At 71.8% G+C, this 55,797-nt stretch carries 50 protein-coding genes, 5 tRNA genes, 1 other RNA gene and 5 pseudogenes (1 of these 61 cut by a window edge); 34 read left to right on the forward strand and 27 right to left on the reverse strand.

The features are described from left to right. The first annotated feature begins 52 nt into the window (after nt 1–52). The 7 genes and pseudogenes from ACZ4O3_RS17865 to ACZ4O3_RS17895 all read left to right on the forward strand — a co-directional run bounded on the left by ACZ4O3_RS17865 (nt 53) and on the right by ACZ4O3_RS17895 (nt 3,103). Nucleotides 53–370, forward strand: a complete 318-nt coding sequence (locus ACZ4O3_RS17865) for a histone-like nucleoid-structuring protein Lsr2 (RefSeq protein ID WP_351695523.1) — start codon at nt 53–55, stop codon at nt 368–370. Between the two features lie 135 nt (nt 371–505). Continuing rightward, a tRNA-Gly gene (locus tag ACZ4O3_RS17870) sits at nt 506–577 on the forward strand. A gap of 81 nt (nt 578–658) precedes the next feature. Next, a tRNA-Gly gene (locus ACZ4O3_RS17875) sits at nt 659–734 on the forward strand. A 129-nt stretch (nt 735–863) separates the two neighbouring features. Further along, a pseudogene (locus ACZ4O3_RS17880) lies at nt 864–1,196 on the forward strand (ATP-binding cassette domain-containing protein); the annotation flags it as partial. Between the two features lie 4 nt (nt 1,197–1,200). After that, nucleotides 1,201–2,392 (forward strand): annotated as a pseudogene (locus ACZ4O3_RS17885) (sensor histidine kinase); the annotation flags it as partial. After that, nucleotides 2,389–3,005: pseudogene (locus tag ACZ4O3_RS17890) on the forward strand (response regulator). The pseudogenes ACZ4O3_RS17885 and ACZ4O3_RS17890, both read left to right, overlap by 4 nt. A gap of 22 nt (nt 3,006–3,027) precedes the next feature. Continuing rightward, nucleotides 3,028–3,103 (forward strand) — tRNA-Gly (locus tag ACZ4O3_RS17895). 39 nt (nt 3,104–3,142) lie between these two features. On the opposite strand, the gene ACZ4O3_RS17900 is transcribed toward ACZ4O3_RS17895, so the two are convergent. The 6 genes from ACZ4O3_RS17900 to ffs form a co-directional block, all read right to left on the reverse strand. Further along, nucleotides 3,143–4,042 carry a phosphoribosylaminoimidazolesuccinocarboxamide synthase gene (locus tag ACZ4O3_RS17900; protein WP_362721045.1) on the reverse strand — a complete coding sequence of 300 codons (900 nt, stop codon included), beginning with the start codon at nt 4,040–4,042 and terminating at the stop codon, nt 3,143–3,145. Nucleotides 4,043–4,112: 70 nt separating this feature from the next. Next, nucleotides 4,113–5,606, reverse strand: a complete 1,494-nt coding sequence (locus ACZ4O3_RS17905; protein WP_362721048.1) for a N,N-dimethylformamidase beta subunit family domain-containing protein — start codon at nt 5,604–5,606, stop codon at nt 4,113–4,115. Between the two features lie 263 nt (nt 5,607–5,869). Beyond that, nucleotides 5,870–7,627: a hypothetical protein gene (locus tag ACZ4O3_RS17910; protein ID WP_467722905.1), complete on the reverse strand. Its 1,758-nt coding sequence runs from the start codon at nt 7,625–7,627 to the stop codon at nt 5,870–5,872. A gap of 278 nt (nt 7,628–7,905) precedes the next feature. Further along, nucleotides 7,906–9,177, reverse strand: coding sequence for a phosphoribosylamine--glycine ligase (purD, locus tag ACZ4O3_RS17915; RefSeq protein ID WP_384990820.1), 1,272 nt, complete (start codon nt 9,175–9,177; stop codon nt 7,906–7,908). Between the two features lie 75 nt (nt 9,178–9,252). Next, nucleotides 9,253–11,448 (reverse strand): DNA polymerase III subunit gamma and tau, encoded by a 2,196-nt coding sequence (locus ACZ4O3_RS17920; protein ID WP_467722907.1) that lies wholly within the window; start codon nt 11,446–11,448, stop codon nt 9,253–9,255. 45 nt (nt 11,449–11,493) lie between these two features. Further along, an RNA gene (ffs, locus tag ACZ4O3_RS17925) (signal recognition particle sRNA small type) lies at nt 11,494–11,592 on the reverse strand. A gap of 72 nt (nt 11,593–11,664) precedes the next feature. Here ffs and ACZ4O3_RS17930 point away from each other — a divergent pair. After that, nucleotides 11,665–11,752: transfer RNA gene (locus ACZ4O3_RS17930), tRNA-Ser, on the forward strand. Nucleotides 11,753–11,819: 67 nt separating this feature from the next. Here ACZ4O3_RS17930 and ACZ4O3_RS17935 read toward each other — a convergent pair. Both ACZ4O3_RS17935 and ACZ4O3_RS17940 read right to left on the reverse strand, forming a co-directional pair. Beyond that, nucleotides 11,820–12,170, reverse strand: a complete 351-nt coding sequence (locus ACZ4O3_RS17935; protein WP_362722136.1) for a hypothetical protein — start codon at nt 12,168–12,170, stop codon at nt 11,820–11,822. A 50-nt stretch (nt 12,171–12,220) separates the two neighbouring features. Continuing rightward, nucleotides 12,221–12,631: pseudogene (locus tag ACZ4O3_RS17940) on the reverse strand (tyrosine-type recombinase/integrase); the annotation flags it as partial. A 99-nt stretch (nt 12,632–12,730) separates the two neighbouring features. Here ACZ4O3_RS17940 and ACZ4O3_RS17945 point away from each other — a divergent pair. Beyond that, nucleotides 12,731–13,297 carry a DinB family protein gene (locus ACZ4O3_RS17945; protein WP_467722909.1) on the forward strand — a complete coding sequence of 189 codons (567 nt, stop codon included), beginning with the start codon at nt 12,731–12,733 and terminating at the stop codon, nt 13,295–13,297. A gap of 134 nt (nt 13,298–13,431) precedes the next feature. Here ACZ4O3_RS17945 and ACZ4O3_RS17950 read toward each other — a convergent pair. From ACZ4O3_RS17950 to ACZ4O3_RS17960, 3 genes and pseudogenes are all read right to left on the reverse strand, one after another. After that, nucleotides 13,432–13,999: pseudogene (locus tag ACZ4O3_RS17950) on the reverse strand (IS5 family transposase); the annotation flags it as partial. Nucleotides 14,000–14,334: 335 nt separating this feature from the next. Further along, nucleotides 14,335–14,985, reverse strand: a complete 651-nt coding sequence (locus ACZ4O3_RS17955; protein WP_467722911.1) for a response regulator transcription factor — start codon at nt 14,983–14,985, stop codon at nt 14,335–14,337. Further along, nucleotides 14,973–16,259, reverse strand: a complete 1,287-nt coding sequence (locus ACZ4O3_RS17960) for a sensor histidine kinase (protein ID WP_467722913.1) — start codon at nt 16,257–16,259, stop codon at nt 14,973–14,975. Before ACZ4O3_RS17960 ends, ACZ4O3_RS17955 begins: the two co-directional genes overlap by 13 nt. Before the next feature lie 135 nt (nt 16,260–16,394). Here ACZ4O3_RS17960 and ACZ4O3_RS17965 point away from each other — a divergent pair, with 135 nt between their 5' ends. Beyond that, nucleotides 16,395–16,910: a hypothetical protein gene (locus ACZ4O3_RS17965; RefSeq protein WP_362714537.1), complete on the forward strand. Its 516-nt coding sequence runs from the start codon at nt 16,395–16,397 to the stop codon at nt 16,908–16,910. Between the two features lie 504 nt (nt 16,911–17,414). On the opposite strand, the gene ACZ4O3_RS17970 is transcribed toward ACZ4O3_RS17965, so the two are convergent. Beyond that, entirely contained in the window at nt 17,415–17,762 is a 348-nt protein-coding gene (locus ACZ4O3_RS17970; protein WP_467722915.1) for a hypothetical protein, read from the reverse strand. Between the two features lie 127 nt (nt 17,763–17,889). On the opposite strand from ACZ4O3_RS17970, the gene ACZ4O3_RS17975 reads away from it, so the two are divergent. Further along, entirely contained in the window at nt 17,890–21,291 is a 3,402-nt protein-coding gene (locus ACZ4O3_RS17975) for an AfsR/SARP family transcriptional regulator (protein ID WP_467722917.1), read from the forward strand. Between the two features lie 17 nt (nt 21,292–21,308). Here ACZ4O3_RS17975 and ACZ4O3_RS17980 read toward each other — a convergent pair whose 3' ends face one another. The 4 genes from ACZ4O3_RS17980 to ACZ4O3_RS17995 form a co-directional block, all read right to left on the reverse strand. Beyond that, nucleotides 21,309–21,515 carry a type II toxin-antitoxin system Phd/YefM family antitoxin gene (locus ACZ4O3_RS17980; protein ID WP_362714540.1) on the reverse strand — a complete coding sequence of 69 codons (207 nt, stop codon included), beginning with the start codon at nt 21,513–21,515 and terminating at the stop codon, nt 21,309–21,311. A gap of 538 nt (nt 21,516–22,053) precedes the next feature. Continuing rightward, nucleotides 22,054–22,455, reverse strand: a complete 402-nt coding sequence (locus tag ACZ4O3_RS17985) for a DNA-binding protein (RefSeq protein ID WP_467722919.1) — start codon at nt 22,453–22,455, stop codon at nt 22,054–22,056. After that, a complete protein-coding gene (locus ACZ4O3_RS17990) occupies nt 22,452–22,700 on the reverse strand; it encodes a type II toxin-antitoxin system CcdA family antitoxin (RefSeq protein ID WP_362714529.1) in 249 nt (82 codons plus the stop codon). The genes ACZ4O3_RS17985 and ACZ4O3_RS17990 overlap by 4 nt, the downstream gene beginning before the upstream one ends. Continuing rightward, nucleotides 22,693–23,106: a hypothetical protein gene (locus tag ACZ4O3_RS17995; protein WP_362714528.1), complete on the reverse strand. Its 414-nt coding sequence runs from the start codon at nt 23,104–23,106 to the stop codon at nt 22,693–22,695. Before ACZ4O3_RS17995 ends, ACZ4O3_RS17990 begins: the two co-directional genes overlap by 8 nt. 297 nt (nt 23,107–23,403) lie before the next feature. Between ACZ4O3_RS17995 and ACZ4O3_RS18000 the strand changes: the two genes are divergently transcribed. Both ACZ4O3_RS18000 and ACZ4O3_RS18005 read left to right on the forward strand, forming a co-directional pair. Further along, nucleotides 23,404–26,250, forward strand: a complete 2,847-nt coding sequence (locus ACZ4O3_RS18000; RefSeq protein WP_467722921.1) for a DEAD/DEAH box helicase — start codon at nt 23,404–23,406, stop codon at nt 26,248–26,250. After that, nucleotides 26,247–27,482, forward strand: coding sequence for an SWIM zinc finger family protein (locus ACZ4O3_RS18005; RefSeq protein ID WP_467722923.1), 1,236 nt, complete (start codon nt 26,247–26,249; stop codon nt 27,480–27,482). The genes ACZ4O3_RS18000 and ACZ4O3_RS18005 overlap by 4 nt, the downstream gene beginning before the upstream one ends. A gap of 411 nt (nt 27,483–27,893) precedes the next feature. Here the strand turns inward: ACZ4O3_RS18005 and ACZ4O3_RS18010 are convergent, their stop codons facing one another. Then, nucleotides 27,894–30,248, reverse strand: a complete 2,355-nt coding sequence (locus ACZ4O3_RS18010; protein WP_467722924.1) for a 2OG-Fe(II) oxygenase — start codon at nt 30,246–30,248, stop codon at nt 27,894–27,896. A 273-nt stretch (nt 30,249–30,521) separates the two neighbouring features. Between ACZ4O3_RS18010 and ACZ4O3_RS18015 the strand changes: the two genes are divergently transcribed. Beyond that, on the forward strand, nt 30,522–31,208 hold the full coding sequence (locus ACZ4O3_RS18015; RefSeq protein ID WP_467722926.1) for a hypothetical protein: 687 nt from the start codon (nt 30,522–30,524) through the stop codon (nt 31,206–31,208). Then, nucleotides 31,205–32,533, forward strand: coding sequence for a helicase-associated domain-containing protein (locus tag ACZ4O3_RS18020; RefSeq protein WP_467722928.1), 1,329 nt, complete (start codon nt 31,205–31,207; stop codon nt 32,531–32,533). Before ACZ4O3_RS18015 ends, ACZ4O3_RS18020 begins: the two co-directional genes overlap by 4 nt. A 230-nt stretch (nt 32,534–32,763) precedes the next feature. On the opposite strand, the gene ACZ4O3_RS18025 is transcribed toward ACZ4O3_RS18020, so the two are convergent. Both ACZ4O3_RS18025 and ACZ4O3_RS18030 read right to left on the reverse strand, forming a co-directional pair. Continuing rightward, complete coding sequence (locus ACZ4O3_RS18025) at nt 32,764–33,078, reverse strand: Uma2 family endonuclease (protein ID WP_467722930.1); 315 nt, start codon at nt 33,076–33,078, stop codon at nt 32,764–32,766. 46 nt (nt 33,079–33,124) lie between these two features. Beyond that, nucleotides 33,125–33,310, reverse strand: coding sequence for a hypothetical protein (locus ACZ4O3_RS18030; RefSeq protein ID WP_362714517.1), 186 nt, complete (start codon nt 33,308–33,310; stop codon nt 33,125–33,127). A gap of 259 nt (nt 33,311–33,569) precedes the next feature. Between ACZ4O3_RS18030 and ACZ4O3_RS18035 the strand changes: the two genes are divergently transcribed. Then, a complete protein-coding gene (locus ACZ4O3_RS18035; protein ID WP_362714516.1) occupies nt 33,570–33,812 on the forward strand; it encodes a hypothetical protein in 243 nt (80 codons plus the stop codon). 156 nt (nt 33,813–33,968) lie between these two features. Here the strand turns inward: ACZ4O3_RS18035 and ACZ4O3_RS18040 are convergent, their stop codons facing one another. From ACZ4O3_RS18040 to ACZ4O3_RS18060, 5 genes are all read right to left on the reverse strand, one after another. After that, a complete protein-coding gene (locus tag ACZ4O3_RS18040) occupies nt 33,969–35,834 on the reverse strand; it encodes a copper resistance CopC/CopD family protein (RefSeq protein ID WP_467722932.1) in 1,866 nt (621 codons plus the stop codon). An 87-nt stretch (nt 35,835–35,921) separates the two neighbouring features. Beyond that, nucleotides 35,922–36,680 (reverse strand): SDR family NAD(P)-dependent oxidoreductase, encoded by a 759-nt coding sequence (locus ACZ4O3_RS18045; protein WP_362714546.1) that lies wholly within the window; start codon nt 36,678–36,680, stop codon nt 35,922–35,924. Next, nucleotides 36,677–37,150: a cupin domain-containing protein gene (locus ACZ4O3_RS18050; protein ID WP_467723251.1), complete on the reverse strand. Its 474-nt coding sequence runs from the start codon at nt 37,148–37,150 to the stop codon at nt 36,677–36,679. The genes ACZ4O3_RS18045 and ACZ4O3_RS18050 overlap by 4 nt, the downstream gene beginning before the upstream one ends. Further along, entirely contained in the window at nt 37,137–37,727 is a 591-nt protein-coding gene (locus tag ACZ4O3_RS18055; protein ID WP_362714544.1) for a GNAT family N-acetyltransferase, read from the reverse strand. Before ACZ4O3_RS18055 ends, ACZ4O3_RS18050 begins: the two co-directional genes overlap by 14 nt. Then, entirely contained in the window at nt 37,724–39,811 is a 2,088-nt protein-coding gene (locus ACZ4O3_RS18060) for a penicillin acylase family protein (protein WP_467722933.1), read from the reverse strand. Before ACZ4O3_RS18060 ends, ACZ4O3_RS18055 begins: the two co-directional genes overlap by 4 nt. Nucleotides 39,812–39,946: 135 nt before the next feature. On the opposite strand from ACZ4O3_RS18060, the gene ACZ4O3_RS18065 reads away from it, so the two are divergent. The 4 genes from ACZ4O3_RS18065 to ACZ4O3_RS18080 all read left to right on the forward strand — a co-directional run bounded on the left by ACZ4O3_RS18065 (nt 39,947) and on the right by ACZ4O3_RS18080 (nt 41,997). After that, the gene (locus tag ACZ4O3_RS18065; protein WP_362730707.1) at nt 39,947–40,597 is read left to right on the forward strand and encodes an HhH-GPD-type base excision DNA repair protein; all 651 of its coding nucleotides are present in this window, start codon (nt 39,947–39,949) and stop codon (nt 40,595–40,597) included. A 66-nt stretch (nt 40,598–40,663) separates the two neighbouring features. After that, nucleotides 40,664–41,374, forward strand: coding sequence for an HdeD family acid-resistance protein (locus ACZ4O3_RS18070; protein ID WP_467722935.1), 711 nt, complete (start codon nt 40,664–40,666; stop codon nt 41,372–41,374). 94 nt (nt 41,375–41,468) lie between these two features. Continuing rightward, on the forward strand, nt 41,469–41,810 hold the full coding sequence (locus ACZ4O3_RS18075; RefSeq protein ID WP_467722937.1) for a hypothetical protein: 342 nt from the start codon (nt 41,469–41,471) through the stop codon (nt 41,808–41,810). Nucleotides 41,811–41,868: 58 nt separating this feature from the next. Beyond that, nucleotides 41,869–41,997 carry a hypothetical protein gene (locus ACZ4O3_RS18080; protein ID WP_467722939.1) on the forward strand — a complete coding sequence of 43 codons (129 nt, stop codon included), beginning with the start codon at nt 41,869–41,871 and terminating at the stop codon, nt 41,995–41,997. A gap of 58 nt (nt 41,998–42,055) precedes the next feature. On the opposite strand, the gene ACZ4O3_RS18085 is transcribed toward ACZ4O3_RS18080, so the two are convergent. Further along, the gene (locus ACZ4O3_RS18085) at nt 42,056–43,576 is read right to left on the reverse strand and encodes a helicase HerA-like domain-containing protein (RefSeq protein ID WP_467722941.1); all 1,521 of its coding nucleotides are present in this window, start codon (nt 43,574–43,576) and stop codon (nt 42,056–42,058) included. A 111-nt stretch (nt 43,577–43,687) separates the two neighbouring features. On the opposite strand from ACZ4O3_RS18085, the gene ACZ4O3_RS18090 reads away from it, so the two are divergent. Both ACZ4O3_RS18090 and ACZ4O3_RS18095 read left to right on the forward strand, forming a co-directional pair. After that, on the forward strand, nt 43,688–43,984 hold the full coding sequence (locus ACZ4O3_RS18090; RefSeq protein WP_003999914.1) for a type II toxin-antitoxin system VapB family antitoxin: 297 nt from the start codon (nt 43,688–43,690) through the stop codon (nt 43,982–43,984). A 143-nt stretch (nt 43,985–44,127) separates the two neighbouring features. Next, nucleotides 44,128–44,775: a LytR C-terminal domain-containing protein gene (locus ACZ4O3_RS18095; protein WP_467722943.1), complete on the forward strand. Its 648-nt coding sequence runs from the start codon at nt 44,128–44,130 to the stop codon at nt 44,773–44,775. A 159-nt stretch (nt 44,776–44,934) separates the two neighbouring features. Here ACZ4O3_RS18095 and upp read toward each other — a convergent pair whose 3' ends face one another. Then, nucleotides 44,935–45,570, reverse strand: a complete 636-nt coding sequence (upp, locus tag ACZ4O3_RS18100; protein ID WP_362731575.1) for a uracil phosphoribosyltransferase — start codon at nt 45,568–45,570, stop codon at nt 44,935–44,937. A 117-nt stretch (nt 45,571–45,687) separates the two neighbouring features. Between upp and ACZ4O3_RS18105 the strand changes: the two genes are divergently transcribed. The 9 genes from ACZ4O3_RS18105 (at nt 45,688) to ACZ4O3_RS18145 (ending at nt 51,622) form a co-directional block, all read left to right on the forward strand. Beyond that, the gene (locus ACZ4O3_RS18105) at nt 45,688–45,885 is read left to right on the forward strand and encodes a hypothetical protein (RefSeq protein ID WP_362731573.1); all 198 of its coding nucleotides are present in this window, start codon (nt 45,688–45,690) and stop codon (nt 45,883–45,885) included. Between the two features lie 362 nt (nt 45,886–46,247). After that, complete coding sequence (locus tag ACZ4O3_RS18110; protein ID WP_351316212.1) at nt 46,248–46,775, forward strand: tRNA adenosine deaminase-associated protein; 528 nt, start codon at nt 46,248–46,250, stop codon at nt 46,773–46,775. Between the two features lie 56 nt (nt 46,776–46,831). Continuing rightward, entirely contained in the window at nt 46,832–47,263 is a 432-nt protein-coding gene (tadA, locus tag ACZ4O3_RS18115; RefSeq protein ID WP_384990851.1) for a tRNA adenosine(34) deaminase TadA, read from the forward strand. A gap of 77 nt (nt 47,264–47,340) precedes the next feature. Next, nucleotides 47,341–47,425 (forward strand) — tRNA-Ser (locus ACZ4O3_RS18120). Nucleotides 47,426–47,652: 227 nt separating this feature from the next. Next, entirely contained in the window at nt 47,653–47,829 is a 177-nt protein-coding gene (locus tag ACZ4O3_RS18125; RefSeq protein ID WP_362731395.1) for a hypothetical protein, read from the forward strand. 21 nt (nt 47,830–47,850) lie between these two features. Beyond that, nucleotides 47,851–48,144 (forward strand): Dabb family protein, encoded by a 294-nt coding sequence (locus tag ACZ4O3_RS18130; protein WP_362731393.1) that lies wholly within the window; start codon nt 47,851–47,853, stop codon nt 48,142–48,144. 212 nt (nt 48,145–48,356) lie between these two features. Further along, entirely contained in the window at nt 48,357–49,244 is an 888-nt protein-coding gene (locus ACZ4O3_RS18135) for an RNA polymerase sigma factor SigF (protein ID WP_362731391.1), read from the forward strand. Between the two features lie 669 nt (nt 49,245–49,913). Beyond that, nucleotides 49,914–50,828: an RNA polymerase sigma factor SigF gene (locus ACZ4O3_RS18140; protein ID WP_384990858.1), complete on the forward strand. Its 915-nt coding sequence runs from the start codon at nt 49,914–49,916 to the stop codon at nt 50,826–50,828. 50 nt (nt 50,829–50,878) lie between these two features. Further along, on the forward strand, nt 50,879–51,622 hold the full coding sequence (locus ACZ4O3_RS18145; RefSeq protein ID WP_467722946.1) for a hypothetical protein: 744 nt from the start codon (nt 50,879–50,881) through the stop codon (nt 51,620–51,622). A gap of 114 nt (nt 51,623–51,736) precedes the next feature. On the opposite strand, the gene ACZ4O3_RS18150 is transcribed toward ACZ4O3_RS18145, so the two are convergent. Further along, complete coding sequence (locus ACZ4O3_RS18150; RefSeq protein ID WP_362730095.1) at nt 51,737–51,943, reverse strand: hypothetical protein; 207 nt, start codon at nt 51,941–51,943, stop codon at nt 51,737–51,739. A gap of 193 nt (nt 51,944–52,136) precedes the next feature. On the opposite strand from ACZ4O3_RS18150, the gene ACZ4O3_RS18155 reads away from it, so the two are divergent. From ACZ4O3_RS18155 to ACZ4O3_RS18165, 3 genes are all read left to right on the forward strand, one after another. Further along, nucleotides 52,137–52,715: a MarR family winged helix-turn-helix transcriptional regulator gene (locus ACZ4O3_RS18155; RefSeq protein ID WP_467722948.1), complete on the forward strand. Its 579-nt coding sequence runs from the start codon at nt 52,137–52,139 to the stop codon at nt 52,713–52,715. 95 nt (nt 52,716–52,810) lie between these two features. Then, nucleotides 52,811–55,276: an MFS transporter gene (locus ACZ4O3_RS18160; RefSeq protein ID WP_467723253.1), complete on the forward strand. Its 2,466-nt coding sequence runs from the start codon at nt 52,811–52,813 to the stop codon at nt 55,274–55,276. Between the two features lie 111 nt (nt 55,277–55,387). Further along, nucleotides 55,388–55,797, forward strand: the 5' portion of a protein-coding gene (locus ACZ4O3_RS18165; RefSeq protein WP_362724705.1) for a YceI family protein. The gene runs 412 nt beyond the window's last position; 410 of the gene's 822 nt are visible here — the first part of the coding sequence; it begins with the start codon at nt 55,388–55,390; its stop codon lies off the right edge, out of view.

Raw genomic sequence — 55,797 nt, forward strand, 5'->3', positions numbered from 1 at the left:
GCGTCATCGCCGGTGAGCTGTATAGACGTGCCACACGAAGGGACCGATATTCGTGGCGCAGAAGGTCGTGGTCACTCTCTTTGACGACATCGACGGCTCGGAAGCGGCGGAAACGATCGCCTTCGGACTCGACGGCAAGTCGTACGAGATCGATCTGAATCAAGCCAACGCCAAGGAACTGCGTAAGGCCCTGGAGCCGTACGTGACGGCCGGCCGCAAGCGGTCGAAGTCGGGCAAGGCGTACAAGCAGACGGAGGTCGCCCCCGACCCGGCGGCCGTCCGCGCCTGGGCGCAGGCGAACAAGATGGACGTCCCGGCGCGGGGCCGCATCCCGAAGAAGGTCTACGAGGCGTTCAGCGCCGCGCAGTGAGGCGCGGTCCGGGCTGTCCTCAGGGACCGTCACCGGCCCCCGAGGACAGCCGACTTGCGCTACCCCCCTGCTGATCAGCTAATGTCTGGAGCACGCCGAGGGGCGCGGCCGAAAGGCCAAACCCACGGAGTACACGCGGGTGTAGTTCAGTAGTAGAACATCCCCCTTCCAGGGGGAAGGCGCAGTGTGCAATTCCTGTCACCCGCTCTGCACCGCCGGTCCTGATCAAGCTTGTGGATCAGGTAGGGTGGTGCTCGCACCGATCGGTGGGAGCCGATCGGGGGCAGTGCGGACGTAGCTCAGTTGGTAGAGCGCAACCTTGCCAAGGTTGAGGTCGCGAGTTCGAGCCTCGTCGTCCGCTCCAGCTCGGAGAGGAAACCCCAGTCATGTGACTGGGGTTTTTTCGTGTCCCATCGCGCGCGCTGACATTTGTCATGGCGAGTGATGACACCGCGCACTGCTGCCGAGCCCGGTCCCCGGGGACGCTCGTCCCATGGAGGCCATCGAAGACACCGTCGAAGACAACGGACACGTGATGAGCGAACACGTGATTGAGGTCACAGATCTCCGGCGTTCCTACCGAGGCGGGTCCGAGGCGGTCCGCGGAATCACCTTCTCCGTCGGCCGCGGGGAGATCCTCGCGCTGCTCGGTACCAACGGCGCCGGCAAGACCTCCACCGTCGAGTTGCTGGAGGGCCTCGCACCGCCGAGCGGGGGCCGGGTGCGGGTACTGGGCCGCGATCCGTACCGGGAGCGGGCCGCCGTACGGCCGCGCACCGGCGTGATGCTCCAGGAGGGCGGCTTCCCGTCCGAGCTGACCGTCGCCGGCGTACACGCGGTGGTCGTTCCACTTCTTCGCGGTGATCGAGGTGCTGGCGATCGCGCTGCCGGTGGCCGGGCAGGCCCGGGGGCCGGTGGCGGTCTGGCTGATGACGACGGTCGTCGTCCACGCGGCGCCCTGCGCGGTGGCCGCCTCCCGGGTGCTGGACCGGGCGCGCGGGCGGCGGGACCGGCCGGTGCGGCTGCTGTGGGCGCTCGGTGCGGTCACCTGCGTCCTCTCCGTCACGGCGCCGGCCCTGTGCGAGCACGGCACCCCGGACCAGGACACCGGGAGCGCGGCGACCACCGTCCTCGTCGGGATCCTCGCCTTCGGATCCGGCACGTCGGCGCTCGGCGTCCGCGACCGGCGGCGGGTGCTCGCACGGCTCGCGGGTTTCGCCCTCGGAGCGGGCGCGGTCTCCCTCCCGCTGGGGTTCCCCGCGATGTCCGCGTCGGTCACGGCGTTCGTGGTGTTCCTCGCCGGCGGTTTCCTCGCGGCCACCTCGGTCTTCTCCATCTGGCCGCTCAACGCCGTCTACGCGCTCGACGAGGCCCGCGAGACCCGCACCCGGCTCGCCGTCGCCGAGGAACGGCTGCGGTTCGGGCGGGATCTGCACGACGTCCTCGGCCGGAACCTGGCCGTCATCGCCCTCAAGAACGAGCTGGCCGTGCAACTCGCTCGGCGGGAACGGCCCGAGGCCGTCGAGCAGATGATCGAGGTGCAGCGGATCGCCCAGGAGTCGCAACGCGAGGTCCGGGACGTCGTGCGGAGCTGCCGGGATGCCGACCTGGGCGCCGAACTCTCCGGAGCACAGGGGGTGTTGACTGCCGCGGGGTTCAGCTGCGAGGTCACCGGCGAGAGCGCCGGACTGCCCGCCGAGGTGCAGTCGGCCCTCGGCTGGGTGGTCCGGGAGGCGACGACCAACATGCTGCGGCACGGGGGACGCGGGACGGTGCACGGTGGGACTGCGGGTACAGGAGGGGTGCGTGGTGCTGAGGGTGGAGAACGACGGGGTGGTACGACGGGACGGCGGGGGCACCGGGCGCGGCGGGTCCGGGCTGGCGGGGCTGCGGGAGCGGCCGGCAGGGGTGGAGGGCACGTTGGAGGCGGGGCCGGTGGGGACGGACGGGTTCCGGGTGGTGGCATCGGTGCCGCTGGCCGGCCGGACGCCCGACGTACGTGTGAGCGGAGTCACCTCATGACGGCCGCGGTCCGGCTGCTGCTCGCCGACGACGACGAGCATCTGATCCGGGGTGCGCTCGCCGCGCTGCTCGGCCTCGAGGACGATCTCGTCGTGGTCGCGGAGGCCGCCACCGACCCGGAGGCGCTCGCCATGGCGCGGGCCCACCGGCCCGACGTGGCGGTCCTGGATCTGCAGATGCCGGGGGCGGACGGTGTGAAGGTCGCCACATCGCTGCGGGCCGAACTGCCCGGTTGTCAGGTGCTGATCGTGACCGGTCACGGCCGCCCCGGACATCTGAAACGGGCCCTGGCCGCCGGTGTGCGGGGGTTCGTCCCGAAGACGGTCAGCGCGCAGCGGCTCGCGGAGATCATCCGTACCGTCACGCGGGAAACCGCTACGTCGACCCCGAGTTGGCCGCCGACGCGATCTCCGCCGGGGACTCGCCGCTGACCGCGCGGGAGGCGGGGGTACTGGAACCGGCGGCCGGCGGGGCGCCGGTCGCGGAGATCGCCGAGCGGGCCGCGCTGTCGCCGGGAACCGTCCGGAACTGCCTCTCCTCCGCCGCCACCAAGCTCGGTGCGGAGAACCGCCATACGGCAGTGCGTCTCGCTCGGGAGCGAGGTTGGGTATAGTTGCTCTCGCGCCACGGCGCATGCGGACGTAGCTCAGTTGGTAGAGCGCAACCTTGCCAAGGTTGAGGTCGCGAGTTCGAGCCTCGTCGTCCGCTCCACGAAGAAGGCCCCCGGTTTCCACCGGGGGCCTTCCGCGTTCACGACCAGGTGTTGCCCGTCAGGCGCTCGTACGCCTCGATGTACTTCGCCCGGGTCGCCTCGACCACCTGCTCCGGCAGCGGCGGCGGCGGCTGCTCGCTCCTGCGGTCCCAGCCGGACCCGGCCGAGGTCAGCCAGTCGCGCACGTACTGCTTGTCGAACGACGGCTGGGCGCGGCCCGGCTCCCACTCGTCGGCCGGCCAGAAGCGGGAGGAGTCCGGGGTGAGGACCTCGTCGGCGAGGACGAGGGTGTCGCCCTCGAAGCCGAACTCGAACTTGGTGTCGGCCAGGACGATGCCCCGGTCTCGGGCGATGTCCCGGGCCCGTCCGTAGACCGCGAGGGTGGCCTGGCGCAGCTGGGCGGCCGTCTCGGCGCCGACCTGCCGGGCGACCTCCTCGTACGACACGTTCTCGTCGTGCTCGCCGACCTCGGCCTTGGTGGCCGGGGTGAAGATCGGGGCGGGCAGCTCGGAGCCGTCGACCAGGCCCTCGGGGAGGGCGAGCCCGCAGACCGTCCTGGACTCCTGGTACTCGGCCAGGCCCGAGCCGGTGAGATAGCCGCGGGCCACACACTCGACCGGGAGCATCTTCAGCGACTTGCAGATCAGCGTGCGGCCCGCCCAGTCGGCGGGGGCGCCCTCGGGCAGCTCCGTGCTGAGGACGTGGTGGGGCACGAGGTCGGCGAGCTTGTCGAACCACCACAGGGAGAGCTGGGTGAGTACCCGGCCCTTGTCGGGGATCTCGGTCGGCAGCACCCAGTCGTAGGCGGACATGCGATCGCTGGCGACCATCACGAGGTCCCCGGCCGCGTTCTGGTACAGCTCGCGCACCTTGCCGGTGTGCAGATGCACCAGGCCCGGCACCTCGACGGGCTCGGGCTTTTCGACGAATCCGGACACGGTTCCTCCCCGTGGTTCTGTACAGGTGACCCCGATTCTCCCGTATGCCGGGTTGTCCTCGGACACGGGGTCAGTCCCGTTTGCAGATGCGGTCCAGGAGGTTGGCGGTGGCGCGCTGGACGCGGGGGTCCACATGGCCGGGGCGGTCCAGCGCCGGTGACCAGGCGAAGGTGCCCGAGGCGAAGACCAGGGCGCCGGAGGGAGCCCGGTACAGGGAGGTCTCCTGGTGGCGCACGACGCCGTCACCGTCGGTGTAAGGGGAGTGGGCCAGCAGCATGCGTTCCTCGTGCTCGGGCAGCGCGGTGCGCGGGAAGTAGCGGTCGGCCTCTCCGGCCACCAGGCCCGGCAGTTCGTCGCCCTCCTGGGCGCCGGTGGCCTCCCAGAGCCAGTGGCCGGCGTTGCGCACGATCAGGGGATGCGGCTCGGGCACCCGTCCCGCGTACTGGATGCCGACCGTCTGCTGCTCGGACCGGTCGATCTCGCGCCAGAGCACGGGCCTGCCCGGCCCCTTGCGCTTCCGGCACGTGAGCAGGCGGTCCGCGACACCGGACGGGGACGGCCCCAACTCCACCTGCCAGTACATGGTGTTGGCGGAGAGGAAGACCAGCGAGGTGCCGCTGTCCCGGGCCAGGTCGACCGTGCGGCGCATCCGCGGGGACCAGTACTCGTCGTGGCCCGGGAAGACCAGGCCCCGGTAACGGGCCGGGTCGATGCGGCCGGCGTGCAGGTCGCGGGCGTCGGCATAGGCGAGGTCGTAGCCGTAGCGCTCGGCCCAGCGGATGAAGTCGTACGCGTGGCCGACATGCAGGGGCAGGCCCGCGCCCGCGTACGGCCGGTCGAAGGAGACCGTGGTCGCAGCGTCGGCCTCGCCGAGCAGCCGGCCCCGTTCGTCCCAGGCGTGGTAGAGGCTGGCGCCGGTGCGGCCGTCCTCCGGGTAGAGGTTGTAGGCCTGCCAGGTGATGTCAGGCAGCAGCAGGAGCAGGTCGGCGGGGTGGTTGTCGCGGATCGTGAAGGGCACGTGCGAGCGGTAGCCGTCGGCCGTGGTGAGGACGGCGACATACGCGCCGATGCTCCAGTACGAGGGGACCTGCAACCGCCAGGACAGCCACCAGTGGTGGCAGGAGACCGTCCGGTCGGCGGCCAGCGGCGGCGGCTGCACGATGCCGGACAGCCGCGGGCTGGTGGTGATCTTGGCGGCGCCGTCGCCGCCGTAGTGGCCGATGCGGTAGATGTCGACGCTGAATTCCTGCGGCGGGTCGACGGTGATGTGGAAGTCGACGGCATCGCCCGGGGAGACCGCACCGGTCGAGGTGAATCCTTTGATCTGCCGGTGCACGTCGTCCGCCGAGCGGGGCCCGACGGCACTGCGTGGCGCCGGGATCCGCGGGTTCTCACCGGTGGGCTGCGGCCGGCTCGGGTCGACGTACCAGGGGACGACATGACCGGTGTCGTCGAAATAGGTCTCGCTGCCGCGTAGCCAGGGCACGGGACCCTGGCCGAAGGGGTCCGTGACGGCGTGCGCGAGTGCTCCCGACTCCCAGCGGCGGATGTGGTCCGATGCCATGGTGGCTCCCCTCCCTCGTGCCCCCGTGAAGTGCGCTGATACCAGTCGTCGTGCGGGGTGCGGTGGTGCCGTGTGCGGTGGTGCGGTGCCTCGTGGCCGAGCGCGTGCCGTTCCGGACCGTGGCGTCTGTCGTATGTCGGATGCGCTTGCCAGTTCACCGAACGATCCCAGCACATCACATAACGCACGCGTACGGTCACGGTTCGTTGCGAATTCGCCTTAAGTGGAAGGGTTCGCTCCGCTACAGCGTCGAAACGCCGAGGTCAGACCAGCCGTACGGGCTTCTCCGGACGTATCCCGGACTCGACCAGCCAGGCCCGCAGCGGGGCCGGGTCTCCCTCCTCGACGAGGCTGAGGACTCTGGGCGTCAGGTCGGCGGCTCGTTCGCCGTCGACCAGCAGGGACGGTCCGTCGAGCCAGTCCAGACCGGGGGCGGCTCCGGCGGTGTCCATGGCCGCGCAGCACACCATCGCCGTGACGTGGTCGGCGAGCAGCTCGCGGGCGGTGCGCGGGGGCTGGAGGGGGAAGAGGGGCAGCGCGCGGTCGTCCCACAGGGCGCTGTCGGGGCCCTGCCCGGCGGGCGCGGACGTCTCGGGGGCGGGGCTGACGGCGGCGGCTTCCTCACGGGCGAGGGCCGCGGCGAGGCCGGCGGCCAGAACGGCGCTGCACTCGGTGCCGGCGGCTTCGTCGCCGTCCTCGTCGTAGGCCGGGAGTTCCCTGGGCCGGCGGTGGGCGGCCGGGTCGGTCAGGTGGTCCAGGACCCGGGCCAGCGTGGGCCCGCCGGGGTCGGGGGCGGCGGGGTCGGGGGCGGCGCGGACGCCGAGGGAGTCCAGGACGCGGTGCAGCCGGGCCGCCTCGGTGCGCCAGGTGCGGTCGACCACCTCGTCCGGATACTCCTGCCAGGCCACCGGCGACCAGTCCGGTCCCGGCTCGGCGGGGCCGCCGTGGAAGAGGCGCGCGGCGAGCAGCGAGGCGGCCTCGTCCACCAGGCCCGGCTCCTCCAGCAGGTCGCAGGCGGGCCGCTCGCCGAGCCGCGAGGCGAAGCCCTCGGCCAGCCGGTCCCGCCGGGACAGCTCGGTGAGCGCGGCGACGACTCCCGCGTCCAGCCGGGAGGGCCAGCGCCCCATCCGCCAGGCGGGCAGCGCGACCCGGGTGAGCAGGCGGTCCCAGCCCGCGTAGGCGAGGCCGACCTGTTCCTGGGCGACGATCCGCAGTCCGTAGTCCACGGCCTGTGCCCGCTCGGCGGCCGCGGCGGCGACCCCACGCTCCATCAGCGCCGCGTGCTCCCGGCAGCCCCGCAGCAGCAGCCGGGCCACCCAGCCCAGGCCTGCGCACAGGAGGCGGGTCGCCCGACATCGGCCGGTCGCCGAGGAGACGGCGACCGTCGCGTCCAGCCCGCGCACGAAGCGGCGGGCGGCGGCTATGTCCGGGTGCGCCGAGGGTCCCGTACCGGCGACGACCGGGGCGAGGACCGCACGCAGCTCGCCGACGCGCATCCACCACAGGAACGGGGAGCCGATGACGAGCACGGGGGCGGCCGGGACACGGCGGTGCGGGCCGGGGTTGCCGAGCTCGTCGCCGCCCTTGGGCGCGGGCGGGCCGTGCGCCGGATGGGTGCGGTCCTCCAGCCAGCTGTCGCAGTCGGGGGTGAGCGCTATCGCCGAGGGCACCGGGACGTCGAGGCGGTCGGCGAGGTCGCGCACCATCCGGTACAGGTCGGGAGCGGACTCCTCGGGGATCGGGACCGTCGGGCTCACGGCCGGCCGGGCACGGGCCACGACCACGGAGATACCGGCGGCGGCCAGCAGGACCAGGACGGCGATCATGCCGACGGTCCAGCGCGCCGTGTCCCAGCCCGGGCCCACGAAGTGACCGGTGGAACCGCCGGTCAGCAGGATCACCGTGGCCGCCGCGGGCAGCAGCGCCACGGCCAGGGCCCGGCCGCGGACGCGCAGCACGGCGAGGGCCCGGGTACGCGCTGCCTGCGCTCCCGCCTCCACACCGATACCGGTACTGGTCACGTCCGGACCTCACCCCCTCCCTGCTGTCCTCGGCCTGTCCTGGCTGTTGCTCACTCCCCCACTGTGGCACCCGCCGCTGACATCGCAATGCCGGTGGGCCAAGTGCCGGAACGCTTGCGCCGCACCCTAGTTGGGGCCTCGGCCCCCGTCAGCCGGTTAGAGCATCGGTCACTCGATGGAATGGCTTTGGTCAGAGGTGATCGACAGACAGCAACGATCAGGCCCCGGATTCCAGGGGTCCGGGGCCTGATCAGGAGCGGTGCACGCGTGAACGGCGCTCAGGCCCCGCCCACCTCGGCCGCCTCCGCCGCCGCCTTCGCCGCGATGTCCGTGCGGTACTGGGAACCGTCGAGCCCGATCCGCCCCACGGCCGCGTAGGCCCGCTCACGCGCCTGGGTCAGGTCCTCACCGGTCGCGGTCACGGAGAGAACGCGGCCACCCGCACTGACGACCGCCTCGCCGTCCCGCCTCGTCCCCGCGTGCAGGACGTAGGCGTGCGGGGCGTCCTCGGCGGCGACCGCGTCCAGGCCGGTGATGCGATCACCGGTGCGCGGGGTGCCGGGGTAGTTGTGGGAGGCGACGACCACGGTGACCGCGGACTCCTCGCGCCAGCGCAGCGGCGGGAGGTCGTCGAGGGTGCCGTTCGCGGCGGCGAGCAGGACGCCGGCCAGCGGGGTCTTCAGGCGGGCGAGGACCACCTGGGTCTCGGGGTCGCCGAAGCGGGCGTTGAACTCGATGACCCGGACACCGCGCGAGGTGATCGCGAGGCCGGCGTACAGGAGCCCGGAGAAGGGGGTGCCGCGCCGCCGCATCTCGTCGACGGTCGGCTGGAGGACGGTCTCCATGACCTCGTCGACCAGCTTGGGGTCGGCCCAGGGCAGCGGGGAGTAGGCCCCCATGCCGCCGGTGTTCGGCCCCTGGTCGCCGTCCAGGGCGCGCTTGAAGTCCTGGGCCGGCTGGAGCGGGAGGACCGTCACGCCGTCGGTGATCGCGAAGAGGGAGACCTCGGGGCCGTCGAGGAACTCCTCGATGACGACGCGGTCGCACCCGGCGGCGTGCGCCGTCGCGACCGCCAGGTCGTCGGTGACGACGACACCCTTGCCGGCGGCGAGACCGTCGTCCTTGACGACGTAAGGCGCTCCGAAGGCGTCGAGTGCCTCGGCGACCTCGTCGGCGTCCGTGCAAACGTACGAACGGGCGGTGGGCACCTGGGCCGCCGCCATCACGGCCTTGGCGAACGCCTTGGACCCCTCGATCTGCGCGGCTTCCCCGGAGGGTCCGAAGACCGGGACACCCGCCTCGCGCACGGCGTCGGCGACCCCTGCCACGAGCGGGGCCTCGGGGCCCACGACGACGAGGTCGGCGCCGGTCTCCCGGGCCAGGGCGGTGACGGCGGCACCGTCCAGGGCGTCGACCGGGTGCAGTTCGGCGACCTCGCCGATACCGGCGTTGCCGGGGGCGCAGTGCAGCGCGGTGACGTCGGAATCGAGGGACAGAGAGCGGCACAGGGCGTGTTCGCGGGCGCCGCCGCCGATGACGAGGACCTTCACGGGGGCCAGCGTAGCCGGGCGCACCGACTGGAGGTTTCTACAAGGGGGTGCGGGCGGGCAGGCCGCGGCCGCCCGTCACTCGTTCCGGAACTCGTCCACCACGGTCGCCCCCAGCTCCCGCACGATCAGTTCGTGGCCGGAGAGGGCCGACTCGTCGAGGTCGGGGTCGTCCTCCTCGGGGATGTCGTCCTCGGGGGACACCGGGGGCGGTTCGGGAGCCGCGGACGGCGCGGTCGGGGCCGCCGCCATCGGTGCGGACGGCGAGGCGCCGCGGGGCGGAGCCGCTTGCGGTGCGGGCTGCGGAGCGGCCGTACGGGCCGGGGCGGCCGCGGCGGGGCTGCCGTAGCCGGACGCCGCCGCGGGTGCGCCGCCGTACCCGGGGCCGGCCGGGGCCGCGCCGCCGCCGGTCGGGTCGACGACCGCCTCGATCCGCCACTGCACGCCGAACTGCTCGGTCAGCGCCTGCCGCAGCACGTCCTCGCTGCCGCTGCTCGCGAAGTTGTCGCGGGCACCGGCGTTGACGAAGCCGAGCTGGAGGGTGGTGCCGTCGAAGCCGACGACCTGGGCGTTCTGGCTGAGCAGGATCCAGGTGAAACGGCGGCGGTTCTTGACCGCCTCCAGGATGTTCGGCCAGAGGTCACGGGGGTTCGGCCCGCCGGCCGGGGCGGCGGCGGGGGCGGCCGGCGCGCTCGGGGCCGGGGCCGCGGCCGGCTGAGCCGCCGGGGTTCCCGTGGCGGTGGCCGTGGCCGTGGGCCAGCCACCGGGGCGACGGGCCACACCGCCGCCCGCGGAAGCGGCCGTCGGCCAGGCACCGGGGGCGGCCGCCGTGGGAGCGGGGGCCGGCGGAGCCGCCGGGGCTGGCGCGGGCGGCGGTGTGGCCGGTGCCGCCTGCGTGGGTGCGGGTGCGGGCTCGGGCGCCGCTCCCCCTCGTACCGCCGCGCGGGCGGCCGCGGGCCCGCTCCCCTGCGGAGCCGGAGCCGGAGCCGGAGCCGGAGGGACCGAGCCTGGAGCCGCTCCCGTCGGAGACCCTCCCGGGCCTCCCGGCGCCGCCAGGTGTGCCTCGGGTCCGGGGACGTACCCCGTCGCCGGCGCGGCGCCCCCGCCCGAGAAGCTGATGCCCCGCTCCAGCCGGTCGAGGCGGGCCATCAGGGACCGCTCGTCGCCGTACGCGGCCGGCAGCAGCACGCGCGCGCAGATCAGCTCCAGCTGGAGGCGGGGGGAGGTGGCCCCGCGCATCTCGGTCAGGCCGTCGTTGACGAGGTCGGCCGCGCGGCTGAGCTCGGCGGCGCCGAACGTGCCGGCCTGGGCCTGCATCCGCTCCAGGACGTCGGCGGGGGCGTCGAACAGTCCCTTCTCGGCGGCGTCCGGCACGGCCGCGAGGATCACCAGGTCCCGCAACCGCTCCAGGAGGTCGGCCACGAAGCGGCGCGGGTCGTTGCCGCCCTCGATGATGCGGTCGACGACCTCGAAGGCGGCGGCGCCGTCCCCGGTCGCGAAGGCCTCGACGACGGAGTCGAGCAGCGATCCGTCGGTGTAGCCGAGGAGGGAGGTGGCCATCGCATACGTCACACCCTCCGCTCCGGCGCCGGCGAGCAGCTGGTCCATGACGGACATGGAGTCACGCACGGACCCGGCGCCGGCCCGCACGACGAGCGGGAGCACGCCCTCCTCGACGGGGATGTTCTCCTTGCCGCACACCTCGCCGAGGTACTCCCGCAGCGTGCCGGGCGGCACCAGCCGGAAGGGATAGTGGTGGGTCCGTGACCGGATGGTCCCGATGACCTTCTCGGGCTCGGTGGTGGCGAAGATGAACTTCAGGTGCTCCGGGGGCTCCTCGACGACCTTGAGCAACGCGTTGAAGCCGGCCGACGTGACCATGTGGGCCTCGTCGATGATGTAGATCTTGTAGCGGCTCCCAGCGGGCCCGAAGAACGCCTTCTCGCGCAGCTCACGGGCGTCGTCCACACCACCGTGAGAAGCCGCGTCGATCTCGATGACGTCGATGGATCCCGGGCCGTTGCGCGCGAGGTCCTGGCAGGACCGGCACTCCCCGCACGGGGTCGGTGTCGGCCCCTTCTCGCAGTTCAGACACCGGGCGAGGATCCGCGCGCTGGTCGTCTTCCCGCACCCACGCGGCCCGCTGAACAGGTACGCGTGATTGACCCGGTTGTTCCGCAGCGCCTGCTGCAACGGGTCGGTGACATGCTCCTGCCCGATGACCTCGGCGAACGACTCCGGGCGATAGCGGCGGTACAGCGCGAGAGACGACACGCTTACGAGGTTATAGGCGCCCACTGACAACCAGCCCCGCCGGCAAACGCAAGCGCCCCCCACGCACCCGCCAGAGCCAACCTACCCTTGCTGCCTTCCGGCCCTGGGGGAGTTCAGTCAGATAGCGCCGCGTGAGGGGCTCTGCACAGAGTACCCGACGTCAGCGGCTGGGAACGAGTTCGCGAGCACTCCTCTCGGTCATGTAATGTTCCGACCGGAGGATTCGCCTAGAGGCCTAGGGCGCACGCTTGGAAAGCGTGTTGGGGGCAACCCCTCACGAGTTCGAATCTCGTATCCTCCGCCAGTGCCTCACCGGGCACGATGTCGAAGGGCCCCGCTGTTCACAGCGGGGCCCTTCGACGTTGTCCGTCTCAGTCGGCCTCTGCCGAGTACCAACCAGGGGCGCTCTCCTCGGTGACGACCGGTTCCGCCCAAGCCGCAACCGCGAGGACATCCCGCTTCACCATGTGCCCATCGACGACCTCGTAGAGCAACCGCCGCACTCGCGGCCCGAGCCGGATCACGTACCTAACACCCTCGACGTCCACCGCACCGATTTCGCCCCGGTCACTGTCGGCGGCAAACCCGTCGGCCTCGACCACCTGCCAGCCAGCCTTCGAGGCGAGATACACCCAGGTACCGAAGGCCCGCTCGCGATCCGAGTAGGGCGTCACGCCACCCACGCGCGCGATGATCTCGACAGGGTCCGTCCGCTTGTCCATGGTTCCTCCCCCAGCTACTTCCTCCCGGACGGGAGACAGGCGATCCCGGATCATGGCAGATGCCCTCCATCGGCACCCCACAGGGCCTCGCCGACCTGCTGAGCGGTCTTCTTCAACACTGTCCCGGTGACATGCATGTACCGGGCCCGCATACGGGCCGCTCCCCCGGGCTCCCAGCCCATGATCGCGTCGACCACGACGTCCGGGACGCCGAGGATCAGGAGGACGGTCGCGGCGGTGTGGCGAGCGTCATGGAGACAGCCGATCCGGACCCCGGCATCCCGAAGCAGCCGCTTCCAGGTGTGGAAGTCGGTATTCGGGCTCAGCGCTCCGCCGATCGGCGAGGCGAAGACGTACCCCTTGCCCTCCCAGTCAGCACCGGCGGCGATCCGCTCCTGGGCTTCCTGGTGCTGGCGGAGAATCCTGATCAGCGGATCGGGCAGGCCGATGGTGCGCCGAGCATGCTCACCCCTCCGGTCATTTAGGTCAGGATCTGGCCTCCATGCCCCCTAGCTTCCTCCAGGCCCGGCTGAACACGAACCACGGAAGGCAGAGCGACCATGAGCGAGACCACTGTCAACCAACTGGCCACGCACGACTCGGCCCATGAGCCCACCGCCACCGGCGAGCGCGCCGATTTGCTGGAGGCCCTGGCCAAGCATCGGCACTTCTTGCAATTCACCACCCGTGACCTCACCGATGAGCAGGCCGGGCGCCGGACCACCATCAGCCAGCTGTGCCTGGGCGGCCTGATCAAACATGTCACTGCGGTCGAGCGAGCCTGGGCACAGTTCATCCTGGACGGCCCGTCGGCGATGCCCGACTTCACCACCATGACCGAGGCCGACTGGGCCCGACGGGCCGACGAGTTCCGGATGCTGCCCGGCGAGACGCTGACCGGCGTGCTCGCCGACTACGCCGAGGCAGCCCGCCGAACCGACGAACTGGTCGCTACCCTCCCCAACCTGGACGCCACACAACCACTACCGAAGGCCCCGTGGTCAGAGCCGGGCGCGCGATGGTCGGCCCGCCGGGTACTGATGCACATCATCACCGAGACCGCCCAGCACGCCGGCCACGCCGACATCATCCGCGAGTCCCTGGACGGCGCCAAGACCATGGGTTAGCCAGCGGGGCGGGAGGGCGTATCGCCTCCTGCACGAGGGCGACACGCCCTGTGACCCCGCAAACGCCTTTGCCTCACGATCCGCGGGTCAGGGACGTCAGCGAGGCAGCTGACATCTGGGCGGTTTCGATTGGATCACCTGGCTGACCAGAGGAAGATGCTCGCAACGTGGAGTCCGGCCAGGCAGATGGCTGCTGTCTTCTCGTAGCGGGTGGCGATGCCTCGCCACTGTTTCAAGCGGGCAGCGTTCGACCGTGTTGCGTTGCTTGTAGGTCTCGCGGTCGAAAGGCCGGTGGCCTGCCACCCCGGCTGCCACCGTCGCAGACGGTGGCCGCGTTGATCGGCCGGCACGGGATGACCGCCCGGATGCCGCGCCGCCTGAGGTGTTCACGGATGGCCCGCGACGAATACGCCTTGTCTGCGAGGACTGCCGCTGGCCGGGTCCGGGGCCGCCCACGCCGTCGGGGAACACGCAGCCGCGCCATCACGTGAGCGAAGGCAGGCGCGTCACCGGCCTGTCCGGCGGTGAGATGGAAGGCCAGGGGCCGGCCGTTGCCATCGGCCGCGAGATGGATCTTCGTGGTCAGTCCGCCACGGGACCGGCCGATGGCGTGGTCGTACGGCTCGTCGGCCGGGGCCCCTTTTTGCGGGCTCCGGCCGCGTGCTGATGGGCTCGCACGATCGTGGAGTCCACCGAGACGACCCAGTTCAGCTCCTCGTCGGCGTCGGCCTGTGCCACCACGCACCGGCGCCGCCGAACCCGGGACGAAGGCGCTGACGCGACGACCGCCCTGACATCACGTCCGCTCCGGACACCAGCCGAGCGACCAGCCCGAGCCACCGCGCCCAACCCCGAAGACTGCGAGGACACCAGTGATGACCAGCCCCACCCATGCCATGGCCCTGCGCACGACGGCCACCGCCTTCGGCACCCAGCGCGGCAAAGCCTGGTGGAGAGCACCTGTCCGAAGGCGCCGCATTCCCCACTAAGTGCTGCTCAGCACCGTTGTCGACTGGGCATGCGGGCGTGATCGCGCACTATGCGGTCGCAACGCCCAGGAAGCGCAGCACCGCCAGGACGCGGCGGTGGTCGGCGTCGGCCTTGGGCAGGTCGAGCTTGGTGAAGATGCTGTTGATGTGCTTGGCGACCGCGCTCTCGCTCACGACCAGCTCGGCGGCGACGCCGGAGTTGGACCGGCCGCCCGCCATCAGCTCCAGCACCTCCCGCTCGCGCGGTGTCAGCCGGTCGAGCGGACCGCTGTGCCGGCGCACCAGCAGCTGCGCGACGACCTGCGGGTCGAGCGCGGTGCCGCCGGCCGCCACCCGGCGTACCGCCTCGGCGAACTCCTCGACGTCGGCGACCCGTTGCTTGAGCAGATAGCCGACGCCCGAGGTGTTGGCGGCGAGCAGATCGGCGGCGTACCGCTCCTCCACGTACTGCGACAGCAGGAGCACGGCGGTACGCGGGTACTGGCGGCGGATCACCAGCGCGGCGCGCACTCCCTCGTCGGTGAAGCCGGGCGGCATGCGCACGTCGACCACGGCGATGTCGGGCCGGTGCTCCTCGACGGCTGCCAGCAGCCCTTCCGCGTCGGCGACTTGCGCGCACATCTCGAAGCCGGACGCCTCCAGCACCTTGACCACGCCGATGCGCAGCAAGAGGGAATCCTCGGCGATCACGGCGCGCACGGCAGCTCCACGGTGATGACGGTCGGGCCCCCGGCGGGGCTGCGGCAGGAGAACGTGCCGTCGACGGACGCGACGCGCTTGGCGAGCCCGGCGAGCCCGGTGCCACCGCCGGCCGCCGCGAGATCCGCGCCGCCCGCGCCGTCGTCCGCGACGACCACCAGCAGTGTCTCCCCGATCCGCTCCACGGTCACGTCCGCCCGGGTCGCCTGGGCGTGTTTGACCACGTTCGTCAGGGCTTCGGAGACCACGAAGTACGCGACGGCCTCGACCGTGGGTGAGGGGCGCTGCGGCAGGTCCACCGCCACGCGCACCGGGATCGGGAGGCGGGTGGCGACCCCGGACAGCGCGGCGTCGAGGCCGCGGTCCTCAAGGACGGCCGGATGCAGGCCGCGCACCAGGTTGTTCAGCTCGGCGATCGCCTCCTTCGCCTCGCGGTGCGCCTCGTCGATCACCTTGCGGGCGTCCTCCGGCAGGTCGCCGAGGGTGGACCTGGCCAGGCCCAGGTTGACGGCGAGTGAGACGAGGCGCTGCTGTGCGCCGTCGTGCAGGTCGCGCTCGATCCGCCGCCGCTCGGCGTCGGCGGCGTCGAGCACACCGGCCCGGCTCTCGGCGAGGTCGGCTACGCGGCGGGCCAGATTCTCCGTGCGGCTGGGGCCGAGCAGGACCTCGGCCGCCCGGGTGTCCAGCCGCACCAGAGCGCCGGTCAGCCGGGGCCCGAGGAACAGCAGGGCGAGGCCGCCGGCGGTGATGTACGCGGCCTGCGTGGTGTACCCGAGGTCGGTGACCCGCCACTGCGAGGGCAGCGCCCAGATCCACACGTAGATGGAGGCGGCCACGAGAGCGGCGGCCCAGACGGCGAGGACGGCGAGGTCCAGGACGGCGAGCAGCGGACCCGCCACGGCGTGGTAGCAGACCTGCCGCCACAAGGCCCGGCCGGTCAGCCAGCGCACCGCCGACTTCCAGTTGCGTCCGGGCCCGGGTGCGACGGGGCGCGGGAGGTCCTTGCCGACGAGTGCCCGGTAGCGCCGCCGCTGCCCGACGGTCAGCAGGGGTGTCACCACGAGCGTGAGCAGCACGGGCAGCGCCACGAGCGTGAGCAGCACGGGCAGCGGAGTCACGGCCGGCACCAACGCCGCCATCGTGCCGGCCAGCCAGAGCCACAGTGGCACCACGGCGAGGTGGAGCGGCAGGCCGGCGGCGACGAGCGCGGTCCGGTGTCCCGCCCTGCGGAACGGCCGGCCCAGCACCAGCTGGAGCCACGTGCGGAGTTGCATGCGTCAAACGGTAAAGCCGCAGGCCATCCCCATGCCATGACGCTGCCGCCCTGTTCGGGGGTGCACTTTTCTCCACCCCGGGTCGGAACCCTGCGTGACTGACGGCGCCCCAGTGCACGCCGGAGGCTGGAGTACGTGAAGGGGACAGCCGAGGGGGACCGGGGGAAGACGATGCGTCAACTGGAGTTGTGCAATGACGAATTGGCCGGTGCCGTGGGCTTCGACTGCGCCGAGGTCATCCCGCTCCACGAAGAGGCGGAGGAGCCGCGCCCGGCGCGGGGCATGCGGCGGGCCGGGTGGCTGCTGGTCGCCTGCGGGCTCGCCCTGCTGCCGTGGCTGTACGTGCTGGCCACCGGCCTGCCGGCCACCGCGACCGCGGCGCACTGGCCGGTCGCCTGGGTCGGGCTCGACGCGCTGGAGGCGCTCGGCCTGATCGCCACCGGCTTCCTCGCCGCCCGCGGCGACCGGCGGCACGCCCTGGCAGCCGCCGCGACCGCGACGCTGCTTGTGGTGGACGCCTGGTTCGACACCACGACCGCGGCCCCGGGCGGCGACTTCGCCACCGCGGTCGCCATGGCGCTCGGCGCCGAGCTGCCGCTCGCCGCGCTGTGCGCCCGGCTGGCGCTGCGGGCGCTGAGCCGGCCCGCGTGACGCCGACCGCCCAGCCACATGCCACGGACCAAATCAATCCACCGGAGAACACGATGCACCGCATCACCACCGCCCCCGTCGCCCCGACCCCGGCCCGGACCCGCTGGGCGGTCGCCGCCTGATGTGCCGCGCAGCAGAAGCTGCGCACGCATCGGAAATAGGCAGGTGCGGGATCCACCACCTCCGCCGGAGCGAAGAGCTCAAGTTGGTAACGCAGTTCACAGCAGCGCGCGAAGGCCCGTCGAGCCGTCCGGGTGCGCTCCGCCTCCGACATCTCAGTGCTCTCGCTCAGGTGCCTCAGCTCGCTGCGGCCCTGGGTCGGCACTGCGAGAAAGCCCGTGTACAGGTCGCGCCGGGTCCTCTGCCACTCGGACGTGACGTCGCGTTTGTGCTTTCGTGACTCCAGCATCAACTCGCGGTGGCCTTTATGCGCCTCCACCAACAAGGAGGTCCCCATGGCGACACCCGCGCCCAACAGAGTGGCCAGGAGAGTCGTCCACTGCATCATCGGCCAAACGCGTTGTGCCGTGTGGTGCTTTCCCCGACCAGGGCCCCATGGGTGCCGGGAACGTCCAGGGTGATGTGGCTCGTCCGGCGCTCCGCGCGGAGCACGGCGCGGGCCGCCGCGAGGATCTCCCCGTCCGTGTCCACCCCGGAGCCCGTCAGGACCTGCAGCAGCCGGGTCCACCACACGTCGGGGTCCGTCTCGTATGCGTCAAGCACCCGTACGCCGTAGCCGCTCCTCCCCCTGTTGCCACCACCCTCGGCCAACCGTCGGCGGACCGCCTCCTTGAGCACGGCATGCAGATCGTGGACGGCTCCGAGCCCGGAGTCCGTGAGTCCGGCTGCCACCCCTGTAGCCAACGCTGTGGCCACCGACTCCACTTCGGTCACTGGTTCCCCTTCAGTTGTGCGGGTTGTGCAATGTCGTGTCCGTCACCATGGCCCGGGGTGCTGCAATGCTGATGAAATTCCGGTGATGTGCGGGAGCGGAGGCTTCGCGGTGGACGGGGGAACTCCTCATCGGCTTCGGATCGAGGTGCTCGGACGGTTACGGGCCTGGCGGGGTGGCACGCTTCTGGAGCTGGGACCCGTAAAGCGGCAGGCTGTGCTGGCCGCGTTGCTGCTCCGTCGGGGAGCTGTGGTGAGCCATGAGCAACTGCTCGATTCGGTGTGGGCTTCGGAGCCACCCGCCTCCGGCCACAAGGTGCTGGCCAGTCACGTCAACCCGCTGCGCAGGGCACTGGATGCCGAAGGCACCCGCCACACCGAGTCGGTGATCCGCAGCGGCAAGGGCTGGTACCGCTTCGTCGCCGACGACGCCCGGCTCGATGTGGCGGACCTGACCGAGCGGGGCGATGAGGCGCTTCGCACCAAAGCGTCCGGAGACCTGGCCACCGCAACGGACCAGTTGTCCGCGGCACTCCTGCTGTTCCAGGGCGAGCCCTTGGCCAACCTGCCGGGGCCGTTTGCACAGGCCGAGCGGGAGCGACTGCGGGAACGCCGGCGGACGCTCCGGCTGGCCCGGCTCGAATGCCTTGTTCTGCTGGGCCGGTTCGGCGATGCCATGGACGACCTCGCCGCGCAGTCCGCGCCGGAGCGGTACGACGAGTCACTGGTGGCGTTGCGTATGCGGGCTCTGTACGGCTGCGAACGTCAGGCTGACGCGCTGAACGCCTACGAGGAGATGCGCGTACGCCTCCGCGACGAGCTCGGCGTCGATCCCGGTGAGGAACTCCGCCGGGTGCACGAGGCGGTACTGCGCCAGAATGACGCAAGTCTCCTCGGCCGGACGGCCCCGCCCGGGCAGACACGCTCAGAGCTCCTCCTCCGTGATGGCCCGGCAGCAGGCGCGCCGGTACCGCCGGGATCACCGGGTCGGAGCACTCACCCACCGCGCGACAGCGCTCCGCCGACGCCGGCCGAGTTGCCGCACGATGCCGCGGGATTCGCCGGCCGCACCGGCGAACTCGCCAGACTGCACACGTTGCTTTCGCCGGAGCAGGGGCAGGGGTCGGCGAACACGGTGGTCATCTCGGCCATCGGCGGCGCCGCCGGCATCGGCAAGACCGCGCTGGCGGTGCACTGGGCACATCAGGTGCGGAATCGTTTCCCGGACGGCCAGTTGTACGTCAACCTGCACGGGTTCGACCACGACCGGCCACCGCTCAAGGCTGGCGAAGCACTTGAGCTCTTGCTTCGGAGTCTGGGGCTGGCGGCGTCGGAGATCCCCGCCGACGACGAGACGCAGGCACGCACGTACCGGACCCTGCTGGCCGGCCGACGCCTGCTGGTCCTGCTGGACAACGCGGCCTCGGCGGAGCAGGTCCGTCCACTGCTCCCCGGCACCCCGTCCTGCTGTGTCGTCGTCACCAGCCGCAACCGGCTCGGCGACCTCGTGGCCCGCGACGGAGCACACCCCCTGCCACTGGACCTCCTCCAGCCGGCCGACGCCCGCGCGCTGCTCGGCGAGGCACTCGGCCCGGACCGCCTGTCCGCCGAACCCCACGCCGTCGACGAACTGATCCGACTGTGCGGCAGCCTTCCGCTGGCGCTGTGCTTGGCCGCGGCCCGGCTGGCGGGCGATCCCGGTCTACGGCTGGCCGATCTGGTGGGCGAGATGTCGGAGGGCGGTCGACTGACGGCCCTGGTGCCGGACGGTGAGCCCAACTCGCCCTTGCAGACAGCGTTTTCGGCGTCGTACCGAGTGCTGGTTCCCCTCGCGCGCCGGCTGTTCTGCCTACTCGGTCTGTTCCCCGGACCGGAGTTCACCGCCGAAGTCGCCGCCGCCGTCCTGGACGCACCGCTGTCACAGGCTCGCCGTCTGCTCAGCGCCTTGGCCGCCGCGCATCTGATCGAGCCCGTGGCGGAGGGCCGTTACCGCTTCCATGATCTCCTTCATGAGTACGCGCGGGAGCGGGTGCAGGTGGAAGAGGCGGCGGCGGATCGTGACGCCGCGCTGAAACGGATCCTGATCTGGTACGTCAATGCCGCCCGTGCCGCCGCGGGAACCTGGATCTTCCCGGATCTGCCCGCCGCCCTCGCCGCCGACGACCTTCCGAAGCTTCCGTCCGACGGCGCCCAGTGGCTGGAGGCCGAGCGCACGAACCTTCTCGCCGTCATCGCCCACGCCGCCCAGCACGGCCCGCGCCCTGTCGCCTGGCACCTCGCCAACTCTCTGTTCGGCCACTTCTGGCTCTATCTGCCCCGGGCAACCTGGCAGTCCACCACGCAGACGGCACTGGAAGCGGCCACGGCCGAGGGCGACCGGTACGGTCAGGCCGCCATGCATTTCGTCCTCGGCATCATCCTGTGGGAACGAGCGGATGCCAGGCAGGCGATGGATCATCACGTGCGCGCGCTGGACATCAGCCGTGAACTCGGCTGGGCGACCGGCGAGGCGGCAGCATACGGGGTCCGGGGGTTCGTGGACTGGAGCATGGCGCGCCTCGACAGCGCTTACGAGCATTTCACCGCCGGCCTGCGCCGCTTCCGGGAGACCGGGAACCGTTACTTCATAGGGTATGGGACGATCGGTCTCGGTATGGCCTGCCGGGATCTGGGCCGACTGCACGAGGCCGCCGGTCATATCGAGGGGACCCTTGGCCGCGAAGAGGGGAGCAGCGGGTGGGACGACGGCCTGGCGCTGCAGATTCTGGGCTGGGTGTACTGGGAACTCGGCCGCCTCACCGACGCGCGTGACCTCCTCGGTCCCGAGCTGGCCGATGAGAAGAGGGCCGGTTACCGCGACGGCCACGCGATGATGCTCGACGCCCTCGCGAAGATCGACATCGAGTGCGGCCGCCCGGCCGAGGCTCTGAAACGGACCGAGCGCGCCCTGGCCATGGTCCGGGCCCCGGAACGGCGCTGGATCCAGGCCGCCATCCTCAACACGATGGCCGCCGCCCACCGCCAACTGGCCCACGACGAACAGGCACTTCAGACCGACCGTCGGGCTCTCGCCCTGGCCCACGAGGCACGCTTCCGGCGCGCCGCGGCGGACAGTCTCCTGGGGCTCGCCCTCACTCACCAGCACTTCGGCCGCCACGAAGACGCCCGCCGTCGAGCCGAGGAGGCGCTGCGCCTGGCCCGTGAGTACAGCTTCCAGGTGGTGGAGGGTCAGGCGCTCACGGTGCTGTGCCAGGCGACGGCGTCCGAGGCTGCGCACTCCACAGCCGTCGCCCTCGGCCACGAGGCCCTGGCCATCCATCGCGAGACCGGCCACCGGCTGGGGGAGGCCCGCACTCTCGTCGCACTCGCCCGCGCACTGCACAAGACCGACAGCGCCGCCGCTGAACTCATGAGGCAGCAGGCGTCGGACATCTTCTCGGACGTCGGCGTGCCGGCGGAGGGGCACACGGAGCACAGCCAATCGCGTTGATGCGCACCAGACCGTTGTCATGGATCATGGCCCAACAGAGGCCGAGCCCAAAGGGGCAAGCGTCTAGCCAGGCCGAATGCGCTGTGCCGTGGTTGCAGACGCTGGTACTCCTGAACGTCGATCACGACAGCTTCCTGCTTGCCGCGCGGAGTGGTGATCGTCGGGGTTTCCTCCCGTCGCGCGCGCTCGATGACGTCGGCGAGGTGGCTGCGGACCTCGGCCATCAGCCTGGAGGAGACCTCCGCTGCCACCAACCCAATCTTCGTCCGCATGCGCGGGCGCGACGGGGCGCAGGCCGTGTCTGACGAGGACTGACCGAAGCAGCCAGGAGCCAGTGGTCAGCATCCTGCGACTGCGTGGCGGGCTACCCGTGGCGGCCAGCACGTCCGCCCTGGGCTGCCAGTACCGGTTGCAGTTCTGGTTGCCTTCACTCCCGTCCAGCGCCGTCCGCCACCCGCCTTCAGCCCCACTCCGCCGCAGGTCAGGACACTCCTGATCACTCCCGAACCCCCAGACGAACATTTGGAAGGCGTGTTGGGGGCAACCCCTCACGAGTTCGAATCTCGTATCCTCCGCTCCCGCCTGACCAGGCGAAACGAAGAGCCGGACCGCTTAGTGCGGTCCGGCTCTTGGGCATGCCCTGGTCGCAGTCTCGGTTGCATTTATAGGCGACATTCGAGGCATGCCCGTCAAGCAGGAAAGGCGCACGCTTGCATCCCCGGGGCGAGCGACGCAGACCCCGTCACGGAGTCTCGGCAGCGGTCAGAGCCCGATCATCCGGACCTTGCTGCCGCACAGCCGCGTCATGTCATCGACATCCGACGTGAGGATGGCGACCGGGCCGGGCTGACGCAAGGCCGCTTCGGCGACGGTGGCGTCGATCGCGTACTTGTGTCCGTGCAGACCGGCGCCGTTGAGCAGTTGTGCCGCCGCCCTGGCCGCTGCCTCAGTGACCGGCTCCACCTTGACCCGGGAGAGCGCCCATTGCAGCCGGGGCAGATTCACCCTGGAGTGGCTCACCTCCACGATGGTGTTGGCGCTGACGACAAGGTCCGCTCCCATGTCGTGGAACACCTGGAACATCGCCAGAACCTTCCGGTCCTGCGCCACCCAGGCCGACAGCCCCTCGCTGTCCAGGACGACGGTCTCAATGTGCCCGCTCACGCGGCGCTCGCGCCACCAGCGGCCTGGGGCGTACCGAAGATCCGCGCCCGCGCCTCGGCCAGCTCTTCCTCACTGAAGGCCCCGTGCTCGTCTGTGTGGCTGCGCAGGTCGGCCCCCAGAAGCTGGTGCCGGATCTGTCTGGCGACCGCTTCGGCCACGTAGCCGGAGATGTTGTCCGTGATCTTCTTCAGCTCCGCCACCTGCTCGGTGGGGAGTGTCACCGTGATGCGCGTGGTGTCAGCCATAACGGCAAGCATACTGCGGTATGCACGTTGCGTGCTGTCTGTTCCCCGCAGTCGGTCCGGTCAGCTGCAGTCGAGGCCACGGTCCGTTCGAGCAGGGGCTCAGCAGGGCAGTTGTGCGGCGCGCCAGTTCAGCGGACCCAGTAGCGGTATGCCTCGATCCGTTGCGAGCCCTCGGGGCGGGTTCCGGCAGCGGCAGATCCAGAACCCCGATGTCCTGTCGGACCGCCCCCCGGACGCAGCGTGCGACCACGCGCCCGTCCTCGGCCAGATCGACACCGATCACGCTCACCTCGACGCCGAGAACAGTCGTGGTGAACGGCACGGCAAGGTTCTCCTCGATCATCGTGAAGAAGCCCGTGAGCTGCTCATCCTCGCGGTAGGCATCGATGGTGGCCTCTTCGATCAACCCTTCAGCGCGGCCGGGTCCCGGGTGCTCATGGCCTCACCGTAGCGCTGCACCGTACGGTTGAGGACCGGCGTGTTCAGCAGCGGCATATCCGCCGTGGGCGCCGTCGCCGGCAGTCAAGCCGAGGCCCGCGGTTGCCAGCGTGTGACGTTGCCTGGTGGGGTTCGGTAGTGAGCAGGCCAGGGCAGGGTCCGGCGAGCGACAGGGCGGAAGAGAGTGGCACGAGTCGTCGTACGAGAGCCGGGTACGGGCGCGAGGAACGCACCGCCGCTGGCCCGGCAGGAAACATCCGCCTTCGTGAGGGAGTTGCTCGGCGTCGGCTGGGCGGCGGTGTTCCTGCCCGGTGAGCCCGCCCGCCTCGGTCGCCTGCTGCTGTGGAAGCCGGCCGGGGCAGCCGACGGAGACAGTACGGCGCCCACCGGCCTGGAGACCGAGGCGGTGGAGCTGGTCCTGCCGCACGGCCGCTCGGTCAGGCGGCGCCGAGTCGAGGGTTACGCGTTGCCTGTCGCCGTCGCTGTCTCCGCCCTGGTCGATGCGGAGCCGACGCATCCCTCCGGTGCCGCCTGGCAGGCCGCCACTCGCTTCGCGCTGCGGCTGCTCGCCGACGGCCGCCTCCACCCGGCCCTCACCCCCGCCGGTTACGACACCTGGCAGGTGGGTCCCTTTACCGCCGCCCAGCGCCAGACACTGGATGCCCTGGCCGCCGCCTTCCCGCCGCACGCCCACTGCCTGCCCGAGCCGGGCACTGCGCCGGTACGGATCGCCGAACCGGCTGCGCTGGTACGCCAGTTCTGCGACGCGGTCGCCGATGATCTGGTCCGTACGCCGGCCGCGCCCCTCGCGATGGGAGCGCTGCCGTACGCCTGGCGCGAGGTCCGTGCCGTGCCCGCCTTGCGTGAATGGGCCGAGGAAACCCAGGCCGCGCTCACCGCCGAGGTCAGTCTCTCCCTGCGCGTCGACGTACCCGAAGGACGCCGACGGCAGTTCCGGGCCGTCCTGCAGCTGCACACCGCGGCGGACCCGGCGCTCGTCATCGAGGCCGCACGGCTGTGGAGCGAGCCGACCGAAGTGGAGCGGCTGCTCGGGCCGCGCACCGAGACCGAGACCCTGCTCGCCCTGCGCCGCGGCGCCCGCGCCTGGCCCCCGCTGCGGAGGCTGCTCGACGATGCCGCTCCCGATCAGCTCCGGTTGACCGACGACGAAGCCTTCGAGCTCCTCGGGGACGCCACGAACGCGCTGCGCGCGGCCGGTGTCGACGTGCACTGGCCGCGCGAACTGGTCAAGGCACTCACCGCGACCGCGGAGATCGGGCAGCGCACCGCCCCCGGTTCCACCGCGGGCGGCCTGCTGGACACCGAGGCCCTCCTCGACTTCCGCTGGCAGGTCTCCCTTGGCGGCGAGCCGCTCACCGAGGCCGAGATGGATGCCCTCGCAGAGTCACGCCGTCCCCTCGTCCGGCTTCGTGATCAGTGGGTGGTCGCCGATCCGAAGCTGGTGGCCCGCGCCAAGCGCCGCCGGATGGAACCGCTCACCCCCATGGAGGCGTTGAGCGCCGCGCTGACCGGCGAGGCCGAGCGAAGCGAGATGGGGGTCCCCCCGGCCGGAGGCCGGGGGAGGGACAGTGACCGGGTGCCCTGTGCGGCGGTCGGTGCGCTCGGCGACCTGGTCGCTCGTATCCGCGACCCCGAGTCCCCCACCCCCGTGCCCCAGCCCGCCGCACTCAAGGCCACGCTGCGCGAGTACCAGAAGCGGGGCCTGGCCTGGCTGGCCGAGATGTGCTCACTCGGCCTCGGCGGCTGTCTCGCCGACGACATGGGCCTGGGCAAGACCATCACCTTGCTCGCTCTGCACCTGCACCGCCAGAGCGACCCGACCACCGCGGGCCCCACCCTTGTCGTCTGCCCGGCCTCCCTGCTCGGCAACTGGCAGCGCGAGGCCGCCAGATTCGCCCCGTCCACCCCCGTACGCCGCTACCACGGCGGCGACCGCCACCTCAAGGACCTGGCCGGCGACGAGATCGTCCTGGTCACCTACGGGGTGCTGCGCCGCGACCGCGAAGTGCTCGCCGAGTCGGCCTGGTCACTGGTGGCCGCCGACGAGGCCCAGCACGTCAAGAACCCCTACGCCGTCACCGCCCGCGAACTGCGCGCCCTGCCCGCCCGCGCCCGCGTCGCTCTCACCGGCACCCCTGTGGAGAACAACCTCTCCGAGCTGTGGGCCCTGCTCGACTGGACCACCCCCGGGCTGCTCGGCACACTCACCGCCTTCCGTGACCGGCATGCCCGCGCCATCGAGGCGGGCGAGGATCCCGAGGCAGCCGAGCGCCTGTCCCGTCTCGTACGTCCCTTCCTGTTGCGCCGCAAGAAGTCCGACCCCGGCATCGCGCCCGAACTGCCGCCCAAGACCGAGACCTACCACGTCGTCCCGCTGACGGCCGAGCAGACCAGCCTCTACGAGGCACAGGTCCGCGAGACCATGGCGAAGGTCGCGGAGTCGGAGGGCATCGCCCGGCGCGGTCTGGTACTCAAGCTGCTCACCGCACTGAAGCAGATCTGCAACCACCCCGCCCAGTACTTGAAAGAGCACAGCCTGCGCCAGTCCGCTCCCCTGCGGGGCCGCTCCGGCAAGCTCGACCTGCTGGACGAACTTCTCGACACCATCACCGCCGAAGGCGAATCCGTGCTGGTCTTCACGCAGTACAAACAGATGGCGGCGCTGCTGGAGAAGCATCTCGCCGAGCGTGGCGTCCCCGCTCTCTTCCTGCACGGTGCCACCCCCGTCGCGCGGCGCGAGGAGATGGTGGACCGCTTCCAGCGCGGTGAAGTACCGGTGTTCCTGCTGTCATTGAAGGCGGCGGGCACCGGGCTCAACCTCACCCGCGCCACTCACGTCGTGCACTACGACCGCTGGTGGAACCCGGCCGTCGAGGATCAGGCCACCGACCGCGCCTACCGCATCGGCCAGGACAAACCCGTCCAGGTACACAAGCTCCTCGCGGAGGGAACCGTGGAGGACAAGGTGGCGAAGCTGCTCGAAGCCAAGCGCGCCCTCGCCGACGCCGTCGTCGGCTCTGGCGAGGCAGCCCTCACCGAACTGTCCGACGCCGAACTCGCCGAACTCGTCTCCCTGGGGAGGCAGTCATGAGCCCCGCTGTCCCCGGCCCGCGCCGTGCGCCCGCCCGCGGCAAGCGAGCCTTCGCCGCCACCTGGTGGGGCCAGGCATGGGTGGCCGCCCTGGAAGACTCCACCCTGGACGCCGGACGGCTCTCGCGCGGACGCACCTACGCCCGCAAAGGCATGGTCGGCCCGGTCACCGTGGCTCCGGGCCAGGTCAAGGCCGCTGTCCAGGGCAGCCGCCCGCGCCCGTACCGCTCATCGGTCCACCTGCCCGTCCTCACCGACCCACAGTGGGACACCCTGCTCGACACGATCGCGGCCCGCGCCGGGCATCTCGCGACGCTTCTCGACGGCGAGATGCCGGCCGAACTCGTGGACGACGCCCGGCACGCAGGCGTCCCACTGCTCCCCCTGCCCACCGAGCTCGATCCGGAGTGCTCCTGCCCCGACTGGGGACATCCCTGCAAGCACGCCGCCGCGCTCTGCTACGCCATCGCCGCCACCATCGACACCGACCCGTTCGTGCTCTTCGCGCTGCGCGGCCGCGGTCGCGAGGAGGTCTTCGCCCAGCTGCGCGCACTCCGTACGGCAGCACACGAAACCGCCGCCTCGCCGGCACCGGCCGGCATCCCGGCCGCCGCCGCGTACGCCCACTGGGCCGAAGAGCCCCCCGAACTGCCCGAACTCCCGGAACCCGCCGCCCACACCACAGCACTGCCCGTCACCCCGCCACCCGGCAGCGGCCTGGCCGCCGCGGACCTGGAACGCCTCATGGCCGACGCCACCGCGCGCGCCGCCCGGCTCCTCGCGGGCGACACCGCCGACCTGCGCCTGACCCAGCACCAGGACGCCGTACGCATCGCCGCGGGCGACCCCGGACCCGAGTGGCTCCACCACCTGATCCAGAACACCGCCTCCAACCCCACTGCCTTCGCACGCCTCACCCGCGCCTGGCGCCACGGTGGCCCCACGGGCATCACCGTCGCCGAACAGCCCCACACCCCCGACCCGACGGTGATGAAGGCCACCCGCACCGCCCTGGACACGGCCCTCGCCGAGATGACCGACTCCCCCACACACCTCAGAGCCTGGCGCAACCGCCTCACCCTCACCCACCACGGCATCCAGTTGCGTCTGGGCCCCGACGCCCGCTGGTACCCCTACCGCCAGGACGACGACGGCGAATGGTGGCCCGCGGCACCACCCGCCAGTGACCCGGTCACCGCGCTCACCGCGGCCTGGTCGCAGAACGGGGAGTAAGGTGGCGATTCCGCGCTGACCAGAAGCCACGAGCAGAAGCTGGACACACTTAGGCTGCTCGACTTCCGCGGTTGCAGTTCTGGCTGCATTCACCGGCGTACGACCCCGTTCAGAAGCTCCACCCTCACCCGCTGCCCCGCAGGTCAGGACGTTCCCGTAACTCCCGGCGGACAGTCGGCGCCAATCTGCACTGCGGGGGGCCTACGGAACTTGGCGGTAGATGTCATGACGGTTGCCAACCGCCAGGACCCACACGATCAACTGGCCGTCCTCAACGGCCTTGACGATGCGGTGGTCGCCAACCCTCACCGTCAGCGGGCACTGTGCCCTTGGATGGCCTTTGATGCCGGACGCCGCGGTATCCCCCGCGTCCATCGCCTTCTGGAGTTCGGCCAGGCGGTACAGGACGTGTCAGGGCCTCGGTTCAACTCCGACCTCGCCGGAAAGGTTCCATGTCGAAGCCAGCCAGGTCAGGTCGGCTTCCGCCTGGCGGCGGGTCGCCCGCTCGCGCGAGAACAGTTCCTCGGTCTTCGTCAGCACCAGCGTGTACGGGCGTCCCTGCCGCCTGGTCTGATGGCCTACGGGCAGCTCGGCCGTGTCGATCCTGTTGTGCACGTGCTGCCGTCCGTCCTTCGCCAGCGGCCACTCCAGCGTCCGCCGCGACCGGGAGCCGAGAAACGCACCCAGGGTGCCGCACAGGTCGCAGCCGCACCCGGTCCACGCCACCGACCAGTCATCCGCGGCGCGCGGCGCCCTTCGCGCGAGCGCGCCGAGCCGGTCCTCGCACTCCCGTGCCACCGCTCCGAGCCCCGCCGCCCGGGGCTCACCCTCCGTCTGTTCCCGCGCCGCGTGGCGCAGCATCGGCAGCAGGCACTCGAGGACCGTGTCCGGGCAGGAACGCAACGCTGCCATGATCCGGCCGCGCAGCTTCGCGTCGGCCGCTTCCAGAACGCGCAGCAGCGGCAGGCTCAGCCGCTCCAACCGCGCGCGGCGGATCTCGGCCGGCCCGGTTTCGGCCCACAGCCGCAGTTCACCGTCCACCTGGGCCCAGGCCCCGGTCGACAGCAGTTGCGCCACCTCCGGACTCCGGGCGGAGCTCAGCGCCGCACACAGCTGGGGAAGCCGCTCGGTCCAGTCGTACCGGTGTTCCTCGAAGCGGTTCTGCGCGCCGCCGAACCAGCCCTCGGTGACCTGGCCCAGCCACGCGACGTCGTACCGCTTCGCCACCGCGGCCAGGTCGTCCGCGTGTTCCGGAGTGAGGGCGTCGATCCGGAACGGCTCAAGGAGCATCGCGGCGGTCCCGGGCGCCTGGAGGCCCTCGGCCACCCGCAGCGCGCTCCCCAGCTGTCCAGGCTGTGCACCGCTGCCCTTCCAGAACGGCGCGAGGGACTCGGCTGCGGCGTGGGCGCCGTCCCGGTCGCCCTTGTCGATACGGGCCTGCAGTTCCTCGAGTGCCCACCGCGATCCGGCCTCGCCGCGCGCCGCGAAGGCCCGCTCTCGTGGCCACACCACGACAGCGGCCCGCCGGTACCAGCGGTCCAGTGTGTTGCCGTAGTTGCCCATGTATCCCTCGTACTGGGAGTCATAGGGCTTCAGGTCCGTACTCGGGGTACTGGCGCAGCTCTCGTAGTCGCGGACGTACAGCGAGATCTGCTCGCCGTCGGCGCCGTCCGGACCGGTCCACCAGTCGAGGGTGATCTCGTCGTCGATCAACTCGCCGAGCTCGTAGTCCTCGTCGGCACCCGCACCGTCGGCCGCGGCTGCTCCCTCTCCATCTCCCCCTTCCTCTCCCTCTTCCTCTTCGTCCTCCTCGTCGTAGCCGTAGTCGTCCCAGGGGTCGTACCCGGCCGGAGTGGCGTCCCAGGTCTCCTTCACCTCGGCGAGGGCGAGTACCGTCTCGCATCCCGCCTGGGCGGCCGCGGCGCGCAGCAGCGCGGCACGCTCCGCGTCGGCGCCCTTGAGCCGGTCCCAGCAGAGACCCCGCTGGGTGTACTCGTGATCGAGCAGGTAGACGAGACGACGGGGCGGATCGAGGTGCCGGCCGCCGTAGCGTGGCCTGGCCGGTGCGTTGAAGTGTTGCTCCAGGCAGTGCGCCATGTCGTCGAGCGGGCCGGACTCCTGCTCCGGGGCTCCTCTCTCGGCCAGCAGGTTGAACGTGAGGGTCACCCGGTAGCCGCTCCTGACCGGTGTCACCTCGTGCGGGCAGTCGGCGTAGAAGGCCACCAGGCTCAGTTCCGTCTTCGACGCACGGTAGGTCCGGCTCTGCCCGGCGTGCCCGATGACCAGCTCGCCGCCGGTGTGTGCCGAGGGCAGCGACAGCACCAGCGTGCCCACCATGGCGTCGTCCTTCTCGGAGTCCTGGTGGGGGAGGAAGAACTGCCCTTTGCCGTACACGAGGAGCGCGTGCGGCTCTGCCCTCAGCCGGGTCGACGCCGGTAGCCCGAGCTCGTCGCGGAAGTGCTCCAGCGCGCCGTCGAGCAGCGTCGGCCAGGCCGGGCCGCCCAGTGTGACCTGGTCCGGCGGGATCTGCCAGGTGTCCCGCACGCTGCTGTCGCTCAGGGTGTCCTCCCCCCGGCCGAACAGTGCCGGGCGCGCCACCGCGATCAGCTTCTTCACCTGCGGCGCGCGCAGCGGCAGAGACACCGGTCCGACCCCGGCCACCTCAAGGCCGACGCCGTCCGCCGGTGCTTCGAGCCGGGCGCTGAACTCCGCCGCCTTCGACCCGCCGAGCAGCAAGCCCAGCCGCTCCCTCGCGCTTTTGGCCATCGCTGCGTCCTCCCTGTTCCCGCGGCCGTGTCGTGTCGATCCGACTCTACGGAGCAGCGGGACCCCGGGGGACCGTCTCACCCGCATGGGAACGCCTTCCCCGGCACGGCGGGACGGGCGGCCGGGAACAGCCGGTTCGGGCCCGCGTGCCCACGCGCGTCCCCCCTCCGGGGACAACGGGAACAGCCAGTCCCCGCACCTGACACCCCGGCATTGCGGAACAATGACCCCGTGAACGACGACGATACGCAACTGCTGTCCTAGGTACGGTCGTTGCGGGAGAAGGGCAGCGGACCGAAGCAGATCGCGCGGGCCCTCGGACTGAAACCGGCCCTGGCGAGCGCGCTGGTGCGCCAGGTGGCCCACGAACAGCAGAGCGGCGCCGCGCCGGCCGAGCGCCCGGTGGTGGGCTGCTGGGTGAACGCCGGCTGGAGCACCGACCTGGAGCTGTCCGGGGCCCCCGGCTGGGCGCGCGCCGACGCCGAGGGCGTCGGCGATGCCGAGGCCGCCGGTTTCGCCCAGGTCCTGATCGCCCGGCAGGAGCGTGCCAGCCGGGTCACCGTCTGCGGGTTCCTGGTCGACGTCTACTGCCTCGGCGTCAAGGACACCGTCGGCCCGCAGGTGATGGGCGAAGGATCACTGGACGCCTACGTACGTGACTACTACCGGGCGTTCGACCAACCGCCGCTGCGGATCGGCCTGGAGCAGGCCCAGAGCATCGTGCACGGTGGTGTGGCCTACGCCCGCACCCTCGGCTTCGAGCCCGCGCCGGACTTCGCGCAGGCCGCCGTACACCTCGGCGAGCCCGGCCCCGCCGCCCCGCAGGTCGGCTTCGGCCGCCAGGGCAAGCCGTTCTACATCAACGGCCCACGCGACGACGCCCGGACGATCGTACGCACGCTGGAACGCATCTGCGGCGCCGGCAACTACGACCACGTCGTGGGGACGGGGCCCCTGTGACCGGCGACCACGACGACCGTGACGAGCGTCGGATACGCACGACCGAGCACGAGGCGCAGGCCAACCTGAAGGCGGTGCTTCAGCTGTCCGCGGCAGGCCGTCTGCGCTGCAGCGAGAAGACGCTCCGCCCGTCCGCGGCGACGGTCAAGACGGTCTCGGAAGCGCTCAGCGGCGGCGACTTCTACGCCGAGGAACCGATCGCCTCCTTCGCCTGGCCGCTGCTGCTCCAGGCCGGCGGACTCGTCGAACTGGCCTCCGGAAAACTCGCACTGACCGCACGCGGCAGGGCGGCGCTGACCAAACCGGCACACGACACGCTCGCCCTGCTGTGGCGGCGCTGGCTCAGCCACGGCGTGATCGACGAGTTCTCCCGCGTCGAAGCGATCAAGGGCCAGCGCGCGGCGAACGTCCTCACCGCCGTCAAACCGCGCCGGGCCCAGGTCAGCGCGGCCCTGGCCGCCTGCTCGCCCGGCGAGTGGACCGACGTCGACACGCTCTTCCGCACCATGCGCAAGGCCGGTCACGATCCCAGGATCGCCCGCACCGAGCGCGCCCTGTGGAAGCTCTACCTGGAGGACCCCGAGTACGGCAGCCTCGGCTACGACGGGTTCCACAACTGGGAACTCCTCCAGGGCCGCTACACCCTCGCCGTGCTCTTCGAGTACGCCGCCGTCCTCGGCCTGATCGACGTGGACCACCGGCCGCCGGTGGGCGCCCGCGACGACTACCGCGAGAACTGGGGCGCCGACTGGACCGACTGCATCAGCCGCTACGACGGCCTCCTCGCCCTCCGCCTCAACCCGCTCGGCGCCTACGCCACCGGGCAGACCGCCACCTACCTCCCCACCCCCGCACCGGGCGACACCGCCCCGAGGAGTTCTGGCGGCCTGAAAGTGCTCCCCAACCACGACATGGTGGCCCTCGACGGACTCACCCCCGCCGAGACCCTCCTCCTCGACGCCTTCGCCGAGCGCACCGGCGACCGCGTGTGGGCCCTGACCCCCGCATCACTGTTCGCCGCCGTCGACGCGGGCCGCGACCTCGCCGAACTCCACCACCACCTGAACGCCGCCACCACCGTTCCCCTCCCGCAGACGGTCACCACGCTGCTGGCCGACGCCGCCCGCCGCGTCGGTCAGGTCCGCGACACCGGACCGGTGCACCTCATCGAGTGCGCGGACCCCGCCGTCGCGGCCCTCCTCGCCACCGACCGCCGCACCCGCACCCACTGCGCCCGCCTCGGCGAACGCCACCTCGCCGTCCCCCTCGACAAGCTCCCCGCCTTCCGCAAGTCCGCCCTCGCCCAGGGCTACCTCGTCGGCTGACACACGCCCTCGTGGGCACCGGACACGGACCGGCACGGTCAGTGGTCCCCGGGTTCAGGCCGAGAAAGCTCATCCAGGTCAAGGGTGAAGGTGCGCCCCTCGGCCGACCCGATCGGGGTCCTGCCCGTGCCGTGCTTATGAGCGTGCGCCGCGATGCAGCCGGTCCCGGTGAACACACGAAACCACGGGCAGGGCCACGGAGCCGTGCCGCCAAGGCCGTGGGAGCAGCCTCAGCGGATCTTCTTGAAGTCAGTGCGCACCGTGACCTCGACCCCGGCCAGGCTGAACCCGATCTCCTCACCGAAGCGGTAAGGCACGGCCGAGGTGTACTCGTCGCCCTTCGGCACTTGGTAGAGCACGCACTCCCCGGTCAGCACGTCCACCATCAGATACGTCGAAATCCCGCGTGCCGCATACTGGTTGAGTCTGCGCCCGTAGTCCTGTCCGACCGTCGAACGTGACACGCTCTCCGCGACGAAATGCACATGCTTCTGATCGACGAACGCATCTCCCGGGCCGAGCGCACCCGCGTCCACCACCAGCACATCGGGCTCAGGCGTGTAACCGTCCAGCTCTGGCAGTACTCCCTTGTCACGCGTGACGTGCAGAGTCCGCCAGCTGGACGCGGATCGAATCGTCCGCCTCACTGTGCGCCTCCGTCACCGGCGACATGTACAGACGCCCCTGGTCGAACAGCAGCTTGACCGCCTTGGGCAACTTCATCGAACGCCGCACCTGGCTCAGCCACTGCGCGTACTCCGGATACATCGTGCTCATCGCGCCTCCATGCCCATCACGAGGTACCGCCATCGTACGAGCCGGACGCAATGATCCACCGGTCTCCCCTTGTGCCCGCTTCCCGCGTGCTCGATTTCGGAAGTCGCCCTGTCCGGTGTCCGCTGGGAGCATCCCCGAACCCCCAGACGAACCGGGCACGATGTCGAAGGGCCCCTGGAAACAGGGGGCCCTTCGACGTCGTCCTCGGGTGTGAGTCGGGCGGTGCCGCCGATTCTGCGGGAGCGATAAGGTCCCGCGCATGGGTGGGGAGATCAAGGCGCACGGTGCCGTCGCAGGGGAAAGCAGTACGTCCGCGGGCGACGCCGAACCGCCTTCGGCACAGCGTGCCGGGCGCGCGTTCTCGTGGCGCGGTGTCGCCGGGAAAGCAGCGGGCGCAGCAGTTGTCCTGGCCGTGGCGGCGGACCGGTTGGGCCTGCACTCCTTTCTGTTCTGCGCGCGCGTCGCCGTGCGTGCCTATTCGTGGTTCGGCCCTGGGCACTGAACCGGAGCCGCTCTGCCGGACCGGGCAGGCCGTGCGAACGCGGGTGGCCGTCTCCCGGTACGGCCGGGCCCGCCTTCGAGGCGAGACACACCCAGGTTCCCAACGCCCGCTCGTGATCCGAGCAGGGCGTCACGCGGCATGGCTGTCCGCCTCCGGTCAGCCGGCGATCCGGATCCTGTGTGTCACCGTCACCTGGTCCAGGTCCGACACCCGTACCGTCAGGTTCATCGTCCACTCGCCCGCGATCGGCAGGTTGACGGAGTCGGCGGCCCAGTAGCCGCCGCGGTCCGTGAGGCCGGCCGGGAGGGGGCCGATCTTCTGGGCGGCGAGGGTGAAGGAGAGGCGGAGCTCGGGGACGGCGGAGATGCCGTCGTCGGGGCCGAAGACGACCGCTTGTACGGAGTTGTCGCCGACCCGGCCGGGGTCCAGGGTGATCTGCACCTTGCCGTGGCCGTTCGGGGTGCCGACGTCGAAGGGGACCATCGCGACGGAGGCCGCCGGAATGCCGCCGGCCGTGGCCGTCGCCGTTCCCGAATCGGCGGCTTCGGCGGCCGCGCGGCCGGGCAGCGTGCCGGTCAGGATCGTGGTGACGACCAGGACGGCGACGCCGACGGCGACTTCGGCGAGGACCGAGCGGCGCAGCGCCCGGTGGTCCGGCGTGGGGGCCGGCTCCGCCTCGGCCGGCGGGGTCTCCCGGGGCGGTGCGCCGACCGTCTGCGGGACGCGGTCGTGGGCCGTCGCCGCGGCCGGTGTGCTCACCAGCCTCGCCGTCCAGCGGCGGGACTGGGAGGCCGCAGCCAGCAGCAGGGTCACGGCGGCGAGTTTCACGAGCAGGAGACGGCCGTAGGTGGTGTCGGTGAGTGCCTGCCAGGAACCCAGGCCGCGCCAGGACTGGTAGACGCCGGTCACCACGAGGACCGTCACCGAGGCGAAGGCCACCCGGGAGAAACGGGTGACGACGGCGGCCGGGAGGGGGGTGGCGGTGGCCCGGTGGAGGGTGGTGAGGAGGGCCGTGAGGCCGCCCAGCCAGAGCGACATCGCCAGGAGGTGCAGCACCGAGGACGTCATCGCCAGGGGCACCTGGATGCCGGCCGACGCGTGTTCCGCCGTCGCCCAGGTCAGGGCCAGGGCGACGGCGAGGACGGCGGCCGTCACCAGGAACGGGCGGGACGGTGGACGGAGCCGGTGCTCCCGCCCGCGGACGAGAAGGGCGTACAGGCCGGCCGTGATCGCCAGCAGGGCGACCCTCGCCAGTAGCACCAGGCCCGGGCGGCCCGTCGCGGTCCTGCCGAGCGCGGCGAGGTCGAGGGCCGTCGCCGGGGAGGTGCCCTCCTCGTACGGGGAGCGGAGGACGAAGAGGAAGAGGGTGGCGGCCAGCAGGGTCCACCAGGCCGTCCGGACCGGTCTGCGCAGCGGGGCCGTGTCCGGCGGGCGGCACAGGGCCATGAAGGCGACGCCGCCTGTCAGCAGCGCCACGGCGAGGTACGCGACGTAGCGGCCGATGTCGTAGAGGCTGCCGGTGGCCGGGTTCTCGGCCGGGCCGGTGGGGACGGCGGCCGTGGTCGCCGACGGTTTGCCCACGGAGAAGGTGAGGGCACCGGAGACGGGGTGGCTGTCCGCCGACACGACCCGCCACGCCACCGTGAACGTGCCGGTGGCGAGCTTCTTCGGGAAGGTGATCCGGGCGGTGTCCGCGCCTGCGGGGCCGTGTTCGGCGTCGCCGGTGGTCACCCGGTGGTTGGTGGGGTCGTACACCCGGAACGAGTCGGCGAGCAGGCCGACGGACTCGGTGAAGGTCAGGGTGACGGACCCGGGCGACGACTTCAGTACGGCGCCGTCGGCCGGGTCGCTGCCGCGCAGGGCCGCGTGTGCGGAGGCGGGCGCGGCCGAAGCCAGGAGGAGAGCGGTGAGGAGGCTGCCGAGGAGGGCGAGGGCGCGCAACGCTCCGCGCGGGGCTGCCCTGTGCCACCAGCCTTGTTCTTCGCTCACGTCACCGTCCTGAGTTCGGAAGCAGGCGTTCATGGGTCATACGGATGGCAGGCGTGCGGTGCTCATTGTGCCGAGGGGGCGGGGGTGTCAACGGGGCCGAGGGGGTGCCGAGGGGTGCCGTCACCACGTCGGGCGGGCGGACACCCCGCCGTCCACCACCAGGTCGTGGCCGGTGATCCACGACGCCAGCGGCGAAGCCAGGAAGACCACCGCGTCCGCCACGTCCCGCGGACGGCCCAGGCGGCCGGTCGGCACCGCCTCCTGCCATCGGCGCACCCCCTCCGGCCAGGCGTCCGCCAGGCCCTCCCGGTCGATCAGGCCGGGGGAGACCGTGTTGACGCGGATGCCGAGGCGGCCGTACTCCAGGGCGGCCGCTCGCGCGTGCATCACCACCGCCGCCTTCGCCGCGCAGTAGTGGGCGTGGCCGGGGGCCGGGTGGGACGCCTCGATGGAGGCGATGTGGGTGATCGTGCCGCCGCCGGGCCGGCCGCTCATGATCTCGGCGGCCGCCTGGGTACAGGCGAAGACACTGCCGAGGTCGGTGTCGACGACCGCACGCCAGTCGGCCGCGGTCATGCCGGGCAGGGGCTGCACGGGTTGCACGGCCGCGTTGTTGACCAGCGCGGTCAGACGGCCGCCGCACCGGTCCGCGGCCTCGTGGACGACCCGGTGGCAGGTCTCCTCGTCGCTCAGGTCGCCCTGCACGACGACCGCCCGGTCGCCGATGGCCGAGGCGACCTCACGCGCCGCCGTCACCGCCGTACGGCAGTGCACGGCCACCGTCGCGCCCTCCTCGGCGAGGCGCAGCGCGATGGCCCGGCCGATGCCGCCGCTCGCGCCCGTGACCAGGGCGACCTGTCCGTCCAGTAGGTGGCTCATGGACGGCAGAGTCCCGCGATGCGGGCGGCTTCGGAGGGGTAACGCGCCGTGAGGTGGCCCGCGTTCCCGTGTTCGTACCCCTCGAAGGTGAATCCGGGGGCCATGGTGCAGCCGAACAGCGTCCAGGCTCCGTGCGGTGCCACCCGGGCGCCCATCCAGGTGCCGGCCGGGACGGTGAGCTGGATCTGCTGGCCGCCCAGCAGGTCGGGGCCGAGGACGGCGGTACGGGTGGTGCCGTCGGGGGCGAGGAGGAGCAGGTCGAGGGGGTCGCCCAGGTAGTGGTGCCAGATCTCGTCGGTGGGGAGGCGGTGCAGGGCCGAGAAGTCGTCGGCGGTCAGGAGGCCGACGATCGCGGTGCCCTCGGGGCGGCCGTCGGCACGTTCGGGGCCGGCCCAGGTCTCCCGGAACAGACCGCCCTCGCGGGGGATCGGCTCCAGGGCGTAGTGGGCGATCAGGTCATCGGGGGTCAGCATCCGGGAAGGCTACCGCCCGGGTGAGGAATGCCAGCTGAGCGTGCTTCTCGGGCAGTCGGACGTCCGGGAGGTCGATCTCCGGGAGCACGACGGCCGGGCCGCGGGTGAAGCCCTGGCGGGTGAAGCGGGCGATCGCCTTCGCGTTGCGGACGTCCGGGTCCACGACGATGCGGTCGCGGCCGAGGGTGCGCAGGGCGAACTCCGTGAAGGCGGACAGGAGGGCGTCCGTCCAGCCGGGGCGGGGACCCTCCGGTCCGGCCGGGGCGAGCAGGACGTGGATGCCGATGTCGCCGGGGCGGACGTCGTAGCACTCGCTCACCCGGTCTGCCGCCGGCTCGTACGTCTGGAGGAGCGCCACCGGGGTGCCGTCCTTCTCCGCGAGATGGGCGTGGTGGGTGTCGAGGGTGGCCATGTGGGCGTAGACCTCGGCGACCTGGGCGCGGGTGAGGCCGGTCATGCCCCAGAAGGCGGCGCGTTCCTCGGCTACCCAGGAGTGGACGACGTCCGCGTCCCGCTCGGGGTCGAGGGGGCGGAGCCGGACGGTGCCGAAGCCGCCGACGGTGTACTCGGTCATGGGGTCTCCTCCACGAGGTCAAGCCGGTCCCAGTCGGTGCTGACCGGGGCCAGCCCGCCCTGGAGCCACAGGGCGGGCTGGTCGGTGTGGTGCGGTGCGCCGGGGACGCCGTCGGCGCCGAACGGCACCACCCAGGCGCTGTTGTCCCGGTCGGCCAGGTCCCAGACGTACCGGGCGGCCGGGCCCCGCGCGGAGAGGTCGGTGAGACCGGGGACGGCCGAGGTGCACAGCACGCAGTCGTGGTCACCGGACAGGGCCGGCCCGACGTACGACGGTTCGGGCAGCGCCCGCCAGGGGGCGAGGCGGTGGGTGTCGCCCCAGGTGCCGGCGGGTCCGCTCGCGGCGACGTCCTCGACTGCCGCACGGACGGCCGCGGGACGGTCGATGCCGAACAACTCCTCCGCCTTCAGGAGGTGTTCCAGGGCGAAGGCGATCCGGGGGGTGAGGGCCAGCCAGGGGAGCAGGACCTGGGGGTGGGCGGGTGGTGCGGCGAGGGCGGCGAAGGCGGGGTGGGCGGCGAGGTGCCGTACGACCGCGCTGCGCACGGCCGCGTAGGCGGCGGCGCCGGTGCTGCCGGCGTCCATCCTGCGGTCCCAGGCGAGGAGTCGGTCGCGGAGTCTGGCGGCGCCGGGGGTGAGGTCGTCGAGGGCGGCCAGCTGATCGAGAAGGGTGGCGGCGGAGGCCAGGTGGGTGTCGGTGTGGATCGCGGGCAGGTCGGCGGCGGACCAGGTGCGGCGCTCGTCGAGGAGGGCGCGGATGCGGTCGGCGCGGTGCGGCGGGGCGAACTCGACGCCCAGGGGGGCGGCCGGGCCGCGCTGGTTCGCCATCACGGCCACGCCGTCGGTGAGTTCGCCGTACGGCATCTCGTACCAGCCCTGCCAGGCGTGGCCGGGGAGCCAGGCGGGGGCGAGGCGGGTGCGGTTGGTGCGGGAGCGGACGGGGACACGGCCGGCGACGCGGTGCAGGGTGCCTCCGGCGGTGTCGGCGGCGTGGACCACGTTGACGGGCTCGGTCCAGGCGTCGAAGGCGCGGTCGACGTCGGTGACGTGGCGGGCCCGGAGGAGAGGGAGCAGGGCGCTGAAGCCGAGGTCTTCGGTGACGCGGGGCGGGTAGCGGAGCGCCAGCGCCTCGGCCTCACCGTCGGCGTCGGCGTCGGCGACTGCCGGGGCGGGGGCCGTGATCACCGGGCCCCGTTCGGTCTCGATCACCTCGATCCTGAGCGGCGGTTCGCCCGCCACCTCCACCGTCTCCGTGTGCCGTTCCGCGCGGTGCCAGGCGCCGTCCGGGCCCAGGGCCTCGATCCCGGCCCCCGTGCGGCGCAGGCGTTCGCGGTAGAGGTCCTGGTAGTCGGCCATCGCGTTGGTGACGGACCAGGCGACCGTGCCCGTGTGGGCGAAGTGGGCGATGCCGGGGACGCCCGGGACGGCCAGGCCGATCACGTCGAACTCCGGGCACGAGAGGCGGATCTGCTGGTAGACGCCGGGTGCCTCGATGAAGCGGTGGGGGTCACCCGCGAGGAGGGCCTGACCGGTGGTGGTGCGGGAGCCCGCGAGGAGCCAGCCGTTGCTGCCCGCGGTCCCCGGCCCGTCCGTGGCGAACAGGGGGACCGCGTCCTCCCCCAGGTGCCGTATCGCCTCCTCGCGCCACAGCTTGGCCGGGAAGCCGGCGAACAGGATGTGCGTGGCCAGCCAGACGCCCAGGGGGTGCCAGGGCTCCCAGGTGCCGGGGTCGAGGCCGGTGCGGGCGAACTCGGGCGTGCGGGCGGTGCCGGTCGCCAGGCCCTCGTTCACGCCGGTGACGTACGCCCGCACCCAGTCCGCCGTCGCCGGGTCCTGTCTCTCCAGCGCCTCGAAGCAGCGTCTGGCCGTGTCCGCGAGGCGGGCCCGGCGGGCGAACACGTCCCAGGCGACGGCCGCCGAGCCGAGGTAGGACGCCGAGGTGCCCTGCGCCCGGTGCCGTTCCGTCTCCAGTTGCCAGGCCCGGTCGTGGGCGGTGACCCGGCCCTGCGCACGGGCGAGTCCACGGGCGTCGGATGCTCGCAGGTGCGGGATGCCCCAGGGGTCTCGGTAGGTCTTGACGGTCACCCTGCGACACCTCTCGCCTAAGGTTAGGCTTGCCTAAGTTGAATCGTGGGGGGATCGTACCTGAGGGGTGCCGAAGCGGCGCAGGCCGGCCACGGCGAGCGCGCGCGGCCGCCGCGGGCGCGGGATCATCGGGCCATGGACGCCAACCCCGAGGCCGGCACCGAGCCCGCCACCACGGCCCACGCCACGACCCTGCGCCTCGCCCAGGACCCCGAGGCGGACGGACTCCTCAGCCGCAGCAAGCTCGCCGCGCTCACCGGCATGCTGCTCGACCAGCAGGTTCCGATGGAGTGGGCGTTCAAGGGACCCGCGACCATCGCCCGGCGGATGGGGACGGACGAACTGGACGCGCACGAGATCGCCGCCCAGGAACCCGAGGCCTTCGCCGCGCTGCTCTCCGAGAAGCCGGCCGTGCACCGCTACCCCGGCTCCATGGCCAAGCGGATCCAGCAGCTGTGCCAGTACCTCGTGGAGCACTACGACGGGGACGCCGAGGGCATCTGGCGCGACGTCGGCAGCGGCGCGGAACTGCTGAAGCGGCTCCAGGAACTGCCCGGGTTCGGCAAGCAGAAGGCGCAGATCTTCCTCGCCCTGCTGGGCAAGCAGCTCGGGGTCCGGCCGCAGGGCTGGCGGGAGGCGGCGGGGGCGTACGGGGAGGCGGAGTCGTTCCGTTCCGTCGCCGACATCACGGGGCCCGAGTCGCTGGCGAAGGTGCGGGCGCACAAGCAGGAGACGAAGGCGGCGGCGAAGGCGGCGAAGGCCGGGGAGAAGCAGCCGGGACGGTAGCGGATCCGTCACCCGATCGGCCGTCTCCTGCTGGCAGGGGCGATCCCACCGGTTTCAGCTGGAGACATGACCGAGCCTCCCAGCACCGGCCCCGCCGACGACGACCGCACGGCTCACATCGCCCCGGCCTCGGCCGCAGCCCCCGCGTCCGCCCCCGCCTCCACGCCCGCGCACACGCCGGCGACCGCCTCGCGGCATGAGCCCGAGCCACCCTTCGAGGGGCCCCTGCACGCCCTCTCCAAGGCGGCCTGGCAGACCGTGCTGCTCACCGGGATCGCCTCCCTGGTCCTGGGCGTCCTGGTCCTCGTCTGGCCGGGCGCCTCGCTGCTCGCCGCCGGTGTGCTCTTCGGCATCTACCTGCTGATCAGCGGCATCTTCCAGCTGGTCTCGGCGTTCGGCACGCACAAGACGACCTCGCTGCGCGTGCTGGCCTTCATCAGCGGCGCGCTGTCGATCCTGCTGGGCCTGTTCTGCTTCCGCGGCCCGCTGGAGTCGATCCTGCTGCTCGCCCTGTGGATCGGGATCGGCTGGCTGATCCGCGGCATCACCCAGACCATCGCCGCGGTGCACGACCCCGGGATGGCCGCCCGCGGCTGGATGGTCTTCCTCGGGATCGTCACCTTCATCGCCGGCATCGTGCTGATCGTCTCGCCGTTCGAGTCGGTCGCCGTACTGACCCTGGTCGCCGGTATCTGGCTGGTGATCGTGGGCATCGTGGAGATCATCTCCTCGTTCGGCATCCGCAGCCGGGCCAAGCACATCCCGCAGGCCCTGTGAGCGGCGTCAACCTCGCGCCTCACCGGTACGCCGAGCGGGCGGATCTCGCGCCGGGTGCGAGGAACACCGCCCACCGCATGGGGAGATGACCGCCATGAGCAGCGGTTCCCCCTCCGGGCGCCCGCGGCCAGGACACATCTGGCCGCGGGCACTCGTGCTGCTGCTCACCCTGCTGCTGGCCGGCGCCCCGACCGCGGCCGGAGCCCTCACCGCGAGCGCCGCCCCGGCCGGCTCCGCCGAGACGGCCGAGTACGACGTCCTCGACACGCCGCTACGGCTCCCCGCCCGCGCCGTCCACCGCGCCGACGTACCCCAGCGTCCCGCGCCCCTCCCCGACGCGGCACCCGCCGGCCCGGCGGACCGCCGACCTCCCGCGGCGGCACCGTGTCCGCCGTACGCCACGCCCCTGCTGCGCACCGTGGTCCTGCGCTGCTGACCGACCGACAGGTCCCGCCGTCCCCCAGGTCAGTCAGTCCTACGCAAGGAACACAGTCATGTCCTCAGACCCGTACGCGGTCCTGCGCGCCCTGCTGCGCGCGGAGGCCGTCCGCAGCACGCCGAAGCCGCAGGCGAAGACGGCGCAGCCGCCGAGGCCGCTTCCTCAGGAGCAGAAACGCGGTTGATCCCGGTACCGGCGGCCGGGCGGCCCGTGCGGGGCGCCCGGCCCGGGCCGCGCCCGGCTCACCTGCGCCGGCGCGCCGTACCGAACAGCGAGCGGGTGATCTCACGGCCGAGCTGTGTACCCACGGAACGGGCGAGGGACCTGAACATCCCGCTGCCGACCACTTGTTCGACGAGCGAGGGTTCTTCCTCGGGTGCGGGCCTGCCGGTGCGGGGCGCGGCCTTCGGCGCGGCGGCCGGGGCCTGCCGCAGCTTCTCGTACGCCGACTCCCGGTCCACAGCCTGTGCATAACGTCCGTGGAGCGCGGAAACCCGTACCGCCTCGTCGAGTTCCGCCGCGTCGACCGGGGCCATCAGGGACTCCGGGGCCCGCAGCCGGGTCGCCGCGACCGGTGTCGGGGCGCCGTTCTCGCTGAGCACGGTGACCACGGCCTCGCCCGTGCCGAGGCCGGTCAGCAGCTCTTCGAGGTCGTACGACGACTTCGGGAAGGTCCGCACGGTGGCCCGCAGCGCCTTCTGGTCCTCGGGGGTGAAGGCCCGGAGCGCGTGCTGGACGCGGTTGCCGAGCTGGGCCAGGACGTCGGACGGTACGTCCTTCGGGGTCTGCGTGACGAAGAAGACGCCGACCCCTTTCGAGCGAATCAGGCGCACCGTCTGGGTGATCGCCTCCAGGAACGCCTTCGAGGCGCCGCTGAACAGCAGGTGCGCCTCGTCGAAGAAGAAGACCAGCTTCGGCCTGTCGGCGTCGCCGATCTCGGGGAGGTCGTGGAAGAGGTCGGCCAGCAGCCACATCAGGAAGGTGGAGAAGAGCAGCGGCTTGTCCTGCACGGCGGCCAGTTCCAGGACCGAGACGACGCCCCGGCCGTCCGGTGCCGTACGGAGGAGGTCGGCCGTGTCGAACTCCGGCTCGCCGAAGAAGTCCGCCATGCCCTGTGCCTCGAAGGCGGTCAGGGAGCGCAGGATCACCCCGGCCGTGGCCGTCGACAGCCCGCCGAGATCCTTCAGCTCGGCCCGGCCCTCGTCGGAGGTCAGGAACGCGACGACCGCGCGCAGGTCCTTGAGGTCGATCAGCTCCAGGCCCTTGGTGTCTGCGTAGTGGAAGATCAGGCCCAGGGACTGCTCCTGGGTCTGGTTGAGCCGGAGCGCCTTCGAGAGCAGGACCGGACCGAAGCTGGTGATCGTGGCGCGGATCGGGACGCCGTGGCCGAGGCCGCCGAGGGCCAGGAACTCCGCGGGGAAACCGGTCGCCGTCCACACCTGCCCCACGTCACCGGCCCGTTGGAGGACGCTCTCGGCACGCCGCCCCGGGCGGGCGATGCCGGACAGGTCGCCCTTGACGTCCGCCAGGAACACCGGGACGCCCCGCGCCGAAAGCTGCTCGGCGATCAGCTGCAGCGTCTTGGTCTTGCCGGTGCCGGTGGCGCCGGCGACCAGGCCGTGCCGGTTGAGCATGGGGAGCGGGACCCGGACCGGGGCGTCGGCGTGGCACCGGCCGTCCCAGAGGACGGCACCGAGGTCCAGGGCCTGGCCGGTGAAGGCGTACCCGGAGGCGATCACGGCGGCTTCACCGGCACTCGCCATCGGACCCCCTGTTCCGTTTTACCTTTTTGATGACTTTTACGGCTTCTTTTCCAGCGTCGCACTCCGTCGCCATGGCTGCGCCCGGAACGTCAGGACCGGTAGGCTTTCCGTGTGATCTTCAAGCGCATCGGAAACGGCCGGCCGTACCCCGACCACGGCCGGGAGAGCACCCGGCAGTGGGCGGACGTCGCACCGCGCCCGGTCCGCCTCGATCAGCTCGTGACGACCAAGGGACAGCTCGACCTGGAGACCCTCCTCGCCGAGGACTCGACGTTCTACGGCGACCTCTTCGCGCACGTCGTGAAGTGGCAGGGCGACCTGTACCTGGAGGACGGGCTGCACCGTGCGGTCCGCGCCGCCCTCCAGCAGCGTCAGGTGCTGCACGCACGCGTGCTCGAACTGGACTGACCCGGCTCGGCCGGATCGACCGTTCCGGCCGACACCCGTGCGCCACCCGCCGTTTCACGCCGGTTGCCCCTTTCGGGTTGGACCGTGCGACGTCGGATGATCATCTATTAGTCAACGCACCCGTGGCGCACTACGCTGCGCTCATGAGCATGCTGACTCCCCCCGGCATGGGCGGCCAGTACCGGATCACCGGGGACAAATACCCTCGCATGCGCCCACGCCGGCGGCGTGCCCGGCTCGTCCTCTCCATGGTCGCCTCCGTCACCGCGCTCGGCCTCGTCGGCTGGGGCACCCTGCAGCTCATCGACGTCTTCACGGGCGGCGGCAAAGAGGCTGCGGCGGCCGGCTCCACGGCGTGCGTGAAGCAGGCCGCGGCGAGTACGGGTCCCACCGACGGCGCGTCCGCGGCGGCACTGCCGAAGCCCGCCCAGATCACGGTGAACGTCTACAACGCCACGACCCGTACGGGCCTGGCCAAGGACACCGCGGACGAACTCAGGAAACGCGGCTTCAAGATCGGCGACGTCGGCAACGCACCGGCGAAGTTCGACGCGAAGGTCAAGGGCACGGCGATACTGCTCGGACCGGCCTCGGCCCTGCACACGTCCCTGCCGGTGCTGGCCACCCAGCTCACCGCACCGGACCAGCGCACGGAGGCGGGCCGCAAGGGCGCCGCCGTGGACCTGATCCTGGGCAACGCCTTCAAGGCCCTCACGCCCCAGGCGACGGCCGCGAAGGCCATCACGGCCCTGTCCCACCCCGAGCCGAAGGCGTCGAAGAGGAACTGCTGAGCCACGGGATGCCGCGCGCGGAGCGGGGGACGGGGGCGAGATCCGAACGCCGCCCGAGGCGTCCGCCCGCAGGGGCGCGGGGGACTGCGCGAGCAGCCCGCGACGGAGCCGCGGAACCCGACGCGCCCCGCACCCCTGCGGTGCCGGGACGAACGGCTCCTACTCGGCCGCGCCGTACAGGCGGTCGCCCGCGTCGCCCAGGCCCGGGACGATGTAGCCGTGCTCGTTGAGGTGGTCGTCGACGGCGGCCGTGACGACCGTGACCGGCGTCCCCGCCAGCTCCCGCTCCATGACCTCGACGCCCTCCGGCGCGGCCAGCAGGACCACCGCCGTCACATCGTCCGCGCCCCTCCCGATGAGCTCACGGATCGCCGCGACCAGGGTGCCGCCCGTGGCCAGCATCGGGTCCAGGACGTACACCTGGCGCCCGGAGAGGTCCTCCGGCATCCGTGAGGCGTACGTGGACGCCTGGAGCGTCTCCTCGTTGCGGATCATGCCCAGGAAGCCCACCTCGGCCGTCGGCAGCAGCCGGACCATGCCGTCCAGCATGCCGAGCCCGGCGCGCAGGATCGGCACCACCAGCGGGCGGGGACGGGCGAGCTTGACGCCGGTCGTACGCGAGACCGGGGTCTGGACGTCGACGGCCTCGGTCCGCACGTCGCGCGTCGCCTCGTAGGCGAGCAGCGTGACCAGTTCGTCGGCGAGCCGCCGGAACGTCGCGGAGTCGGTGCGCTGGTCGCGCAGGGTGGTGAGCTTGTGGGCGACCAGAGGGTGGTCGACGACGTGGAGACGCATGCCGACAACAGTAACCGCGTCCGCGCACCCCTCGCGCGGGGCCCACATGAGGTCGCGGTGGCATCAAACTCCCCGTCCGGGGGAACGCGGGAGTGACCGGACTGGGGTGGTGTGACCGTGTCTGATCAGCCTGAACCTGACGACCGCGCGTACGGCGCGCCCGAGGGCGAGACGGAGGCCGAGCGGCGTCGCCGCCGCGCCCGCTTCCTGCGCGATCTCGCCGAGGCCAGGGCGCTGCGCGACCGGGTCCAGCCGCGCCGCGTCAAGACGGCCCGGCTGCGACACGCCATGCGTATGCGGACGTTCCGCTGGTAGGAGTCGGCAAATCCGTGAGAACGGCGAGAGTCGTGAAGCGGATCCTTCGGCAAAGATCCACCGCTTGGCGCGCGTTGCGGTCCGGCACGGGGGAAGGCCGTGCGTGGACCGCGGGAAAACCCGCGTACGATCCGCAGGTGGCGGCAACGAGTGCGCTGGTGACTCCGTACGCGGTTACCTGGACGTCTCTTTGCATACGTGCGATCAAAACTGCCAGACACAGGGAGCCGAAGACGTCCCCTGAGCGCCTTGTTTCTGCCACGATTCCGAGTGGGTGGGGCTCGGAGCCCAGCTCTCCCCGCCCATGACCTCCGCCGGGGGGACCCCCAACCGGCACGCCTAAGACCAGTGGGAGAGTCACGGTGTACTTCGCCGCACTGCTCGCGCGCACCGAAGACGGGTGGGAAGCGAGCGACACAGAGCTCGACGATGTGGAGACCTTGTCGGACCTGGCCGACCTGGCCCGGGAATCGGCGCCGGACGCCGACGACACGGTGCTCGTCTTCATCGAGCAGGAAGACGCGTGGTTCGGCGTCGTGCGCGTGGACGGCGAGGAGGACCCCCGGGTCTTCGTCTCCAACGCGGCCGCCGCCGCCCGTAGCTCGTACGGCGAGCTCCTGCTCACCGACGAACTGCTCGGAAGGGAGCCCAAGGACGAAGACGACGACCTGGACGCCCTCGACCTCGACGGCACCGAGGACGGTGAGCCGGAGGCCGAGGACGACGAGGACACGGACACGTCCGCCGTGCCGTCCGGCCCGGTCGGTGACAGCGGGATCCTCGACGACCTGGGGGTGAGCGCGAAGGAGCTGCTCTCGCTGAGCGACGACGCGCTCAGCGAGATCGCCGAGGTCCTGGGCGCCGCCGAGGTCCTGGAGACCGTCCGCTGACCTCCCACGAGGCAGCCGGGTCCCCGGACCCGGTACGCGACCGCTGGCGGGCCGCCATGCGGCTCGCCCTGGACCAGGCCGGACAGGCCGTCCGGGGCGGGGACGTCCCCGTCGGCGCCGTCGTGCTGTCCCCGGACGGTACGACGGTGCTCGCGACCGGTCACAACGAACGCGAGGCCACCGGCGACCCGACCGCGCACGCCGAGGTCCTCGCGCTGCGCCGGGCCGCCGCGGCCCTCGGGGAGTGGCGGCTCACCGGCTGCACCCTCGTGGTCACGCTGGAGCCCTGCACCATGTGTGCCGGGGCCCTGGTCCAGTCCCGGGTCGACCGGGTCGTCTACGGCGCCCGCGACGAGAAGGCCGGGGCCGCCGGCTCGCTCTGGGACGTCGTGCGCGACCGGCGTCTGAACCACCGTCCCGAAGTCGTCGAGGGCGTCCTGGCGGAGGAGTCCGCCGGGCTGCTCAGGGAATTCTTCCGGGACCGCTGAGGGCCGCTCCCGGTGCCGCTCCAGGACCCCGAACAGCGATTTCAGAGCACGGCCCCCCGTGCTGTAAGGTCTCTCTCGGTAGCGTGTCCGAGCGGCCGAAGGAGCTCGCCTCGAAAGCGAGTGTGGCGCAAGTCACCGAGGGTTCAAATCCCTCCGCTACCGCCGGAGAAGGGCCCCGTCGAAAGACGGGGCCCTTTCTGCGTCCATCCCCGGACCTGCGCGGACCGCGTCCGTCGCGCGCCCCCGTTCACGCCCCCTGGTCCGGCAACGGGCCGCGACCAGCGGGCCGTTGGCCGCGGAGGGGGGCGTGAAGGTTACACTCGCGGCCGGCAGCAGGGTCCACAGGCTACGCAGACACGCCGGCAGAGGCAGGCACAGGGGAGGCCGCGGTGGCGGTGAATGCCAAGAAGATCGCCACGTACGTGCTCGTGGTCTTCGCGCTCTACGTGATCATTACAGACCCGGCCAAGGCAGCCGATTACGTCCAGATAGGATTCGAGGGCATATCGGACGCGGCCAAGGCCATCGGATCGTTCATGACCTGGCTCGTCGACGGAGCCAAATAGCGCACCACCCCGGGAGCAGCCATGATCCGCCACCTCGTCCTCTTCAAACTCGACGAGGGCGTCGGGCGCGACGATCCGCGGGCCGTCGCGGGCGCCGCGGCCTTCGCCGCGCTCGGCGGCCAGATCGAGGACCTGCGCCACTGGGAGTGCGGCTGGAACATCACCGAGCGCCCCATCGCCCACGACTTCGCGATCAACTCGGCCGTCGAGGACGCGGACGCGCTGAAGCGGTACCTGGAGCACCCGGCCCACCAGGCGGCCGCCGCGCAGTGGCGGGAGTTCGCCACGTGGGTGATCGCGGACTACGAGTTCTGAGCCGTACCGCGCCTCCTCGACGGCCGCGCGACGGCTTCTGGAGACAGGCCCTCCACCGGGAACGGTGGGGGGCTTTTCTGTGGGTTATGCCCCAACTTGCCGACTTTCACTCTCAACACGACGTTATGGGGTGCTTGCGCACGGTGCACATGTCTTGTGATGCTATGACCGCTTTTGACGGATGATTGACCGATGAAGAGGTGGCGTTGACCGTGTCGGCCAGTTCTGCGCCGCCCCAGGAAGAGGCGCCCGCCCCCGCTCCCCCCACTGCCCAGCCTCCCGCCCAAGGAACGGTCCAGCCCCCCGCCCAGGCGCCCGCGCCGCCCCCGGAGAAGCGTCGGGGCGCCGACACCCGGGCGCTGACCCAGGTGCTCTTCGGGCAGCTGAAGGACCTCAAGCCGGGCACGCCGGAGCACAACCGCGTGCGGGCGGCGCTCATCGAGGCGAACCTCCCTCTCGTGCGCTACGCGGCCGCCCGCTTCCGCTCCCGCAACGAGCCGATGGAGGACGTCGTCCAGGTCGGCACCATCGGGCTGATCAACGCCATCGACCGCTTCGACCCGGAACGGGGCGTGCAGTTCCCGACCTTCGCGATGCCGACCGTCGTCGGCGAGATCAAGCGCTACTTCCGGGACAACGTCCGCACCGTGCACGTCCCGCGCCGGCTGCACGAGCTGTGGGTCCAGGTGAACAGCGCGACCGAGGACCTGACCACCGCCTTCGGGCGCTCCCCCTCCACCGCCGAGATCGCCGAACGGCTGCGGATCAGCGAGGAGGAGGTGCTGTCCTGCATCGAGGCCGGCCGGTCGTACCACGCGACCTCCCTGGAGGCCGCCCAGGAGGGCGACGGGCTGCCGGGCCTGCTGGACCGCATCGGCTACGAGGACCCGGCCCTGGACGGTGTGGAACACCGCGACCTGGTCCGCCATCTGCTGGTCCAGCTCCCCGAGCGGGAGCAGCGGATCCTCCTCCTGCGCTACTACAGCAACCTCACCCAGTCGCAGATCAGCGCGGAGCTGGGCGTCTCCCAGATGCACGTCTCCCGCCTCCTGGCCCGCAGCTTCCAGCGACTGCGTTCGGCGAACCGCATCGAGGCCTGACCCACCGCCACCCCTGCCCCGAGTCCCGCGCCGAGCCTCGCCTCGCGGCCCGCCCCCGCACCGCGCACCGCGGGCCGCCCCGGGCCCGCTTCCAGCCCCACGCCACGATCCGCCCCGAAGCCCGCACCGCGCCGCACCGCACCGCGCGACGGCGCCCGGCGAACAGCGCCGAAGCCCGGCCCACCGCCGCGGCCTCTGCCAGGCGCCGCCCCGCACCGCGCCCCCACGGCGCCGCCGGGCCCCACGGCGGCATCCACCCCGCACCCCCGCCCAGCCGCCGGAGGCCGCCAAGCGCGACGGCGCATGCGCCGTCGCGCGGTCCTCCGCACGCACCGGCGCAGCGCCCGCAGGCCGGCCCGTTACCGGTCCGAGACGCGCTTCAGGTGACTTGGCGCGGCCATAACCGCAAGCAGGATCGAGCCATCACCGTCGCGAGCGAATCGCTCACCAGCACACTTCCCGACAGTTGGGGGTCGAAATAACGTCAGACCCCTTGCACGCAGGGCCGATTCGGTTCTTACATGTCGACATGTCACTACAGCGTGTTGCCGACATGTGACATTCTGCGGGAAGCGCGTTTGCCGGGGCTTCGGCTCCGGTATTCAGGTGAAGGCGCCGCTCCTCGTGAGGGGCGTCGCCGCGACCGTCCCGCGACCCAAAGGGGGTGGCATGTCCGCAGACCAGGGCAGCTCGAAGGTGCTTACGCTCACGAAGAGCGAGGCAGCGCCCAAGGAGCTCGACGCCATCGACGTGCTCGACAGCATCGACGGCGCCCCGGCGCTGGAGACCCCTCCGACCCCGGAATCCCCGGTGGCCTCGGGAAACCTCGACACCCGCACCCTGTCCCGCTCCCTGTTCCTGCGTCTCGCCGCACTCGATGAGGACAGCCCCGAGCGTGCCTACGTCCGGGACACCCTGATCGAACTGAACCTCCCCCTCGTGCGCTACGCGGCGGCCCGCTTCCGCAGCCGCAACGAGCCGATGGAGGACATCGTCCAGGTCGGCACCATCGGCCTGATCAAGGCGATCGACCGCTTCGACTGCGAACGGGGCGTGGAGTTCCCGACGTTCGCGATGCCGACGGTCGTCGGCGAGATCAAGCGGTTCTTCCGGGACACCTCCTGGTCGGTGCGCGTCCCGCGCCGGCTCCAGGAGCTGCGCCTGGCCCTCACCAAGGCCAGCGACGAGCTCTCCCAGAAGCTGGACCGCTCCCCGACGGTCACCGAACTGGCCGCGGTCCTCGGTGTGTCCGAGGAGGACGTGGTCGACGGTCTGGCCGTCGGCAACGCGTACACCGCCTCCTCTCTCGACTCCCCGGCCCCCGAGGACGACGGCGGCGAGGGCTCGCTGGCCGACCGCCTCGGCTACGAGGACACGGCCCTGGAGGGCGTCGAGTACCGCGAGTCGCTGAAGCCGCTGCTGGCCAAGCTCCCGCCCCGCGAGCGCCGGATCATCATGCTCCGCTTCTTCGCGAACATGACCCAGTCCCAGATCGGCGAAGAGGTCGGCATCTCCCAGATGCATGTCTCCCGCCTGCTGACCCGCACCCTGGCCCAGCTCCGTGAGGGCCTGATCGCGGACTGAACCGGTTCCGACGGGTTCCTTACTGACGGAGCGTCAGCCACACTGGCGCGATGCTTCTCCGTAGGACACCGAGTGGCCGCCGGGGCGCCGTCACGGCTTCGGCGGCCGCCCTCTGCCTGGCCTCGGCACTCACGGCGTGCGGAGGCGGTGACGGCGGCGGCTATACGGCGGTGGGGGCGGCGGGCGCCACCGCGGGGCCGCCCGGGACGTCGTCGGGACCCACGGGATCGGTGACGCTTGTCCCGCTGGACGGCTCCCCGGCGGGGACGGCGCACAGGTCGCCCCCGGCCGGAGACGGCCCGGCGGACACGGCGGACACGGCGGGCGGACCGGCCGGTCCCGCGGCCCCGACGCCCTCGCCCGGCTCCTCCGGCCACGACGACACCCGGCCCCGACAGTCCGCTCCGCCGGCACCGGACCCGTCACGGCCGTCCGCCACTTCACCGACCGGCGCCCCAACCGGCACCGCCCCACCCGGCCACACCTCGCCCGCCGCCCTCACCTGGAGCGCCCCCACCCGCGAGCCCACGGACAAACGGTGGTGCGAGAAGGTGACGGTCGAGTTCCGCAACTCGGGCGGCACGGCGGTCCGTTCCGGCACGGTCACGCTCGGCACGCACATCATCGGTCTGCTGGGCATCGACTGGGCGACGATCGGATCGACACGGCCCGTGCCGGCCCCGGTCGCGGCCGGCGCCCGTACGAGCGCGACCTGGACGATCTGCGTGGACGACTGGCGCGTGCCCCTGGGCATGCACATCGAGACCCGGGTCGTGACGGTCGACTGGAACTGAGCCGGCGGATCCGTACGGGCACGACGAAAGCCCGGGGCAGCGGACCCCGGGTGCTTCGTCGCGCCGCCGCCCCGGCCCTCGTACCGCCCGAGGGGCCGAGCGGGCGGCGGGTGACTACTTGAGTGCCAGCCAGGCCACCGCCGCGACCACGACCACCACGGCGACGACGCCGAGGATCAGGCCGATGCGGGGGCCGCCGGAGGCGGTGGAGGGGGACGCCGTCTGCTGGGAGGTCTGCGGGGCCTCGTCGACGAACGCGCGGAACATCTGGGTGCTGCCGGCGGGGTCGTAGTTGCCCTGCGGGCCCTGGGTGTTAGCCATGCCCCGAGACACTAGCGAATCCGGTGGTCCGGCCCAAGTGGGGGGCCGCCCCGAAGTGCAAGCCGCCCCACCTGGGTGTTTACGATCGCAATACTTGTCTTTGCCAAGTTTTTGTCCCCATTGCCGCCCGCTTATTTGCCTGTGGCAACCAAGCATTCTATGGTTGCCCCAAGCAACGAATACGGGAGGTGTGATGGCGGAGCAGGCGCAGTTCGAGGAGCTGGCGCGTCAGCTCAGCGCCGTCGGAGCTGTGAAGCGGGACCTCGCGCGGATCCTGCCGCACGACTGCCCGGCCGGTTCCGCGGCCGTGCTGACGCTGCTCGGCCGCTATGGATCCATGCGCATGAGCAAGCTCGCCGAGCTGCTCGCCGTGGACATGTCCGTGACCAGCAGGCACGTGGCGCATGTCGCCGAACGCGGCTGGATCGAGCGGTCCCCCGATCCGGCGGACAAGCGGTCCCGCATCCTGCGCCTCACCCCCGCGGGCGAGGCGACGCTGCGGGACCTGTCCCGGCGCAGCACCGAGCTGCTGACCGAGCGGCTGGGCGACTGGAGCGACGAGGAGGTCGACCACCTGATCCGGCTGATGACCCGGCTCCGGGACAGCTTCGGTGACTGCCGGACCGCCGTCGCCCATCCGCGTCCGGCCACGGCGGGCCCGGCCGAGCCGCTCCCGGTGGCCGCGAAGGCCGCCGCCACGGCCCCGGTCGGCTCCGCCGCCCGCGCCCCCACCACCCCCGTACTCGAACCGACCACCCGTACACCCGCGTAAGACGTAAGAAAAGGAAGCCCATGGCAACGACCACACCAGCCGGTGTGCGGGCCCATGCAAAGCACGGGGGAGGCTCCGTCGAGCAGGCCGCCCCGATGACACACCGGCAGATCATGGAAGCGATATCCGGGCTGCTGCTCGGCATGTTCGTCGCGATCCTGTCCTCCACGATCGTCACCAACGCCCTGCCGCACATCATCACCGACCTGGGCGGCGGCCAGTCCGCCTACACCTGGGTCGTCACGGCGGCCCTGCTGTCGATGACCGCGGCCACCCCGCTGTGGGGCAAGCTCGCCGACCTGTACAACAAGAAGGCGCTCGTCCAGATCGCCCTGGTCATCTACGTCCTGGGATCCGCGGCCGCCGGTCTGTCGCAGAACGCCGGCATGCTGATCGCCTGCCGTGTCGTCCAGGGCATCGGCGTCGGCGGTCTGTCGGCGCTCGCCCAGATCGTCATGGCCGCGATGATCTCGCCGCGTGAGCGCGGCCGTTACTCCGGCTACCTCGGTGCCACCTTCGCCGTCGCCACCGTCGGCGGCCCGCTGCTCGGCGGTGTCATCACCGACACCTCGTGGCTGGGCTGGCGCTGGTGCTTCTACGTCGGCGTCCCCTTCGCCGTCGTCGCGCTGATCGTGCTGCAGAAGACCCTGCACCTGCCCGTGGTCAAGCGTGAGGTCAAGGTCGACTGGGCCGGCGCGTTCTTCGTCGCCGCCGCCGTCTCGCTGCTGCTGGTCTGGGTCACCTTCGCCGGTGACAAGTACGACTGGATCTCCTGGCAGACGTACGCGATGATCGGTGGCGCGATCGTCCTCGGTCTGATCTTCATCCTGGTCGAGTCGAAGGCCAAGGAACCGATCATCCCGCTGCGGCTGTTCCGCAACCGCACCATCACCCTGGCCTCGCTGGCCTCCCTGTTCGTCGGTGTCGCGATGTTCACCGGCACGGTCTTCTTCAGCCAGTACTTCCAGCTGGCCCGCGACAAGTCCCCGACGATGTCCGGCGTGCTGACCATCCCGATGATCGGCGGCCTGTTCGTCTCCTCCACCGTCTCCGGGCAGTTCATCACCCGTACCGGCCGCTGGAAGGCCTGGCTGGTCAGCGGCGGCGTGCTCGTGACGGCCGGCCTCGGCCTGCTCGGGACCATCCGGTACGACACGGCGTACTGGAAGATGGCGATCTTCATGGCGCTGCTGGGCCTCGGCATCGGCATGATGATGCAGAACCTGGTGCTCTGCACGCAGAACCAGGTCGAACCCTCCGACCTCGGCTCGGCCAGCTCCACGGTCACCTTCTTCCGTTCCCTCGGCGGTGCGGTCGGCGTCTCGGCGCTGGGCGCGTTGATGGCCCACCGGATCACGCACTACGTGACCGAGGGCGCCGCCGGCCTCCCGCACAAGTACCAGGCCGCGCTGGCCGGTTCCAGCTCGTCCAGCGACAGCATCCCGGACCTGGGCAAGCTGCCGGTCCCGCTGCGCACCCTCTTCCAGAGCGCCTACGGCCACGGCATCGCCGACGTCTTCCTGATCGCCGGCTGCCTCGCGGCCCTCGCGTTCCTGATCACCCTGTTCATCAAGGAGGTCCCGTTGCGGACCAAGGGCGCGCTCGCCCAGGCGGCCGCCGCCGAGCAGGGCATCGAGGCCGCACCGGCCGCCGCTGCCGCCGCCGTGCCGGCTCCCGCCGAGGAGACGGTCCCCAGCTGGGCCGCCCCGGTCGTCAGCGGCACGGACACCGCCACGGAGGCCACCCGGCAGTTCGCCGCCGTGGCGACCATCGCCGCCCCCGAGCAGTCGGCGGGCTCCGTCGGTGTCCCGGTGCACGGCTTCGTGCGCGGCGCCGAGAGCGCCCCGGTCGCCCAGGCCGCGGTCACCCTCATCTCGCTCTCCGGCCGCCAGCTGGGCCGTGCGGTCGCGGGCCACGACGGCTCCTACCGCCTGGACGCCCCCGGCGCGGGTTCCTACGTGCTGATCGCCTCCGCCGACGGCTACCAGCCGCAGGCCTCCACCGTCCTGGTGGGCGAGGACTCGCTGCCGTACGACATCCTGCTCAGCGGCACCAGCGGGCTGAGCGGTGTGGTGCGCGGTGCGGGCAGCGCGCTGCCGGTCAAGGACGCGATGGTGATCGTCACCGACGTGCGCGGTGACCTGCTGGCCACCGCGGCCAGCGGTGAGCAGGGCCAGTTCGCCTTCGGCGACCTGGTGCCGGGTGTGGTGACGGTCGCGGTGAACGCGGCCGGGTACCGTCCTCGCGCGCTGCCGGTCCAGATCGGCACCACCGGGGTCACCCGGATCGAGGTCGACCTGGACGCCGGCGCCCAGCTCCAGGGTGTGGTGAGGGCCCCGCACGGGCCGCTGGCCGATGCCCGCGTCACCCTTGTGGACGCGGCCGGCAACGTGGTCGGCACGTCCACCACCGGCCTGGACGGCGCGTACGCCTTCGCCGACCTGGACGGCGGCGACTACACCGTGATCGCGACGGGCTACCCGCCGGTCGCCACCGCCCTGAACGTCACCGGCGCCGGTGTCGACGGGCACGACATCGAACTCTCCCACCCTGGCGAGTAGTTCGTCCCGGCCCGGGGCAGCGATGGTTCATCGGCTGCCCCGGGCCGTCGCAATCTGCACAATTTATAGGCCTTTTCACTCCTCCAGATCGGTTTTCAGGGAGAATTCGGGATGGGACTCACCGCCAGGATCCGCACCCGGGACGGATGGGCCGTGTCGCACGCGGTCGTCACGGTGACCGACATGACCGGCACGCAGGTGCTGCGCGTCGAGGCGGACGAGGAGGGCACGGTGCGGGACCCGAACCCGCTCGCGCCCGGGTCGTACACCGTCATCGTCACCGCCGTGGGCTACGCGCCCGCCGCCTCCAGCGCCATCGTCACCGCCGGCGGCCGGGCCGAGATCGGCAAGGTCACGCTCGCCCGGCAGGGCGGCACCGAGCTGCCGCCGCCCGGCCCGTGGACCGTCGACCCGGCGCACTCCACCGTCGCCGCGGTCGCCCAGCACCTGGGCATCTCCAGTGTCCGCGGCCGTTTCACGGACTTCACCGCGGCCATCGAGATCGCGCCCGACGACGTCAC

The organism is Streptomyces sp. NPDC026515, assembly GCF_055567595.1.

Bases quoted from the DNA above. Each gene is read 5' to 3' on its own strand.
- ACZ4O3_RS17980 (WP_362714540.1), bottom strand. From the start codon at position 21,515: ATGGCCGAGGTCCGCAGCCACCTCGCCGACGTCATCGAGCGCGCGCGA.
- ACZ4O3_RS18065 (WP_362730707.1), top strand. From the start codon at position 39,947: ATGGACGCCAACCCCGAGGCCGGCACCGAGCCCGCCACCACGGCCCAC.
- ACZ4O3_RS18095 (WP_467722943.1), top strand. From the start codon at position 44,128: ATGAGCATGCTGACTCCCCCCGGCATGGGCGGCCAGTACCGGATCACC.
- ACZ4O3_RS17905 (WP_362721048.1), bottom strand. From the start codon at position 5,606: ATGGCATCGGACCACATCCGCCGCTGGGAGTCGGGAGCACTCGCGCAC.
- ACZ4O3_RS17975 (WP_467722917.1), top strand. From the start codon at position 17,890: ATGTGCGGGAGCGGAGGCTTCGCGGTGGACGGGGGAACTCCTCATCGG.
- ACZ4O3_RS18130 (WP_362731393.1), top strand. From the start codon at position 47,851: ATGATCCGCCACCTCGTCCTCTTCAAACTCGACGAGGGCGTCGGGCGC.
- ACZ4O3_RS18035 (WP_362714516.1), top strand. From the start codon at position 33,570: ATGGGTGGGGAGATCAAGGCGCACGGTGCCGTCGCAGGGGAAAGCAGT.
- ACZ4O3_RS18155 (WP_467722948.1), top strand. From the start codon at position 52,137: ATGGCGGAGCAGGCGCAGTTCGAGGAGCTGGCGCGTCAGCTCAGCGCC.
- upp (WP_362731575.1), bottom strand. From the start codon at position 45,570: ATGCGTCTCCACGTCGTCGACCACCCTCTGGTCGCCCACAAGCTCACC.
- ACZ4O3_RS18145 (WP_467722946.1), top strand. From the start codon at position 50,879: ATGCTTCTCCGTAGGACACCGAGTGGCCGCCGGGGCGCCGTCACGGCT.
- ACZ4O3_RS18075 (WP_467722937.1), top strand. From the start codon at position 41,469: ATGAGCAGCGGTTCCCCCTCCGGGCGCCCGCGGCCAGGACACATCTGG.
- ACZ4O3_RS17945 (WP_467722909.1), top strand. From the start codon at position 12,731: ATGAGCGAGACCACTGTCAACCAACTGGCCACGCACGACTCGGCCCAT.
- ACZ4O3_RS18150 (WP_362730095.1), bottom strand. From the start codon at position 51,943: ATGGCTAACACCCAGGGCCCGCAGGGCAACTACGACCCCGCCGGCAGC.
- ACZ4O3_RS18030 (WP_362714517.1), bottom strand. From the start codon at position 33,310: ATGAGCACGATGTATCCGGAGTACGCGCAGTGGCTGAGCCAGGTGCGG.
- ACZ4O3_RS18160 (WP_467723253.1), top strand. From the start codon at position 52,811: ATGACACACCGGCAGATCATGGAAGCGATATCCGGGCTGCTGCTCGGC.
- ACZ4O3_RS17990 (WP_362714529.1), bottom strand. From the start codon at position 22,700: ATGGCTGACACCACGCGCATCACGGTGACACTCCCCACCGAGCAGGTG.
- ACZ4O3_RS18070 (WP_467722935.1), top strand. From the start codon at position 40,664: ATGACCGAGCCTCCCAGCACCGGCCCCGCCGACGACGACCGCACGGCT.
- ACZ4O3_RS17960 (WP_467722913.1), bottom strand. From the start codon at position 16,259: ATGCAACTCCGCACGTGGCTCCAGCTGGTGCTGGGCCGGCCGTTCCGC.
- ACZ4O3_RS18085 (WP_467722941.1), bottom strand. From the start codon at position 43,576: ATGGCGAGTGCCGGTGAAGCCGCCGTGATCGCCTCCGGGTACGCCTTC.
- ACZ4O3_RS18080 (WP_467722939.1), top strand. From the start codon at position 41,869: ATGTCCTCAGACCCGTACGCGGTCCTGCGCGCCCTGCTGCGCGCGGAG.
- ACZ4O3_RS17935 (WP_362722136.1), bottom strand. From the start codon at position 12,170: ATGGACAAGCGGACGGACCCTGTCGAGATCATCGCGCGCGTGGGTGGC.
- ACZ4O3_RS18140 (WP_384990858.1), top strand. From the start codon at position 49,914: ATGTCCGCAGACCAGGGCAGCTCGAAGGTGCTTACGCTCACGAAGAGC.
- ACZ4O3_RS18040 (WP_467722932.1), bottom strand. From the start codon at position 35,834: ATGAACGCCTGCTTCCGAACTCAGGACGGTGACGTGAGCGAAGAACAA.
- ACZ4O3_RS18010 (WP_467722924.1), bottom strand. From the start codon at position 30,248: ATGGCCAAAAGCGCGAGGGAGCGGCTGGGCTTGCTGCTCGGCGGGTCG.
- tadA (WP_384990851.1), top strand. From the start codon at position 46,832: ATGCGGCTCGCCCTGGACCAGGCCGGACAGGCCGTCCGGGGCGGGGAC.
- ACZ4O3_RS18045 (WP_362714546.1), bottom strand. From the start codon at position 36,680: ATGAGCCACCTACTGGACGGACAGGTCGCCCTGGTCACGGGCGCGAGC.
- ACZ4O3_RS18005 (WP_467722923.1), top strand. From the start codon at position 26,247: ATGAGCCCCGCTGTCCCCGGCCCGCGCCGTGCGCCCGCCCGCGGCAAG.
- ACZ4O3_RS18055 (WP_362714544.1), bottom strand. From the start codon at position 37,727: ATGACCGAGTACACCGTCGGCGGCTTCGGCACCGTCCGGCTCCGCCCC.